The following is a 53,289-nucleotide window of genomic DNA, read 5'->3' as shown; positions in this document are numbered from 1 at the left end:
GGCGTTCAGGTCGACGTGCTGGCCCGCTCGGCCTTCCAGCGCTACCGCGAGGCCATGGGCGAGCCGTTCGCCATCGCCGAGGGGCTCTACCCGGGCGACTACCTGAAGCCCGTGGGCGCCGCGCTGGCCGAGACCCACGGTCGCGCGCTCCTCGACAAGCCGGAGGCGGAGTGGCTGCCCGCGGTGCGCGATACCGCGCTCGGCATGATGATGGAGATGATCCGGGCCGACCTGGCGGCGATCGGCATCCGCCACGACGTGTTCTTCTCCGAGCGCACGCTCCAGGAGAGCGGGGCCGTGAAGTCCCTGCTCGCGGAGCTGCGCGCCAAGGGCCTCGTCTACGAGGGACGCCTGCCACCGCCCAAGGGGCAGCTGCCGGAGGATTGGGAGGATCGCGAGCAGACGCTGTTCCGCACTCGGGAATTCGGGGACGACAGCGACCGCCCGCTGCTGAAGTCGGACGGCTCGTACACGTACTTCGCCTCCGACATCGCCTACCACAGGGCCAAGTACCTCGCCGGGGCGACCGAGCTGATCGACGTCCTGGGCGCCGATCACGGCGGCTACGTGAAGCGCATGCAGGCCGCCGTGAAGGCGGTCAGCGACGGCAAGGCCACGCTCGACGTCAAGCTCTGCCAGCTCGTGCGGCTGTTGCGCGCAGGCGAGCCGGTCAAGATGTCCAAGCGGGCCGGCGAGTTCGTGACCCTGCGCGACGTGATCGACGAGGTCGGCCGCGACGCGATCCGGTTCATGATGCTCTACCGGAAGAACGACGCGACCCTGGATTTCGACCTCGCCAAGGTCGTTGAGCAAACCAAGGACAACCCGGTCTTCTACGTCCAGTACGCCCATGCCCGCGTCCGCTCGGTGCAACGGCAGGCGCGCGAGGCCTTCCCGGACGCCGACCTCTCGGCCGCGGCGCTGGCCCGCGAGGCGGATTTCTCCGTACTGAGCGACCCGGGCGAGATCGAGATGATGCGCCTCATCGCGCAGTACCCGCGGGTCCTCGAATCCGCGGCGCTGGCGCACGAGCCGCACAGAATCGCCTTCCACCTCTATGAACTGGCCTCGGCGCTGCATAGTTTCTGGAACAAGGGCAAAGACTTGCCGCAATTACGGTTTGTTAATGCAACCGACCGAAAGTCGACGTGGGTTCGGCTGGCGCTCGTCGAAGCTCTGCGGAGCACGCTGGCGGCCGGCCTTGCGATTCTCGGTGTGACCGCGCCGGACGAGATGCGATAGGCCCGAGTGCATCGGGCCGGTCTTCGGCGTTGATGTGAGGATGCTGCCATGACGAACGCTTCGCGCGCTCAGGTCGATTTGGACGCCCTCGCGCGCGATCTGCGTCAGGAGAAGGGCCAGGCGCCGCAGGCGTCCGGCAAGGGCGACCCGCTGGCGGAACTCGCCCGCATCGTCGGCCAGGACGACCCGTTCCGGGCGCTGCTCGCGGCCCGCGACGAGATGCGCGCCGTCGCGCCGGCCGCCCCGCAGCAGGCCGCCTGGAATGCCCGGGTCGAGCCGAGCTTCGCCCCGGAACCCGCCAAGGCCACGCCGGCCGACGCGTTCGACCAGTATCTCGCCTCGGTGGAGCAGGACACGCACCGCGAGGGCGTCGGCTACGCTCCGGAGAGCGGCCCGACCTCGACCGGCGACGAGGAGACCTACGCGGACACCCGCGCGCTCCGGCGCGCCAATCCGCGGCGGCGGCTCGTCTCGGTGGGTGCCGGCGTCGCCGTGGTGGCGCTCGCCGTCACAGGGGCGCTCACCTACAAGGGCCTGAGCAATTCGGGCCACGGCGGCGTGCCGGTGGTCCAGGCCGATTCCACGCCCCTCAAGGTCGCCCCGAAGGTCGCCGACGGCGTCGAGATCCCGGATCAGAACCGGCAGATCTACGACCCGAAGGGCAAGAAGGACGGCCAGATCAAGATCGTGAACCGCGAGGAGCAGCCCCTCGACGTGGCCGAGGCCGCGCGGGCGGCCCAGGGCCCGTCGCAGCCGAGCGGCGCCCAGGGCGGCACGACGCCGGGCAGCGGCCCGTTCGAGGCCTTCGGGGAGCCGCGCCGCGTCCGCACCGTGGCGGTCAAACCCGAGGCGCCGCCCGCGCCGCCACCGCGCGAGCAGCAGGCCGCCGATGCCGGGCCGGCCCCGATCCCCACCATGGTCCTGCCGAGCGACGAGCCGCCCGCCCCGCCGGCCCCGAAGTCCAGGGCCGTCCGCCAGACCGCCGCAGCCATGCCGGCGACCACGGCCACGCCCGTCGACGCCCAGCCGGAAGCCGCGGTCGAGCAGCCGGCGCCCAAGCCGGTGGCTGTGAAGCCGCCGCCGAAGGCCGCCCAGCGCATTGCCGCCGTCGCCCCGGCCGGGGGGGCCGCGCCCGATACCACCGCCAGCACCACGACCGACGACGACGCCGTGAAGTCCGGCCCGGTCAGCGGCTTCTCGGTCCAGCTCGGAGTGCGCAGCTCCGCCGCGGAGGCGAAGGCCGCCTTCCGTCAGATGCAGGCCAAGTACTCGCAGCTCGCCGGCAAGCCCGAGCTGATCCGGCAGGCCGAGGTCAACGGCAAGACGATCTACCGCGTCCGCGTCGGACCGCTGGAGAAGGCCCAGGCCGCGAGCCTGTGCAGCGCCCTTCAGGGCGCGGGTGGCCAGTGCTTCGTGGCCAAGAATTGAGGGCCTGACGGCACACCGCGTACGGGTCGGCGCACCCGCACGCGGTGATCTGCACCGGCCGCGCGGGCGAGTCCGCACGGCAACACGGGCGGCGCGATCGCCCCGGCCACCGCTCCGGGGCCGCGGTTTGGTCTTGCCGGCTCCCCGATCCCGCCCGACTCTGTCGCCATCGATTCGCGCCGCCCGGCGGCCCCGCCGCCGTTCTCGCGCCGTCTTCGCGCCGCAACCGAGCTGTCCCCGAGTCGTTCCAGATGACCTCCCGCGCCCTGATTCTCGGCTGCACCGGCCCGTCGCTCACGGCGGAGGAGAGGGCCTTCTTCCGGGACGTGAAGCCCTGGGGCTTCATCCTGTTCAAGCGCAACATCGGGACGCCCGACGAGGTCCGCGCCCTCACCGGGGCACTCCGGGACTGCGTCGGGTCCGACCGGGCGCCGATCCTGATCGACCAGGAAGGCGGCCGGGTCCAGCGGATGGGTCCGCCCCACTGGCCGGCCTATCCGGCCGGCGGCCGCTACGGCCGCCTGAACGGCAGCGCCGCGACCGTCGCCCGGCTCGGCGCGCGCCTCATGGCGCACGACCTCGCCGAGGTCGGCATCAACGTCGACTGCGCCCCCGTCCTCGACGTGCCGGCGCCGGGCTCGCACGACATCATCGGCGACCGCGCCTACGCGACGAGTCCGGAGCGGGTCGCCGAGATCGGACGCGCCGTCGCCGAGGGCCTGATGGCCGGCGGCGTCCTGCCGGTCATGAAGCACATTCCCGGGCACGGGCGCGCCACCTGCGACAGCCACCACGGCCTCCCGGTGGTCGACGCGACCCGGGCGGATCTCGCCGGGCAGGATTTCCGCACCTTCCGCGCCCTCGCGGACCTGCCGATGGCGATGAGCGCGCACGTCGTCTTCACCGCCATCGACCCCGACCGGCCGGCGACCCAGTCGGACACCGTCATCCGCGACATCATCCGCGGCGCCATCGGCTTCGACGGCCTGCTGATGACCGACGACCTGTCCATGCACGCGCTGACCGGCGCGTTCCGCGACCGGACGGAGCGCGCCTTCGCGGCGGGGATCGACATCGGCCTCCACTGCAACGGCGCGCGCGACGAGATGCAGGCCGTGGCCGAGGCGGCGCCCGAACTGACCGGCGAGGCCGCGCGGCGCGCCGCCGCCGCGCTGGCGCGGCTCGATCCCGCCGGCGACGGGCTCGACGTCGCGGAAGCCCGCGACCGCTTCGCCGCGGCCCTCGCCGCCGCCTGACCTGAGACACCGCGCGGCGTTCCATCGCGGCCTTCCACCGGCCGTGGCATCGCCTCTGCTTGTGTTCGGGCGGCGCGATCCCTAGGTTCGCCCCGAAATCCTCAACCGGACGTGGCGTCACGCTCCCGCTTCTTCGGGGCGCCCGCAGGAGGTTGCCATGGGCAGCATGAGTATCTGGCACTGGGTCATCGTCGCGGTCATCGTGATGCTGCTCTTCGGACGCGGCAAGGTGTCCGACCTGATGGGCGACGTCGCGAAGGGCATCAAGGCCTTCAAGAAAGGCATGGCCGAGGACGAGACCCCGCCGGCGGCCCAGGCCGCGCCGCCTCCGGCCGAGCCGGTCCGCACCATCCCGCACACCGCCGAGACGAGCCCCGGCACCGCGATCCCGGCGAACCATATTCCCGGCGGCGAGCGCAAGCCGGTCTGACGGCGAGCTTGACTGTAGGACTGTCAGAGCGCGCGCGCTCGTGTAGAGCCTGACGGGGTCCGGCCGCCGTGCCGGATCTCGGGGCAGCAGGACCGTCGACGACATGCTGGACATGAGCTGGGGCGAGGTGATGCTGATCGGCGGCGTCGCCCTCATCGTCATCGGGCCGAAGGATCTGCCGAAGGCGCTGCGCACCGTCGGCCAGATCACCACGAAGCTGCGCCGCATGGCCGGCGAGTTTCAGATGCAGTTCAACGAGGCGATCCGCGAGGCCGAGCTCGACGACGTCCGGCGCGAGGTCGACGGCATCCGCAACACCGTCCGCACGGCCGGCTCGACCTTCAATCCGGTGCAGACGATCCGCGACGAGCTGAAGGGCGCCGTCGAGGGCCGGGCCAAGATGGGTCCGGAGAAGTTGGGTCCGGAGAAGTTGGGTCCGGAGAAGATGGGTCCGGAGATGCCCGGCCCCGAGACTCCCCCGGTCGAGACCCGGTCGCTGGCCGACGCCACGGCGCAGCTGAAGGCCGAGCAGGAAGCCGCGGCGGCGCCTCACGCCGCCGAGACGCGTCCGGTGACGCCCGCCGGCGCGTCGGACCATGGCCCGGCGACCGAGGTCGCGGAGGCGCCCCTGCCCGTGCCCGGCTCGGTGGACGATCCGTTCGGCCCTCCGCCCGACCCGCCCGCCGCACACCCCGCCACCGAAGAGTCCAAGAACGGCACGGCTGCCCGATGATCAGCGAGGCGGACGAGGCCGAGATCGAGGCGTCCCGGGCGCCCCTGCTCGAGCACCTGATCGAATTGCGGTCGCGACTGATCAAGTCGCTCATCGCCTTCGTGCTGATGTTCTTCGCGTGCTTCTTCTTCTCGCGCGACATCTACAACGTGCTGGTCTACCCCTACGTCTCGATCGTGGGTGCGCAGAACGCCGAGCTGATCGCCACGCACTTCCTCGAGCAGGTCTTCACCAACATCAAGCTCAGCGTCTTCGGCGCGGCCTTCCTGGCCTTCCCGGTGATCGCCACGCAGATCTACGCCTTCGTGGCGCCCGGCCTCTACCGCAACGAGCGCAAGGCGTTCCTGCCCTACCTCGTCGCCACCCCGATCTTCTTCCTGCTCGGCGCGCTCGTGGTGTTCTTCCTGGCGATGCCGCTGCTGATCAAGTTCTCGGTGTCGCTCCAGCAGGTGGGCGTCGCCGGGGAGCCTACGATCAAGCTGCTCCCGAAGGTCGACGAGTACCTGTCGCTGATCATGACGCTGATCTTCGCGTTCGGCATCGCCTTCCAGCTGCCGGTGATCCTGACGCTGCTCGGCCAGATCGGGATCATCGACGCGGCGTTCCTCCGCGAGAAGCGTCGCTACGCGATCGTGCTAGTCTTCGTCGCCGCCGCCATCCTGACCCCGCCGGACGTCATCTCGCAGCTCTCCCTCGCGATCCCAATGCTGCTCCTCTACGAGGCCTCGGTGTTCTCGGTGGCGCGGGTCGAGAAGCTGCGCGCCGCGCGGCGCGTCGAGGAGGGGCTGGAGCCCTGAGCCGGCGCGCCGGGCTCAGTCCGGCGCGCGCAGGCGGTAGCCGACCCCGGTTTCGGTGAGCAGGTAGCGCGGGCGCTCGGGATCGGGCTCGAGCTTCTGGCGCAGCTGCCGGATGTAGACGCGCAGGTACTGCGGGTCCGACGAGGCCGGCGCGTGGCGCATGAGCTGCGCGTGGGTGAGCACCTTGCCGGCGTGCTGCACCAGCACGCGCAGGAACTCGTATTCCCGCGGCGACAGCTTCACCTCGCGCTCGCCGACGCGGACGATGCGGCGGACGAGGTCGACCGAGAGGTCCTCGACCCGGAAGACCGGCCGCTCCCCCTGCATGGCGAGGCGGTGGCGCAGGGCCGCGCGGATGCGGGCCAGCAGCTCGTTCATGCCGAAGGGCTTGGTGACGTAGTCGTCGGCGCCGAGATCGAGGGCCTCGACCTTGCCGCGCTCGTCGTCGCGGCTCGACAGGATCACGACCGACAGGCCGGGCCAGCGCTCGCGGATCGCCGCCAGGAGGGCGTGGCCGGCCATGTCGGGCAGGCCGAGGTCGAGGATCGCGAGATCCACCCCGCCGGCCTCCAGGGCGGCGAGGGCCGCGGCCCCGTCGGCGGCCTCGACGACCGCGTAGTCCTGCGTCCCGAGACCGGTGCGGAGCAGCCGGCGGATCGGCGGCTCGTCGTCGATCACCAGGATGCGGGCTATGCTCACGCGTTCCGTCTCTCGTGGCGGTCTCGGGCGGCCTATTCGGGCCGCAGCAGCACGTGCCGCTTCTTGCCGAAGGAGAGCTTGATGACCCCGTCCGCGGTCACGTCGCCGCGGCCGAGGACGGCCTTCTCGTCCGTGACCGCCACGTCGTTGACCCGCAGGCCGCCGCCCTTGATCTGACGGCGCGCCTCGCTGGTGGACGGCACGAGCTTGGCTACCTCCGGCCCGAAGGCGGTGAGCACGCCGAGGCCCGTCTCCAGGGCGGAGGACGGCACGGTGACGCTCGGCAGGTCGGCGGCCAGCGTTCCCTCGACGAAGGTCTTGCGGGCGGTCTCGGCGGCGGCCTCCGCGGCATCGCGGCCGTGCATCAGCGCGGTCGCCTCGGTGGCCAGCACCGTCTTGGCCGCGTTGATCTCGGAGCCGGCGAGGGCGGAGAGGCGCGCGATCTCCTCCATGGGCAGCAGGGTGAACAGCTTGAGGAAGCGGGCGACGTCCGCGTCCTCGGTGTTCCGCCAGAACTGCCAGTAATCGTAGGGCTTCAGCATGTCCGGGTTGAGCCAGACGGCGCCGGCCGCGGTCTTGCCCATCTTGGCGCCGGACGACGTGGTCAGCAGCGGGCAGGTCAGGGCGTAGAGCTGCGGCGTGCCCATGCGGCGGCCGAGATCGATGCCGTTGACGATGTTGCCCCACTGGTCCGATCCGCCCATCTGCATGACGCAGCCGTAGCGGCGGTTCAGCTCCACGAAGTCGTAGGACTGGAGGATCATGTAGTTGAATTCGAGGAACGACAGCTCCTGGTCGCGCTCCAGGCGCAGGCGCACGCTGTCCATCGACAGCATGCGGTTCACCGAGAAATGGCGGCCGACGTCGCGAAGCATCTCGATGTAGTTGAGCTTGGTCAGCCACTCGGCGTTGTCGACCATCACGGCGTCGCCGGCCGCGTCGCCGAAGCGGAGGAACCGGTCGAAGGTCTTGCGGATCTCGGCCTTGTTGGCGTCGATCTGCTCGACGGTGAGGATCTTGCGGGTCTCGTCGCGGCCGGACGGGTCGCCGACCCGGGTCGTGCCGCCGCCCATCAGGGCGATCGGCTTGCCCCCGGTGGCCTGCAGCCAGTGGAGCATCATGATCGACAGGAGGTGCCCGACATGGAGCGAGGGCGCCGTGCAGTCGTAGCCGACATAGGTGGTCAGCCGGCCCTCGAGGGCCGCGGCGTCGATGCCGGCGAGGTCCGAGGTCTGGTGGATATAGCCGCGCTCGGTCAGGATCCGCAGGAAGTCGGATTTCGGCGCGAAGCTCTCGGCGGTCATGGATGCCATCTCGGGTCGCGCGCTGGCGCGACAGGCCGAGGCCCCGCATGCTAGCTCGCGCTGGGTTCAGGATACGGCGCGCTCTTAGCAGGGCGTTGGCCGAAAGGCACGGGGCAGCACGGCATGGCGATGATGCGCGCGATCGGACTGATGAGCGGCACCTCGCTGGACGGCGTCGACATCGCGCTGATCGAGACCGACGGCGAGCGCGTCCACGTGGTGAAGGGCCACAACAACTTCCTCGAGCCGCTGGGCCCCACCGGTTACCGCGGCTACGCCGACGACGAGAAGGCGCTGCTGCGCGCGGCCACCAAGGACGCCGAATCCGTCCTCCATCCCGCCGACCGGCCCGGGCGTCTGCCGGAGGCCGAGGCCTTCGTCACCCTCGCCCATGCCGAGGCCGTGGAGCGCTTCCTGGAGGAGCACGGCCTGAATCCCTCCGAGATCGACGTGATCGGCTTCCACGGGCAGACCGTGATCCACCGTCCGGATCAGCGGATCTCGATCCAGGTCGGCGACGGGCAGGCGCTGGCGACCCGGCTCGGCATCCCGGTCGTCTCGGACCTGCGCCGGGCCGATATCGAGGCGGGCGGGCAGGGGGCGCCGCTGGTGCCGGTGTTCCACAAGGCGCTCGCCGAGGCGTCGGGCTTCGACGGGCCCTTCGGCATCCTCAACATCGGCGGCGTCGCCAACGCGACGCTGATCGATTCCAAGGGCGGCGTCATCGCCTTCGACACCGGTCCCGGCAACGCCCTGATCGACGAGTGGATGCAGGAGCGCGAGGGCAAGAATCTGGACGATGGCGGCCGCACGGCGGCCCGCGGCCGCCCGGACGAGCAGCTGCTCGCCTGGCTCCTGACGCACCCGTTCTTCTTCCGCAAACCGCCGAAGTCGCTGGACCGGAACTGGTTCTCGCACAAGCTCGCCGGGCAACTCTCGACCGAGGACGGCGCCGCGACGCTCACGGCCTTCACGGCCCGGGCCGTGGCCCGCGCCCTCGACCACGCCCCCGAGATCCCGACCCGCTGGATCGTGGCCGGCGGCGGCGCCCGCAACGGCGAGCTGGTGCGGCTCCTGAATTACCACCTGCGCGCCGAGATCACGACCGCGGACGCGATCGGCTGGTCCTCGGCCTATCTGGAGGCGCAGGCCTTCGCGTACCTTGCGGTGCGCTCGCTCAAGGGCCTGCCGATCACCTTCCCGGCGACCACCGGCGTGCGCGCGGAGATGACCGGCGGGGTGCTGGCGCGGCCGTGAGCCTCGGCTACGCGCTCCGGCGGATCGTCGAGGAATACCCGCTCGCCCGGCTCGACCCGCCCGCCGGCCACCCGCTGGCCGCCGTCATCCGCAGGGGTGCGCCGGACGAGCTGCGCGCCGCCCTGGAGCCGATCGACGGGCCGTTCTTGGTGAAGGGCAGCCCGGGGCGCGGGAGCCACTGGGCCGCGATCCCCTGGATCGCCGTGTTCGATCCCGCCGTCACCACCAGCGCCACGCGGGGCTACTACCTCGTCTACCTGTTCCCGGCGCACCGCGAGGCGGTGCATCTGTCGCTGGCGCAGGGGACGGTGGCGGCGATCCGCGAGCACGGTGCCGGCGCGGGCGAACATCTCAGGGCGAGCGGGGCGAGGCTCCGGACGCGCCTCGCCGACTTCGCCGACCGGCTCCCGAATGAAACGATCAGCCTGGGCACAGCGGGCGAACTGCCGGAGGGCTACGAGGCGGCGCACATCATGGGGCTCACCTACGATCGCGATACGCTCGGCGATGAGCGGCGGCTGCGGGCTGACCTCGCGGTGGCGGTGACGGCCTACCGGGCGCTCAAGGCGCGAGGCGGGCTTGATACGCAAGCGCGTTCGGTTTTAGAAATGTAGCGTATAAGCTACAAGCGCTGCGATGCCGGCGATTCGCCAGACCGAAATTTTCGCAGCTTGGTTCGCTGCGTTGCGCGACGAGCAGGCGCGTGCCCGGATCAACGTCCGCATCAAGCGCCTTGCACTGGGAAACCCAGGGGACGTGAGACCCGTCAGTGCCGGGGTGAGCGAGCTGCGTATCGATTATGGGCCGGGCTACCGCGTTTACTTCGCGCAGCGCGGCGAGGCGTTTGTCCTGCTCCTGTGCGGTGGCGACAAGCGAACTCAGGATCCCGACATCCGCGAGGCACAGTCAATCAACCGGCAGGAGCAGGGCCGATGACCATCGAAACCCGTGACTGGGACGTCGTGGAGCATCTCGACACGCCGGAACGCATCGCGGCCTATATCGAAGCCGTGCTGGAGGATGGCGACCCGGCGCTTATTTCCGCAGCGATCGGCGACGTGGCGCGGGCACGCGGGATGGCGCAGATTGCGGCGGAGACGGGCCGCTCCCGCGAGAGTCTGTATCGGGCCCTGTCCGAGAAGGGCAATCCGCAGCTCGACACGCTGGTGAGCGTCCTCAAGTCGATCGGCCTCCGGCTCAGTGTCCAGCCGATCGTCGCGTCGAAGCCGGCTTAGCGCCGGAAGTCCGCACCATCGTTTGTGCCCCCGCCGCTCCCGCGCTAAGGCAGCCGCGCCATGTCGCACAACACCTTCGGCCACCTGTTCCGCGTCACGACCTTCGGCGAGAGCCACGGGATCGCGCTCGGCTGCGTCGTCGACGGCTGCCCGCCCGGCCTGCCCCTGGAGGCCGAGGAGATCCAGGCCGAGCTGGATCGCCGGAAGCCCGGCCAGTCGCGCTTCACGACGCAGCGCCGCGAACCCGATCAGGTGAAGATCCTGTCCGGCGTCTTCGCGGACGACCGCACCGGCGGCCGCCAGCTCACCACCGGCACCCCGATCGCGCTGATGATCGAGAATACGGATCAGCGCTCGAAGGACTACTCGGAGATCCGCGACAGCTACCGTCCCGGCCACGCCGACTACACCTACGACGTGAAGTACGGAATCCGCGACTATCGCGGCGGCGGCCGGTCCTCGGCGCGTGAGACCGCCGCGCGGGTCGCGGCCGGCGCGGTGGCGCGCAAAGTCATCCCGGGCGTGACCATCCGGGCGGCCCTCGTGCAGATGGGTCCGCACGCCGTCGACCGGTCCCGCTGGGACTGGGACGCGGTCGGCAACAACCCGTTCTTCTGCCCCGATGCCGAGACGGCGTCCTTCTACGAGACCTATCTCGACGGGCTCCGGAAGGACGGCTCGTCGGTCGGCGCCGTCATCGAGGTGGTGGCCGAGGGCGTGCCGCCCGGCCTCGGCGCACCGGTCTACGGCAAGCTGGACGCGGACCTCGCCGCCGCGATGATGTCGATCAACGCCGTGAAGGGCGTCGAGATCGGCGACGGGTTCGCGGCGGCGGCCCTGCGCGGCGAGGACAACGCGGACGAGATGCGGGCGGGCAACGGCGGCCGGCCGCGCTTCCTGGCGAACCACGCGGGCGGCATCCTGGGCGGCATCTCCAACGGCGAGCCGGTGGTGGTGCGGTTCGCCGTGAAGCCGACCTCCTCGATCCTGACCCCGCGCCGCTCCGTCACCCGCGACGGCGGCGAGGTCGATCTCGTCACCAAGGGCCGGCACGATCCCTGTGTCGGCATCCGCGCCGTGCCGGTTGCGGAGGCCATGATGGCCTGCGTGCTCGCCGATCACTATCTGCGCCATCGCGGGCAGGTCGGGCAGCAGCCCTGATCCTGGCCCTCGCCTCAACGACCCGAGAATGCCCGTGCCCCACTGCACCGTCACAGAGGCCATCGCGGCCTTCGCCCGCGGCGAGATCGTGGTCGTCACCGACGACGACGACCGCGAGAACGAGGGCGACCTCGTCGTCGCCGCCTCGCTCTGCACGCCGGAGAAGATGGCGTTCATCATCCGCAACACCTGCGGCATCGTCTGCGCGCCGATCACCCAGAGCGAGGCGCGACGCCTGCACCTCGCCCCGATGGTCGCGTCGAACGACGCGCCGCTGGGCACGGCCTTCACGGTCACGGTCGACGTCAAGCACGGGCTGACGACCGGCATCTCGGCGGAGCAGCGCTGCAACACGGTGCGGGCGCTGGCCAACGGCAACATGGGCGCGGGCGACTTCGTGCGGCCCGGCCACGTCTTCCCGCTGATCGCCCGCGACGGCGGCGTGCTCATGCGCTCGGGCCACACCGAGGCCGCCGTCGACCTGTGCCGCCTCGCCGAGCTGCCGCCCGTGGGCGTGATCTGCGAGCTCGCCAACGACGACGGCACGGTCATGAAGGGACCGCAGATCGAGACCTTCGCGGAGAAGCACGGCCTCAAGCAGGTCTCGGTGGCCGACCTGATCGCCTATCGGCAGGCCCGCGACCGGCTGGTGGAGCGGGTCGGGCACTTCCCGGTGCGCTCGAACCACGGCGACCTGAACGCTTACGTGTTCTCGACGCCCTTCGAGTCGATCCAGCAATTCGCGTTCGTGATGGGCGAGATCGGCGACGGCCGCGACGTGCTGGTGCGCCTGCACCGCTCCAACGTCGCGGCCGACGTGATCGGCGGCGGCAAGCAGATCGACGCCGTGCTCAAGCGCTTCGCGGCGGCCGGGCGCGGCGTGCTGGTCTATCTCCGAGACGGCACCGCGGGTGTCCCGGTCAAGAGCGTCACCGACGAGGGCACGGAGGCGCTCCGGGCGCGGCAGTGGCGCGAGGTCGGGCTCGGCGCCCAGATCCTGCGCGATCTCGGCGTGGTCTCGATCCGCAACCTCGCCACCTCGTCCCGCTCCTATGTCGGCCTCTCGGGCTTCGGGATCGAGCTCCTGGGCGACGAGCCCCTGGAGGGCTGAGGCCCGGAAGAGCGCCCCGGTCAGGCGCGGCGCAGGACGGTCCAGAATGCCGCGCCGGCCATGATCGCCGCGGCTCCGCGGTTCAGCCGCGCGCGAAAGGCCGGCCGCCGGAGAGTCTCGCGCGCCCGCGCCGCCAGCGCCGCGTAGGGCGTCATGACGGCGAACAGGGTCGCGGCCGTGATGACGACGAGGGTGACGCACTCCTTCGCCGTCACGCCGCGCAGATCGACGAGCGTTGGCAGGATGGCGAGGTAGAAGACGATCGTCTTCGGATTGCCCAAGGTGATGGTCAGCCCGGCGACGAAGCTGGTCCACGGCCGGTCCCGCGATTCGCCCTCGACCCGGGCTGCGGCTCCGGCCGCGCGCCAGAGCCGGAACGCCAGGTAGGCCAGGTAGAGCGCCGCGCCGTAGCGGACGACGACGAAGACCGCCCCGAGCGCCTCCGCGATCAGCGACAGGCCGAAGATCGCGGCGGCGAGATAGGTCAGGTCGCCGAGGATCAGGCCGAGCGAGAAGGCCATCGCGGCGCCGAAACCCGCGCCCAGGGCCCGGGCGACGAGGGCGACGACGCCGGGCCCGGGGATCGCGGCGGCGACCCCGAGGGCCAGCGCGTAGGTCAGGAAGCCCGCGAGCGTCATCGACCGGTGCCCGCGGCCGGGACGGGAATGCTCCGCGGTGACGGGCTTAGTCGGCTCCGTGGCGGCATGGCGGCGATCTCCTCCGAGACGCCGATTATCGCGTGCCGCCGGACGGCCGCAACGTCGCCGCCGTCAGCGGCCCATCAGCGCGTCGACATGGGCGGCCACCGACTTGCCGAGCCCCTCGAGGCTGTAGCCGCCCTCGAGGATCGAGACGACCCGGCCGTCCGCGCAGCGCTCGGCCAGGTCCATCAGGCGGCGGGTCGCCCAGCCGAAATCCTCGGCCTCCAGCCGCAGGTTGGCGAGCGGGTCCAGCCGGTGCGCGTCGAAGCCGGCGGAGATCACGATCACGTCCGGCCGGAAGGCCTCCAGGCGGGAGAGGATGCCGGTCTCGAACGCCTCGCGGAACACCTCGCCGTCATCGTTCGGCCGCAGCGGCACGTTGACGATCGTGTCCTTCTCGCCCCGCTCGGACGGTGATCCGGTCCCGGGATAGAGCGGCATCTGGTGGGTCGAGCAGTAGAGCACCGAGGCGTCGTTCCAGAAGATGTCCTGGCTGCCGTTGCCGTGGTGGACGTCCCAGTCCACGAGCGCCACCCGCTCGGCGCCGTGCTTCTTCCGGGCGTGCAGGGCCGCGATGGCGGCGTGGTTGAACAGGCAGAAGCCCATCGCGCGGGTCCGCTCGGCGTGGTGGCCGGGCGGGCGCATGGCCACGAAGGCGTTGCGGCACTCGCCGCCGACGACGGCGTCGACGGCGTGCATCCCGCCGCCCACGGCCCGCAGCGTCGCCTCGAGGCTGCCCGCCGACAGGATCGTGTCGGAGTCGATGCCGACCATGCCGTGCTCGGGCACCGCCGCCACCAGCGCGTCCACGTACTCGCGCGGGTGCGCGAGGGTGACGGCCTCGATCTCGCCCCGGGGCGCCGTGGCCCGCACGAGGCCCGCGAAGCGCTCGTCCTCCAGGGCCCGCTCCACCGCGCGCATCCGGGCCGGCCGCTCCGGATGCCCCTCGGGGACCTCGTGATCGAAGCTGGCGGGATGGCTCACGTAGAGGGTGGTCACGAGGGTCGCTCCCGGGATGCTCGCCTGTCGCGCACCGGCAACAGGAGCCGGCAATGTGCCACGGGCCCAACGCGCGGACTACGGTGGGGTGCCGTTGCCCCCTTATGGTTGCGTGATTCTTCCACGGGACGGACCCGGATCGGCGATCCGCGCGCTCCGTCCGCGGCCGCGACGACCTTCGAGGCGGGGATATGCGCATCATCTCGGGACTCGGCTGCGCCCTGCTGCTGGCGGGCTGCACCTTCAAGGGCGTGCCCGATCCGGCGCTCTCGGCCCGCGACGCCGAGTACATGGCCCTGGTGCCCGAGGCCGAGTTCGATCCGCACTTCGCCCGCTACGAGATCGCCGACCCGACCCGGGAAGCGCCCGGCACGATCGTCGTCGAGACCAAGGAGCGCCAGCTCTACCTCGTCCTGCCGAACGGCCGGGCGATGCGCTACGGCGTGTCGGTGGGCGACGAGGCGTATGGTTGGACCGGCACGGCCCGGATCGACCGCAAGGCGGAGTGGCCGGCCTGGAACCCGCCGGCCGAAATGATCCGGCGCTGGCCGCACGTCCACGCGATGCAGGGCGGCCCGATGAACCCGCTCGGCGCCCGCGCCCTGTACCTGTCGGATCGCGGCCGGGACACGCTCTACCGGATCCACGGCACGAACGAGCCCGAGAAGATCGGCCAGGCGGTCTCCTCGGGATGCATCCGGATGCGCAACATCGACGTGGTCGACCTCTACAACCGGGTCCCCGTGGGAGCCACGGTCATCGTCCGGTAACGCAACCGGTCAACGTCCCAATAAGCCTGCTTGCTCGGGGGGTGTTTACCTGAACTTCCGTTCAGATCTCGCCATTAACCTCTGGAAGGGGAGCCGTCCCGTAAGTTGAAGACACACAGGGACTAGAGCCGACCGCAGCAAAGGTCGGGGAGGCAGGCGATCATGACCACCATTTCCGTTCAACAGTTCTGCAACCATGCTGTCTCGGCCGGCACGATCAGCGACGAGGACCTGCTGGTCCTGAAGCGCGAGGTTCTCCCGGACGGCCTCATGAACCGCGAGGAGGCCGACCTGCTGATCGCCCTCGAGCGGGCGGTGATCGGGTCCGACGCCTTCGCCGACTTCCTGGTCGCCTCGGTCGTCGACTTCGCCGTGTGGGGCTCGCGCCCGACCGGCTACATCGACCGCGACGTCGCCGCGTGGCTCGCCGCCTCGCTCAGCGGCCGCGACGGCCCGAGCGCGGTGGGTGCCCGGATCGCCATGGAAGTCGTCCGCGAGGCCGAGAGCAGCGCCGAATCACTGGTGGCCTTCGCCCTCGAGGCCAACCGTCGCGCCCGCGACACGGTCCAGGCCCCGCGCATGACCTTCGCCCTGGCCGCCTGAGCCTCAGACCAAGGCGCAGCTTCCGTCCGCGGCGCAACTGATCTATCGGGACAGTCAAGCCGGTGCGCAATCCGGCGATCTCGAAAGCAGTGCGCCAGCGATGTTCGACAAGATCCTGATTGCCAACCGGGGCGAGATCGCCTGCCGGGTGATCAAGACGGCCCGGAGGATGGGCATCAAGACCGTAGCGGTCTACTCGGATGCCGATCGCGACGCCGTGCACGTCGCCATGGCCGACGAGGCCGTGCATATCGGGCCCGCTGCCGCTTCCGAATCGTACCTCGTGATCGAGAAGATCGTCGAGGCCTGCAAGAAGACCGGCGCCCAGGCCGTCCATCCCGGCTACGGCTTCCTCTCCGAGCGCGAGGCCTTCCCGAAGGCGCTCGAGGCCGCCGGCATCGTGTTCATCGGCCCCAACCCGGGGGCCATCGCCGCCATGGGCGACAAGATCGAGTCGAAGAAGGCGGCGGCGGCCGCCGAGGTCTCGACCGTTCCGGGCTTCCTCGGCGTGATCGAATCACCCGAGCACGCCAAGAAGATCGCCGACGAGATCGGCTACCCGGTGATGATCAAGGCCTCCGCGGGCGGCGGCGGCAAGGGCATGCGCATCGCCTTCTCGGGCGACGAGGTGGCCGAGGGCTTCGCCCGCGCCAAGTCGGAGGCGGCCTCATCCTTCGGCGACGACCGCGTCTTCATCGAGAAGTTCATCACCGACCCGCGCCACATCGAGATCCAGCTGATCGGCGACAAGCACGGCAACGTCGTCTACCTCGGCGAGCGCGAGTGCTCGATCCAGCGCCGTAACCAGAAAGTGATCGAGGAGGCGCCGTCGCCGCTCCTCGACAAGAAGACCCGCCGCAAGATGGGCGAGCAGGCCGTCGCGCTCGCCAAGGCGGTGAACTACGATTCGGCCGGCACGGTCGAGTTCGTCGCCGGGCAGGACAAGTCCTTCTACTTCCTGGAGATGAACACCCGTCTGCAGGTCGAGCATCCGGTCACCGAGATGATCACCGGCCTCGACCTCGTCGAGCTGATGATCCGGGTCGCGGCCGGCGAGAAGCTGCCGATCACCCAGGACGACGTGAAGCTGAACGGCTGGGCGGTCGAGAGCCGCGTCTACGCCGAGGACCCGACCCGCAACTTCCTGCCCTCGATCGGCCGGCTGACCACCTACCGTCCGCCGGAGGAGGGCCAGCAGGGCACGGCGATCATCCGCAACGATACCGGCGTCGAGGAGGGCGGCGAGATCGCCATCCACTACGACCCGATGATCGCCAAGCTGGTCTCCTGGGCGCCGACCCGGGCGGAGGCGATCGCCGCGCAGGGCGAGGCCCTCGACGCCTTCGCCATCGACGGCATCCGCCACAACATCCCGTTCCTCTCGGCGCTGATGGCCCATCCGCGCTGGCAGGAGGGTCGGCTGTCCACAGGCTTCATCGCCGAGGAATTTCCCGAGGGCTTCACGGCTCCGGAGCCCGCCGGCCCGGTGGCGATCCGCATGATGGCGGCGGCGGCGGCGATCGACCACAAGCTCAACCAGCGCAAGCGCGGCATCTCCGGGCAGATGCGCGCGCCCGGCCTCTTCGCCTTCGAGCGTGAGCGCGTGGTGATCCTGGCGGGTCACTCCTTCCCGGTGACGGTCGAGCCGGAGGGCGAGGACATCCTCGTCACCCGCGACGACGGCACGGCGCTCACGGTGGCGAGCGCCTGGCGCCCGGGCGAGCCGGTCTGGATCGGCACGATCGGCTCGGAGCGCGTGGCGATCCAGGTGCGCAGCCTGCTGAACGGCGTGTTCCTGCAGCACGCCGGCGCGGCCGCCGAGGCCCGTGTCTACACCCGCCGCGAGGCGGAACTCGCCGCCCTGATGCCGGTGAAGGAGCAGGCCGGCTCGGGCAAGCAGGTGCTCTGCCCGATGCCCGGCCTCGTGAAGCAGATCCTCGTCACCGAGGGCCAGGAGGTGAAGAACGGCGAGCCGATCGCGGTCGTCGAGGCGATGAAGATGGAGAACGTGCTCCGCGCCGAGCGCGACGCGACGGTGGGGAAGATCCACGCCAAGGAGGGCGACAGCCTCGCCGTCGACGCGGTGATCCTGGAATTCGCCTGATCGCGGGGCGCGCGTCGCGCTCGCGGCCGTGACTGCGGTTCACAACGAGCAGACCAAGCTGCTGGCTACGGCGCTGAACAACATCGCCGTCGCCTACGTCGTCATCGGCTTCGTCACGCCGATGACGGCCGCGAGCTTCGGCGTGCCGAGTGCACCGGCTCTGCGCGTCGAGAACGCGATCTTCACGCTCGTTTGGCTGGGGACCGGCTGCGCACTACATTACGGTGCGAGGCGTGCCCTCCGGAGCCTGAAGCCGTGAACTACGACTGGATCTTCGTAACGTTCGGCATTCCGGCGATCACGTTGGCGATCGCCTACGCGGCCGTGCGCGCGAACGAGCGTGCCGCGCGGCGCCTGGATCCCCCCGCGGGCGAGTAGGCTCCCACAGCTCCGGCATGCCCCTCTATTTCGCCTACGGCGCCAACATGGATGCCGCCGCGATGGCGCTGCGCTGCCCGGTTTCGCGGCTGGTCGGCGGCGGACACCTGCCGAACCACCGCTTCATCATCATGCGCGAGGGCTACGCGTCCGTCGTGCCCGATCCGAGGCGCACCGTCTGGGGTGTCCTGTGGGAACTCGCTCCCGACGACATCCCGGCGCTCGACCGCTACGAGGGCGTCGCCGGGGGCCTCTACACCAAGGCGGCGCTGCCGGTCCGCACGGGTGAGGGCGTCAAGCGCGCCCTGATCTATCGCGGATGCTCGACCGCGCCCGGCCGCCCGCGGCCCGGATACCTGGAGGCGGTCGTCGCGGCGGCCCGCGCGGCGCAGCTGCCGCCCGCCTATCTTCGGGAACTCGGCACCTGGTCTCGCGGCCTGCCCGCCTGAGCGCCGCGCAGTTGGTACGCGACATGCTTGCACACGAGCGAGCTGGAGGGCGAGCGGCAGCACCGCGCCCGTCCGGCCATCCGTGATTGCGCGGCGCGCCCGTCGGTCAACGACGATCGGCGTGCGCTCGCGAGGGAGAGTTGTGCATGTCGTATCTGGCGCCCGCCGATTTTGTGAAGAAGGCCGTCGATGCCGGTGAGGCGAAGGTCTTCATGGCTACCAAGGACACGTTCATCCGGGCCTACATGGCCGGCGCGATCCTGGCGCTCGCCGCCGCCTTCGCGGTGAGCGTCAACCAGGCGACCGGCCAGCCGCTGGTCGCGGCGCTGCTGTTCCCGGTCGGCTTCTCGATGCTGTACCTGCTCGGCTACGACCTGTTCACCGGCGTCTGCGTGCTCACGCCGCTCGCCCTCATCGACAAGCGCCCCGGCGTCACCGTGGCCGGCGTCGCCCGCAACTGGGTGCTGGTCTTCTTCGGCAACTTCGCGGGCGCGCTGACCACCGCGGTGATGATGTCGATCGTCTTCACCTTCGGCTTCGCCACCGAGCCGAACGCCGTCGGCAAGCTCATCGCCGGGATCGGCGAGGCGCGCACCCTCGGCTACGAGAAGTACGGCGCCTCGGGGATGCTGACGCTCTTCGTCCGCGCCATGCTGTGCAACTGGATGGTCTCGACCGGCGTCATCGGCGCCATGCTGTCGACCTCGGTGCCCGGCAAGGTCATCGCGATGTGGATGCCGATCACGGTGTTCTTCTTCATGACCTTCGAGCACTCGGTGGTGAACATGTTCCTGTTCCCGTCGGCGATCCTCATGGGCGGGCACCTGACGGTGATGGACTACCTGCTCTGGAACGAGATCCCGACGCTGATCGGGAACATCGTGGGCGGCATCGCCTTCACGGGCCTGATGCTCTACTCCACGCATGTCCGCACCGGCGCGACGCGGACCCCGGCCCTCGGTGCCGGCATGCGTCGCCCGATCGCGGCCGAGTGAGGCCATCCCGGCCCGCGCCGCCGGCGCGGGCCCATCCAGGCGAGACCGCGCCCGCATGAGCGAGACCCGGACGATCTCCGTCATCGTCACCGGTCGCGTCCAGGGCGTGTCCTACCGGGCCTGGACGCAGTCCGAGGCCCGCGCCCGCGGCCTCGCCGGCTCCGTGCGCAACCGCGACGACGGCACGGTCGAGGCGGTCTTCAGCGGCGCGCCGGAGGCCGTGGCGGAGATGGCGGCCCTGTGCCGGTCGGGTCCGCCGGGTGCGCGCGTGACCGACGTGGCCGCGCGGGACGGCGGCGACGTGCCGCGCGGCGGCGAATTCCGGATCCTGCGCGACTGAGATCGGCGCCGCGGGTTCAGCGCGCGCCCGCGGACTGGTATGGCGGACGGCCCCTTCGCGTATCCGCCATCCGGAGACCATGACCGACCTGTCCGCCGGCAGCGCCGCCTTCTCGCACCTCGATCTCGCGGCGCTGCTCTACTTCATCCTCGCCTGGATCGCCTACGGCCTGTCCGTCGGCCGGCTGCGCGGCAGGATGGTCTCCCTCAGCCAGATCATGAACGGCCACCGGGCCAACTGGGCGCGCCAGGTCATCGGCCGCGACAACCGGGTGGTCGACACGCAGATCAACGCGTCGCTGCAGAACGGCACGGCCTTCTTCGCCTCGACCTCGCTCATCGCGCTGGGTTCCGTCCTGACCCTGTCGCGCTCCGGGGACGACGTCCTGAACCTGTTCGCCACGCTGCCCTTCGGGACGGTGGCCAATCGCCTGACCTGGGAGCTGAAGGTCGCCGGCCTCGCGCTGATCTTCGTCTACGCCTTCTTCAAATTCGCCTGGGCCTACAGGCTGTTCAATTACACGGCGATCCTCCTGGGCGCCGTTCCGCACAAGGGGTCCGGCACGAGCGACGTCGAGATGCTGCGGGCGGTGCGGCGGCTCGCGGCCATGAACGTCAGCGCCGGGCGGCACTTCGCCCGCGGTCAGCGCGCGTTCTTCTTCGCGCTGGCCTATCTCGGCTGGTTCATCAGCCCCTACGTGCTGTTCGTCTCGACGACGGCCGTCGTGATCATCATGTGGCGCCGCCAGTTTGCCTCGGAGATCCGCAAGGCGCTCCTCGAAGCCGGGGAGGGGCCCCACGAGGGACCGCTCGAGGCGCCGCTCCTGTCGCCCGCCGAAGAGGCCCGCACATGACCGACCCACGACCCGACGACGCCGCGATCGAGACGGCGATGCTGCGCCTCGTGGCCGAGCGCGGCGCCGACAAGACCGTCTGCCCCTCGGAGGTCGCCCGCGCCCTCGGCGGCCCGCACCCGGACGGCTGGGGCCCGCTGATGCAGCCGGTGCGCCGGGTCGCGGTGCGGCTCGCCCATGCCGGGCGGATCGCGATCCTCCGGAAGGGGAGACCCGTCGACCCGGACGATTTCCGCGGGATCTACCGATTGTCGCTGCCGGTCTCCGGCGCGGCCGCGGAAGCCCCCCCGGCATCCGGGCTTGGCAGCCAGTCCGGCGTGTAGCCGGACTGGCGATAGGCGACGAGGCCGATCCACTCCTTCACGGCCAGGTCGAACTGGAGCAGCCCGTCCGACGCGAAGCCGTGGAAATGCGCGACGTCGGCCCAGCCGCGGGTCCGGTAATCCACCGGGAAGGCGTCCACCGTGAATCCGGCCTGGCGGAAGCAGCCGACCGCCCGAGGCATGTGCCAGGCCGAGGTCACGAGCAGCCAGCGCTCGCCGGGCTTCGGCTGCACCAGGGCCGCCGAGAAGGCGGCGTTCTCGTGGGTATTGCGCGAGCGGTTCTCCAGGATCAGGCGTGTCCGCGGCACGCCGATCACGTCCGCCTGCCGGCTCACGATGTCGGCTTCGGCCATGCCGCCCGCGATGAAGCCGCTGCCGCCGGAGAAGACCAGCCGCGCCGCCGGGTAGCGCCGGGCGAGGTCGGCGAGATAGATCGGCCGCTCGCCCGCATCGTTGACGACGATCTGGCGACGCGCCTCCGAGAGGCCCGTCTCGATGCCGCCGCCCAGCACGATGATCCCGGCCGGGGCCGGACCGTCATCCGGATAGGCGGGGAAGCGCTGCTCGAGGGGGATCAGGGCCACGTCCGACAGGGGCGCCAGCCCGGCCGCGCCGAGCAGGAGCGTGGCGAGCAGCGCCAGACCGAGGCCGGTCCTCCGCCACCGCGTCACCGCCGCGACGGCGATCCCGAGCAGGATCGCGAAGATGCAGAAGTTGGACGGGGTGATCAGGAAGAAGATCACCTTCGAGACGGGGAAGAACACGGTGCTCAGGTCGGCTTCGTCTCGGCCTCGAACCGGGCGAGCGCCGCGGCGTCCGGCGGAAGGAGGCTCGCGAGGTCGGCGCCGCGCTCGACCTCGCGCTGGATCCAGAGATCGAGGCGCTGCTGCTCGACGGCCTCCAGGGCGACCCGCTCGGCGAGCGCCGCCGGCACGGCGACGAGGCCGCTCGAGTCGCCGACCAGGATATCGCCGGGATGGATGGCGGCGCCGCCGCAGGCGACGCGCTCCTGCGTGCCGACCAGGGCCAGGGCCCCTGTGGCCGAGGCCGGCCGGCACCAGGCGGGGAGGCCGATCTCGTCGGGCAGGGCCGCGTCGGTGATCAGACCGACGGCGCCGCGCTGGGCGAGGCGTGCCGCCAGGATCGCTCCGAAGGGCAGGGCGAGGGCGGAGGCCGCGGCATCGATCACGATCACGGCGCTTTCGGGGACGGCGTCGATGGCCGCGGCGAGATCGCCCGCGGCGTCGTCGCGGGCCGGGATCATCCGCATCGTGTAGGCGGGCCCGACCACGGTTCCGCTCCCCCGCGCCGAGAGCCCGTGCGGCGTGCAGGCCTTCACCCCGGCCCGCGCCAGGGCGCGGGCGAGGCTCGCCGGTGTCACGGCGGAGAGCGCGTCGCGCAGGGTCGGGTCGATCGCCATCGGGGACTCCGTGAAAGGCCGGTCCCGGTCCGGGCGGCGCGGTCGGGGAAGGTGGATCGCGCGGGCGTGCCGGCAAGGCTCCGGGCGCCCGCGGCGGCCGTCAGGCGATGGGCTCGCCGAGCGCCCGGGCGGCGCCGGGCCGGGCCGCGATCCGGTCGTACCAGCGTCGCAGCGCCGGGCGCTCGATCCGCTCGGCCGGGAGGTTCAGCCAGCGGTGCGCCGCGCAGCCGAGGGCGATGTCGGCGATGCCGAAGCTGTCGCCGACCGCGTAGGTCCGGTCCGCGAGATGGCGGTCGAGGATCTCGGCCATGGCCTCGCTCTTCTTCAGCGATGCGGCGATCAGGCCGCGGTCCGGATCGGCCGCGCGGTAGAGCTGCCAGAAGGCGTCGCGCATGGCCGGCGTGAAGCTCGTGGCCTGCCAGTCGAGCCACTGCTCCACATGGGCGCGCGCCCGGGGGTCCGCCGGCAGAGCCAGCGCCGGGCTCGCCGCCGCCAGGTAGCGGAGGATCGCGTTGGATTCCCACAGGACGAAGCCGTCCTCCTCCAGGGTCGGGACGAGGCCGTTCGGGTTCATCGCGCGGTAGCCGGGGTCGTCGACGACCCCGTGGGCGCCGCCGGCCTCGACCCGCTCGTACGGCAGGCCCGTCTCGTCGAGTCCCCACACCGCCTTCTGCACGTTCACCGAGGTGAGGCGGCCCCATAGCCTGCGCATAATCGAAGAGTCTCCGTCACGCCTTCGGCGGGTAGGCGTGGTCCTGCCCGCCCGGATCGGTCACGCGCACCCCGTCGGGGGTGTCGCGCAGGTAGCCCGGTCCGATCGGCACCTTGCCGTGGCCGCCGGGAATGTCGAGCACGTAGGTCGGCTGGGCGAGGCCGGAGAGGCGGCCGCGCAGGGCGCGCATCAGCGCCTGCCCCTCGGGCACGTCCGTGCGCAGGTGGGCCGTCCCGGGGGCCAGGTCGCCGTGGTGGAGGTAGTACGGCTTGATCCGGTTCTCGACGAGGACCCGCATCAGCGCCTCGAGAGTCGCGGCCTCGTCGTTGACGCCGCGCAGGAGCACCGACTGGCTGACCAGGGGAATGCCGGCATCGACCAGCCGGGCGCAGGCGGCGCTGGCGGCGGCGGTGAATTCCCGCGGATGGTTGGCGTGGACGGCGACGAAGACCGCGCGCCCGAACCGCTTGAGCGCCTGGACGAGGGCGTCGGAGACGAGATCGGGCTTCACCACCGGCACGCGCGTGTGGACCCGCATGACCCGGACGTGGGGGATGGCGGCGAGGCGCTCCGCGATGGCGCCGAGACGGCGCGGCGAGAGCGCGAACGGGTCGCCGCCGGTGAGCACCACCTCCCAGATCCGCGCATCCTGCGCGATGTAGGCGAGGGCGGCGTCGAGCTCGGCGTCGGTGAGGGTCCCGAGCCCGTCGGGCCCGACCATCTCCCGGCGGAAGCAGAAGCGGCAGTAGACCGGGCAGACGTGGAGCGGCTTCAGCAGCACGCGGTCCGGGTAGCGGTGCACGATCCCCGTCACCGGGGCGTGGGCGGCGTCGCCGATCGGGTCGGCGCGCTCCTCCGGCGTCGCCACGGCTTCCGCGGCGCGGGGCACGAACTGGCGGCCGATCGGGTCGTCGGGGTCCTGCGGGTCGATCAGCTCGGCCATGTCGGGCGTCACCGACACCGCGTAGCGCGCGAGGACGGCGCCGAGGGCCTCGGCCTCCGCCCCCGAGATCAGGCCGGCGGAGAGGAGGTCGTCCGCGCTGCGCAGCACCCGGTTCATGGCCGCGTCTCCGCCACGGGAGTCCAGATCACGTCCTCGACCCGGGTGGCCCCGCAGGCCAGCATCGCCAGGCGATCGAAGCCCAGCGCGATCCCGGACGCCTCCGGCATGGCGGCGAGCGCCGCGAGGAACTCGTCGTCGATCGGGTAGCGCTCGCCGTAGACGCGCTGTTTCTCGGCCATCTCGGCCTCGAACCGTCGGCGCTGCTCCGCCGGGTCGGTCAGCTCGCCGAACGCGTTGGCCAGCTCGACGCCGCAGGCGTAGAGCTCGAACCGCTCGGCCACGCGCGGGTCGTGCGGCGCCGGCCGGGCGAGCGCGGCCTCGCTGATCGGGTACTCGCACAGGATGGTCGGGCGGCCGAGGCCGAGATGCGGCTCGATCCGCGCGACGAGGACGCGGGAGAACAGGTCGGCCCAGGTATCGTCCGGGGCGACCCGGAGCCCGGCCGCCGCGACGGCGGCGGCGAGGGCCGCGCGGTCCGTCTCGCCGCCCGGCGCGACGCTCGCCAGCAGGTCGATCCCGGCGAAGCGGTCGAAGGCCTCGGCCAGGGTCAGGCGCTCCGGTTCGGCGAAGGGGTCGGTCTCCCGGTCGCGGAAGGTGAAGCGGCGGGCGCCGGCGGTCTCGGCAGCGCCGGCGAGCAGGTCGGCGCAATCCGCCATCAGCGCCGTGTAGGGGGCGCCGGCCCGGTACCACTCGAGCATCGTGAACTCGGGATGGTGCAGCGGCCCGCGCTCGCGATTGCGGAACACCCGGGCGACGCTGAACAGTCGTGGCTCGCCCGCCGCCAGCAGCTTCTTGCAGGCGAATTCCGGCGAGGTGTGCAGGTAGAGGGGCGTGCGGGCGCCGCTCGCGCCGACGGCCTCGGTGGCGAAGGCGGACAGGTGCGCCTCGTTGCCGGGCGAGACCTGCAGGCAGGCGGCCTCGGCCTCGACGAAGTCGCGGTCCGCGAACCACGCGCGGAACGCCGCGAGGACGCGGTTGCGCAGGAGCAGTGCCGGGCGCCGGTCGGCGTGGCGGCCGGGCGACCACCAGGGGGAGGCGGATCCGCTCACGACCGGCCTCCGCGCCGGGGCGGGACCGGCCGGCTCCGACGGGGACGCGTCGCGTTCATAAGCACTCTCATCCTCGGCCCTGACTGGGTCGGGGCCGCGGGGACGCGCCGCGGCCGATGCCGGTTGCCATCGACGGTCCGCGCCCGCCCGCTGGCAACCGCGGCGCAGATGCGATAGTGGCGGGGTCCGAGATGCAGCGCCCGCGCTTGGCGCGTGCCGGCCCCCATGTCAATGCAGGACGCAATTCCGTGAAGGTGATCGCCTCAACGCTCCGCAAGGGCAACGTCGTCGAGAAGGACGGCAAGCTCTACGTGATCCTGTTCGCCGAGAACATCCACCCCGGCAAGGGCACCCCGGTGACCCAGCTCGACATGCGCCGGATCACGGACGGCGTGAAGGTGTCCGAGCGCTACCGGACGACCGAGCAGGTCGAGCGCGCCTTCGTGGAGGATCGCGAGCACACCTTCCTCTACAGCGACGGCGAGGGGTTCCACTTCATGAACCCCGAGAACTACGAGCAGATCGCGGTGCCGCAGGACGTGGTCGGCGACGCCGCCCCGTACCTGCAGGAGGGCATGGCGGTGATGCTCTCGGTCCATAACGGCGTCCCGCTGACCATCGAGCTGCCCCAGCGCGTCACGCTCGAGGTCGCCGAGACCGAGCCGGTCCTGAAGGGCCAGACCGCCTCGTCGTCCTACAAGCCCGCGACGCTGTCGAACGGCGTGCGCACCACCGTGCCGCCCCACATCGCCGCCGGCACCCGCGTTGTCGTCATGACGGCCGACGGGTCCTACGTCGAGCGCGCCAAGGACTGACCCGGTCGACGCCGGCGACCAACCCTGCGCGGTCGGTCGCCGCGTTCAGCGCGCGGATCGCGCGGCGGCCTCCAGGGTGGCGTAGCAGCCCTGCGAGATCGCCTGCGCGCGCAGGCGCTCCGTCCCGCTGAAGGGGCGGCCATCCTCCCGGAACAGGTCCTCGCGGAGCAGCGCCTCCGAGGTGCAGCGGGCCGCGATCCGGCAGAGCGGCGGCTCGCCGCCGGTGCGCGCGCAGATCGTCACGTAATCGGCGCGGAACGCCCGCAGCCCGGCGCGCGGATTGGCGCCGACGACCGTGACGACGCCGGTCAGGAGAGCCAGCAGCAGCGGCTGGTGGATGAGGTAGATCGCGAGGCTGTGCCGGCCCGCGAAGGTGGCAGCGCGGCCGAGCCGCGTGCGCGGCGCCCAGGCTCCCAGCCGCGACCGGGCGAGCCGCGGCAGGGTTAGACGACCCAGGACGATCCCGGCCAGCACCAGCCCGAACCAGGGGAAGAGCGGCACGTAGTCGTTCGTCCGCGGCACCACCGAGCCGAGGCCGAGGAAGAACAGGGCCGGCGCGTCGAGGACGGGCGCGTGCACCACGTGCGGCGCGGTGAGCACGGCCGCGGCCGCGACGGCGGTGACCGGCACCGGCAGGAACAGGAACGGCAGTCCGAGCAGGCTCGAGACGGCGATGCAGTGGAGCACGCCGAAGAACACGAAGGCGTCCGGGAACATGACCCAGGTGCCGAGGGTCACGAGGAGCGCCGCCCCGCCGATCCGCGCGAGCCGCAGCAGCGTCGGTCGAAGCCGGACCCCGCGCCCGTTCATCAGCACGAGGCCGATGCCGACCAGGACCAAGAAGGTGCCGGCGATCGCCTCGGCGGCGTGCCGCCCCGTCGGCGTCAGCGCGTAGTTCTCCGCGGTCAGCCTCAGATGACCGAGATCCCAGAGCGTGTGGTAGCTCGCCATCGCCATCAGGGCGGCCGCCCGCGCCGCGTCGATGATCGGCAGGCGGCGCCGCAACGAGGCGGGCGCGACCGGCGGCGCGGCGACGGGACGGTCGAGGGTGACGTCAACGGACATGATGGTGCACCCAAACCATGTCGGGGCCGCCCTTTCCATCGCGGTGTGCGACAGACGCTCCGAACGAGCCCGAAGCGGGTGCGTCGGCTCTCGGAAACGTGAACGCCGTCGCGGCGTGCGCGTGAGCGCCGGGAGGGAGAGCCGGCATCCGGAAAACCCCTCGGCCGCCCCGACGCTTAAACGCCGGTTTCGCCCGAGCCTGCGACCGATCGACTGTTGCGGCCCCGCCTCCTTGCGCCAAGATTGCAACTTGGCGTCACTGTTCTGCCGACCAAATGGGCTTCCCGGACATCAGGACTTCGTTAATCTTGCTGGGAGAGCGCGCGGCGTGATTCGGTGTAGGTTGCTCGGCCATGTCTGACGAACGCGGATCCGGGCCGGAGAACCCCGAGCGGGGGATGGTCGCCCGAACCGGCGAACTGGGTCAGCACGAGGATGAGGCGCTCGACCTCGTCGAGGTGGCCGGCCGCATCAAGTGGTTCGACGTCTCCAAAGGCTTCGGGTTCATCGTGCCCGACGACGGCGCGCCCGACATCCTGCTCCACGTCACGTGCCTGCGGCGCGACGGCTACCAGGCGGCCAGCGAGGGCGCCCGCATCGTCGTGGAGGCCGTCGAGCGGCCCCGCGGCTGGCAGGCCTTCCGGGTCATCTCCCTCGATCAGGCGACGGCGGTGCATCCCTCCGAGCTGCCGATGCCGCGCACACACGTCACCGTGACGCCGACCAGCGGGCTCGAGACCGCTGTCGTGAAGTGGTTCAACCGCCTGCGCGGGTTCGGATTCCTGACCCGCGGCGACGGGACGCCGGACATCTTCGTGCACATGGAGACGCTGCGGCGCTACGGGATCGCTGAGCTGAAGCCAGGCGAGTCCGTCCTGGTGCGCTACGGCGACGGCTCGAAGGGCGTGATGGCGGCCGAGGTGCGGCTGATCGACGGGGCGATGCCCGCGTCCCATTGAGGCCGCGTCTCCCCAGCCCAGCATACCCCGCCCTATCTCTTTGTCGCGGCTCGGAAAATCCGGAACCGGATTCCCCTTCGGCGCGTCCTGGTCTATCACCGGGCGACGGGCCTCACGGTCCGCGCGCCATCCCACGAGAGGCATGAGCCTGTGAGATCCCTCCTTCGCACCGCCCCGGCAGTCGCCATCGCCTGCCTCGCGCTGACCGCGATCGCCCCGGCGCCCGCCGCCGTGGCGCAGGCGGCCGCCCGGGCCGCCGCGACCCAATCGGAGCCGCTGACGATCGTCACGAAGGCCGGGCCGAAGCGCTTCGACGTCGAGGTGATGCGCGACGACGCCGCCCGCGCCCGCGGCCTCATGTTCCGCCGGCACATGGCGGCCGACCACGGCATGCTGTTCGACTTCGAGCAGAACCAGCCTGTCACGATGTGGATGAAGAACACCTACCTGCCGCTCGACATGGTGTTCATCCGGCCCGACGGGACCATCAGCCGGATCGCCGCCGACACCGAGCCGCTGTCGACGGCGATCATCTCGTCGGGCGGCCCGGTCGTGGCGGTGCTCGAGCTGAACGCCGGCACCACGACGAAGCTCGGGATCGCCCCGGGAGATCGGATCGAGCACGCCATGTTCAAGGCCCGCTGAGGCGGGTCCGCGCGATTTGCGAACGCACCGGGAACAAGCGCCTTGACCACCGCCGATTTCCGCTCCAGTGTTCCGGCAATGTTCCGGTGCGCCGGAAGGCTGGTTCAGGGCGGAGGACCCGATGGGCGACGCGGCTGATGTCGAACTGTTCGGCAACGACGACTGGTCGGTGCAGGCGGACGGAATCGAGCACCGCCAGACCGGCTACTTCATCGCCCGCTCCGCGCTTGCGACGCGCCGGGCCGAGGGCCTGTGGGACTGGCCGCTGCAGATGGCCGAGAAGCGCTGGTGCAGGCCGAGCCTGTTCCGCGAGGCGTTCCTCGCCGCTCTCGACCGGTTCGGCATCCCGCGGGACGCCGAGCTGATCCGCTCCTTCGCGCTGGGCTACGGCATCCGCGCGGTGATCTCGCCTGCCGCCGAGACCTTCGTGAGCCTCGGCGACATGCTGAAGCCCCGCGAGATCGCCGAGCCGGTGCGCGCCGCCAGCCCGCGGCCGGTCCGGGCCCTGGCGGCGGCCGGCGCCTGAGGGCCAGGCGACGGAGGCCGATTTGACCCGGGCGGCCGCCCGCGGATAGCCCTCAGCCTCGGAACGAGGGAGAGAGCACGATGGCGGATCACGACCGGGCCGGACTCGACGGGTTGATCACGCCGCCCCTGTCGCGACGGGGCTTCGTGATGACGAGCCTGATGAGCGGGCTGACGCTCGCGACCACCCGCGTCGAGGCCCAGGTGATCCACACCGACAGTGCGGGCATCGAGGCCGGCGAGGTGAAGATCCCGGCCGCGGACGGACCGATGCCGGCCTATCGCGCGGTTCCGGAGGGCGCGGGCCCGTTCCCGATCGTCCTGGTGATCGAGGAGATCTTCGGCGTCCACGACTACATCAAGGACATCTGCCGCCGGCTCGCGAAGGCCGGCTACTGCGCGGTAGCCCCCGAGCTCTACGCCCGCCAGGGCGACCTCTCGACCATGTCGGATCCGAAGCAGATCATCCGCGACGTCATCGCGAAGACGCCGGACGCGCAGTGGATCGGCGATCTCGACGCGACGGTGGCCTGGGCGGCCTCGGCGGCGAAGGGCGACCCGAACCGCCTCGGCGTCATGGGCTGGTGCCGCGGCGGGCGCGCGACGTGGCTCTACGCGGCGCATCGTCGCGACCTGAAGGCGGCCGTCGCCTGGTACGGGCCGGTCGGCGGCGAGCGGACCGACATCCAGCCGCGCACCGCCGGCGACGTGGCGGCCGAGATCCACGCGCCGCTCCTCGCCCTCTACGGCGGGGCCGATACCGGCATCCCCGTGGCGGCGGTCGAGGAGGCGCGCGACCGCGCCAGGGCGGCCGGCAAGAGCGTTGAGCTCGTGGTCTACCCGGACGCGCCGCACGGCTTCCACGCGGATTATCGTCCGAGCTACCGCCGCGAGGCGGCGGAGGACGGCTGGAAGCGCGCGCTGGCCTTCCTTAAATCGCACGGCGTCGGCTGAATAGTCGGCCCAGGACGCCCGATCGGGCGCGTTCCGGGGTGGCTGTGTTACCCAAGACACGGCCACAACTTCACAATCGTGCAAGGATCCAAGGAGGATCTGTGCCCGCGCGGGTCTGGCCCTTCGCGGCGCTCGGGCGTTGAACCGATCGAAGCGACCGCCGTTCAGCCCCTGTAGAGTGTCCTGGTCCATGAGCGATTCGGTACAGCCTGGCCAGAAGCCCGTGATCCTCGTCGTGGAGGACCAGCCCGACGAGCGCTTCCTCGCGGCCACGCTGCTGGAGGATACCGGTTTCACGGTGATCGAGGCCGAGACCGCCGATCGCGCCCTGGCGATCCTCAACGATCGCGCGGACGAGGTCAGTGTCGTCTTCTCGGATGTCCGCACGCCCGGCCCGATCGGCGGCTTCGAGCTCGCGCGGATCATCGGCGTGACCTGGCCGCGCGTGCGGGTCCTGCTGACCTCGGGCGACGCGGGCGACCAGCCGAGCGACCTGCGCGTCTCGGCGACCTTCATCCCGAAGCCGTGGCGCGCCGAGGACATCCTCGCCTGGGTGGAGCAGGCGGCCGGGCGACCCTCCGCCGGGTCGGGACCGTCCGTTATCGGACCCGGCGGCAAAATAATCCCCTCCGGCTTGGAAACCTGAGGCGGCCGCACAGTTGTACGCCACTCCGGGGCGCGCCGTGCCCGGATTTCCGCAGTACAACCGATCCCCGACGCCGCCATGAAGATTGTCGCCGCCAACCACGCCGATTCACTCCGCCGCCCCGGTGCGCGGGATTCGGCGGAATCCGCCGTTCTCGACACGGTCCGCGAGGGTCTGCTCAGTGTCTACGGCACGGCGGATCGCGACCTGCCGGCGGAATTGGCGGCGCTGGCGCGGCAGCTCGACCGTCCGGGTCCCGCGGGCTGCGACCCGACCTAGGCTCCGCCGCGGAACCTTGACGGGAGACTGCGCCAGCGAGTCGCCAAGACGAGAGAATCTGCTATTCAGCGCATTCTGACCTGCCGACGCAGTGCGTCTCTCAGTCGAGTCCCGGATGCGTCTCACAGTTCTTCGCGGATCGCTCACCGCCGCCGCGATCATGACCCTGGCCGGTCTCGCGTCCGTGCAGGCGGCGACCCCGCCGGCCCAGCCCGCCGACGGCGCGGGCGGTGTCGGTGACCGCAAGGCGACGGTGACCAAGCGGCTGCTCGGGCGCGGCACGGCCTCGACCTACGCATTCTACGCCGCGGGAGCGGCCCCCGAGACGGGCCGGCCGGTCGCGATCGTCCTGCACGGGTGGGGCGCGGTCAATCCGCAGAGCTACGGCGGCTGGATCGATCATCTCGCCCGACAGGGCTGGCTCGTCCTGTATCCGCGTTTCCAGGAGGTGAACCGGACCCGCCCGGCCGACGCCCCGGCCATCGCGGAATCCCTCGTCAAGGCGGCCCTCACCGAGATCGCCACGGACGGCGAGGCGAAGCCCGACCTCGGCCGCGTCGCGATGATCGGCCACCTCGCCGGGGCTCCGCTCGCCATGGATCTCGCCGCCGCGGCCAAGGCCCAGGGCCTGCCGGTGCCGAAACTGATCTTCGCGGTGATGCCCGGCGGCATCGCCAGCGGGCCGAAATCCCGCGGCATCGCCCTCACCGACCTGTCGGCGATCGATCCCGCCACGCTGATCGTGACCATGGTTGGCGACAAGGACACGCGGGCCGCCGATCTCGCGGCCAAGCGCCTCCTGCGCGAGGCGAGTGCCGTGCCGCTGGAGCGCAAGCTCTTCGTGCGGGCCCTGTCGGACGATCACGGCTTTCCGGCCCTGACGGCGACCCTCGCGTCCCCGGCGGGGGTGGACACGGCCTATGACGGCGGCGCCATCAAGCAGGGTCCGGAGCCGAAGGACGCGCCCAAGGACGCGACGAAGCCGCCGCCGTTCCGCTGGTCCGCCGACATGGCGCTGTCCGGCGAGCAGCAGACCCTGGTCTCGCAGATCAACCTCGCCCGGGTCGACGCGCTCGATTATCTAGGTTTCTGGAAGACCTTCGACCTCGCCGCCGCGGCGGCCTTCGCAGGGTCGGACGCGACAGCGCTGAAGAACAATCCGCGCCTCGCCGACATGGAGCGCTGGAGCGACGGCTGGCCGGTGAAGCGGCTCGCCGTCGAGACGCCGCGGCCCACACCGGCCGCTCAGGCCGGGACGCCGGCGCCCGCACCCGCCGGACGCAAGCGCTGAGATCGGACGCTTCGACAGCTTGGCCTTGGCGCGCGGCTTGCTAATCTCTTCCCGTTCGACACGGGAGGGAGATCATGCCCGAGTTCGTCGCCAGCCTGCTCTCCGCCGCGGCCTTCTGCCTGACGTTGCTCGCGCTGAACGCGCTGACACGGCTGCTGATCCAGGCGCATATCGCCCCCACGGATCTCGGCGAGACCGGCTTCCTGCAGGTCGGCGGCGCGCTCCTGATGGCCCGGGCGGCCTACCGGCGGGCGCCCCAGCGCCGGCCGGGCTGATGCTCAGCGCAGGAAGGCGCCGAACGAGCGCGGGCCGTTGCCCGTCGGAATGGTCGCCAACACCTTGAGCGTCTTCGAATCGAGGACGCTCAGCGTGTTGTCACCCCAGTTGGCGACGTAGAGGCGTCCGTCGGGATCCGCGGCGATCCCTTCCGGGTGGTCGCCGACATCGACGTCGGCGATCGGCTTGAGCGTGGCGAGGTCGAACGCCGTGATGCTGCCGGCATACTGGTCCGTCACGAAGCCGCGCCCGCCGGCGAGGGCGATGACGTAGGGCCGGCGGCCGGTCGGGATGCGGCCGATCTCGCGCCCCGTCTTCAGATCCAGCACCGAGACGTCGTCGCCGGTCACGTTGGCCGTGTAGGCGCGCCCCGCCGCGGCATCGAGCGTGATTCCGAACGGATGCTGCCCCACCGGGATGACCTTGGTCTCCCGCCGGGTCGCGGCGTCCACGACCGAGACCGTGTCGGCCTCGCGGTTGGCGACGTAGAGCGTCGCCCCGTCGGGGCTGACGGCGATCCCCGAGGGCGAGGCGCCGACCGCGATCTCGCCGTCCGGCACCAGGGTGCCGTCGCGCTCGGTCAGCACGAACAGGCGGTGCCCGTACCAGTCGGCCACGTAGACCATGCCGCCCCGCGGGTCGGAAGCGACGCCGAGCGGGGCGCCGGGCAGCGGCACCTCGGACAGGACCTTGCCGGCGTCGAGGTCGAGGATCGCGAGGCCGTGCCCCTCCGGGCGCGTGACGTAGGCCCGCCGGCGATCGGGCGACAGGGCGATCCCGGCCGGGGCCCCGTCGACGGGAATGCGGCGCACCACCTTCCTGGCCGCCAGATCGACGATCTCGACCGCGCCGCCGAGCTGGGCGGTGACGACGGCCTCCCGGGCCGGTTCGGCACGGGAGGCCGTCGCCACGAGGACGAGGCCGGCGGCGAGGGCCGCGCGGCCTCGGGCCGGGCTCACGAGCCCTTCTCGACCTTGGCCTTCAGGTTGGCGAGGCTGGCCTTGATCCAGTCGCCGACGCCCTTCTCGGAGGCCTCGTCGTTCAGATCCGGCGGCGGGTCGTTGTTCATGTAGCCGCGATAGAAGGCGGCCTTCCACTCGACCTTCGACTTGGCGTTGCCCTCGGGCTCGACCGTGATCGTCGCCGAGTAGTCGTTCGCCGGGAGATCCTTCACATCGACCTTGTCGATGTAGTAGGAGAACATCTTGTCCTCGGGCTTGTACTTGTTGCTGGTCTCGGAAATCTGATTTCCGTTCTTGAGCGTCAGCACGCGCTTGAACTTGCCGGCCGGGTCGCCGTTGAGCTCCGTCTTGGTGACGTTCTGCATCCAGTCGGCGTTCTTCAGGTCGCCGACCACGGCCCAGACCTTGTCGGCGGGGGCGTTGATCTCGATCGACTCGGTGATCTTGCGCCGGGTCGGGCCGTGGGCCTGCGCGGTCGCCGCCACCAGGGCCGCCGTGGCCGCCAGGGCCAGGGTGATTTTCTTCATCTTGTCCTTCTCCTCCCGCCCTCAGCGGTCGTCGCGATCGAGGACGCGCGCCTCGGGGCCGAGGGCCGCCGCGACCTTGTCCTCGATCCAACCCCAGGCCTCGCGCTCGCGCGGTCCTGCGGTCTTGCCAATGGCGATGGCGAGGTAGGCCATCTCCGTCAACACCTTCTCGGGCTCCAGCATGTGGAGCCGGGTCGAAAGAATGGCGGCCTCGAGGACCGCCGCCTGCGCGCGGTTGAAGCCGATGAACGGCGCGTGCGCGGCGCTGTGGACCATCCGGCCCCGGAAGCGCGGTCGGCTCTCGTGGGCTTCGACGGAGGCGACCGCGAATTCCGCGTGGCCGAAACTGTCGGCGAGGCGGCGGCCCTCGATCGCCGCGCAGGGCTGCGTCGGCCATTCGCGCCGGCCCGTCACCGCGCCGGCGATCACGCGGATGTCGCGCGGGCTCGAGGCCGCGAAGCAGGGATTGGCCTCGAGGTTGACGATCGTCGGGGACGGCCGGAACGGCGCGAGGACGTAGCCCTCATCCTCGGCGATCAGCCCGAAGGGGACGAGGTGCAGCTCGCCCGCCGGGGACAGGGTGGTGACGATGGTCTCGAGGATCAGCGGCATGGCCTCACGCCTTGTCGGCGGGGACGAGGCGCCCGCAAACCAGCTTCGACGGCGGATCCTGCGGGCGCTCGGGCGCGACCGCGGCGCGCGCCGCGGCCTCCGGGACGGTCTCGGGCGGACTCGCGCCGGCCTCGGGCCCGGCCAAGCGGGCGTCGCGGGTCCCGGGCGGGGGCGCGTCGGGTCCGGAATGGCGGGTATGGCCGGCCTTCTTGAAGGCGGTGGCATCCTCGACGTCGGCGTCGGCCGAGCAGCCCCAGTCGAGGGCCTCGTCCTGGACGTAGCGCTTGCCGAGCCGCCACGCCGTCTCGGCCTTGGCGAGTTCGGCGCCGAGATAGAAGGCGTGGGCGCCGTCGCTCGCCACGTCGAGGTCGGGGAAGAAGGCCATCGCGTCGGTGCCGACCCTGTGGATGTCGCGGTTGTAGAGGTGGATCCCGTCCTCGGCGATCACGATCCGGTAATTCGGGTCGCGCACCTCGGCGGCGGCCTGGGCGATCTCGTCGGCGGTCTGCACGAACGGGCGCTTGTCGTGGAGGGCGAGCAACGCCCGGCCGTAGCCCTTCGGCAGCGCCGAATCGGCCTTGGCCGCGTACATGACCCGCCGGGCGGCGTCGTGCTCCTCGACGGTGCGGCGGGTGTGGTTGGAGACCTGCACGATCAGCACGTTGCGGATCGACAGCTCCGAGCACATGCCGACGAGCAGCGCGGTGACGCCCAGGGAATCGGCCTCGGTCAGCTCGGTGAGGTTGCCGGTGCCCATCATCATGTCGATCTCGGGCCAGCGGGCGCGGGTGTCGCGGTAGCGCGCGATCGAGTCGACGAAGCCGTGGTGGATCGGCTCGAGGATCGGGTCGGCCAGGAACGGCCGGCCCGCCTTGAGCATGCGCTCGATCGCCCGATCGAGGGAGGGCAGGTCGTCCGGGCGCATCGGCACGAGGATGGGCACCGCGTCGGTCTCGAAGGCGAGATCGAGGGTCTCCTCGTTCAGGCTCAGCAGGAAGTCTGCGCCGGCGCCGGCGCCCCGGACCAGTTCCTCGCGGGAGAAGGAATCGACGCTGACCCTCAGGCCGGCGCCCTTCAGCGCCCGCACGGAATCCTCGAGGTGCGGGAACGGAGTATCGGGCAGGCCGCCGAGATCGATGACGTCCGCGCCGCGCCCGGCGAGATCGAGCCCCTTGGCGAGGATCTGGTCGACGCTCATCTTCGACGCGTCCACGATCTCCGAGAAGATCCGGAGGTCGTGCCGGGACAGGTCGACCTTGCGGGCGGTCAGGCCGAGCCAGGCCGGAAGGTCGACCACCTCGTCGGGTCCGCGCTCCACCGGGACGCCGAAATGCGCCGCGAGGTGCTCGGGATTGGCCCGGCACCGGCCCGGCAGGACGATCCGCGTGGCGCCCTCGGGCAGCACGACCCGCCGGCGGATGATCTCCTCGGTCATCAGCGCCGCGACCTTCACGCCGGCATCCGCGATGCTCCAGTGCAGGGTCTGCGGGAGCCCCGCCGCGACCTTCTCGAGCCGGGCCCGGGCGAGGCGGCCGGTGACGAAGACGATGTGCTCGGCGGTGCTCACGCGGCGGCCCTCGTCTCGACCGCGACGCGGCGGTGGGGTCCCCAGACCTCGATCGTCCCCTCGAAGCCGGCCGCGAAGCCCGGGAAGGCGGCGTCCACGATCCGGTCCCGTGCCAGCGCGGCGGGGTCGGGGTGCGGCGGCGCGTCGACGGATTTCACCAGGACGCAGCGCTCCGCCCCGACCCGCGCGGCGAGCCATAGGGCGAGGCTGTCCGAGGTCACGTCCCAGGTCTCCGGGATGTCCGGGTGGCCGGCTCGGAGCGCGCGCGGGTTCCAGACCCGGATCCGTGCGGGCGCGGCCTCAGCCCAGGGCTCCAGGCTCTGCACGAGCCGCGGCTCGATCCCGCGGAAGATGCCGGCCGCGTCGCTCATGGCGTCGAGCGCCCGGCGATGGGCCTCCGCGTCGCCGAAGCGCTCCCGCGTCTGCGCGGCCCGGACGGCGTCCGCGAAGGCGCCGCCGCCCGGCACCACGATGCAGCGCCCGTGCGCGCCGTCGCCGATCGCCTCCAGCAGGGCGCGGCGGCGGTGCGGATCCGCCTCGAGGCTGCCGCCGATCTTGATGACGCTCGTCACGCCGCATCCTGCCGGCTCGGCCGCAGGGCGCGCAGGGCCTCGGCCACGCGCAGGGGATCGATGCCGTTGCGGCGGTCGAAGTCCCGGCACAGGCCGCCGCGGAAGCCGAGGTAATCCGGCCGGTGCGCGCAGAGGCCGAGGATGTCGATGACCCGCAGCGACCCGGCGAGGCCGCTCATCAGGCCGTTCGCCCGGCAGGCGGCGGTGAAGGCCGAGAGGTCCGAGGGCGCGGCGAGGTCGGGCAGGCGGGCGCCGGTCTTGCCGGCAGTGTCGATCATGGCGCCGGCGAAGCCGGCCACCGCCAGGGCGGGCACGTGCGGGGCCGCCGGCCCATCCTCGGCGAACAGCACGGCGATCAGCCGGCCCGGCGCGGCCGCGACGCGATCGGCCAGCGTCGCGGCGTCCCGGATCTCGTCAGGGCGGAGACCGACCTTCACCCAGTCGACCCCGGTCCGGGCCAGGGCGGCGACGGATCCGGCCGCCGGATCGGCCACCGCGCTCGTCGCGGCACCGCCGGACACGCGGGCTACGATCTCCCGCACGACGTCCTCGTCAAGGGCGCCGAGCGCCCCGCGCTCCGGGTCCTTGGCGTCGATCAGGTCGGCGCCCGCGAGCCGGGCCGCCTCGGCCTCGGCCGGATCGCGAACGCTGACGAGGAGCCGGGGCAGGGGGTCTTGCTGGATGGTGGACGCGGGCACGAAACACTCGAACTTGAACGGGCCGTCTCAGGACTTCCCGGGCAGCGGCTCGGCGAGCAGGCGGTTCTTCACCACCCAACGCATCGCGTGCGCCCAGGTATCGTCGGTGTCGGCCCGGATCGTCACCTGCCCGCCGCGCACCACCTTGCCGGTATCGGCTTCGGCGATTGCGACGCTCAGGTTGAAGATCTGGCCGGACCCCTTCTCCACATAACCGGTCACGACGAGGTCCGCACCCAGGCTCTTGGCGATGTCGGCCGCGCAGCCGTTGCATTTGTAGAGTGGCCCCTCCTTGGCCACGACGTCGGCCTTGGGCGCGGTATCGACGATCTCCAGACCGGCCTTGTCGCGCAGGGCGTTGCGCAACTCGTCGGTGACGAGGGCGAGCTTCCGGGCGTCCACCGGCCGCGTCCGGGATCCGTAGGCGGCACCGGGATCGAACAGCTCGACCGGGAAGACGGCGGCCTTCTCGGCGGCGCCGGCCGCACCGGGCAGGGCGGTCCACAGGACGACGCCGCAGGCGAGCGCGGCGCGGAGAGACGTTTGGCGCATCGGCGGGGACTTCCTCTAGAGGCGTGCGACCGCCCGAGGCGGCGGCATCGTTCCCGCCATAGGTCGGGCGAAGGGACAATTTGGCAATGTACTTCCGCGCCCGCCTATCCCACGACGGTAACGTGAACGTCGGGACGAGACGCCGCGGTTGAGCGGCCTGAGCGGAAGCTGATAGAGGCCGCGCGCATGCACCATCCTGCACCCGACACGGCCCTCCGGCACAAGACGCGCCCGTTCTGGCTGCGCGCGGCCGCCGTCGCGCTCGCCATCGCCCCGACGGCGGCGCGGGCCGAGGACCCGGCGCCGGCCGCGGCGGCGCAGCCCGCCCAGGCCGCCGCTCCGCAGGCGCTCGAAACCCATATCGGCCTGATCTACCGGCCGCAGCCCGCCCCGTCCTCGTACGACGCCGAGGCGACGCCGGAGGACGAGGGCCTGGCCGGCGCCAAGATGGGCATCGCCGACAACAACACCACCGGCCGCTTCACCAAGCAGACCTACGTCCTCGACGAGGTCGCCCTGACCGACGACAAGCCGGACGCCGTGGCGGCGGCCAAGGAGTTGATCGGCAAGGGCGTGCGCTACCTGGTCCTGGCGCTCCCCGCCGACGCGGTTCTGGCCGTGGCCGACGCCGTCAAGGACACGGGCGCGGTCGTGCTCAACGCGGGGGCGCCCGACGACCGTCTGCGCGGCGCCGAGTGCCGCGCCAACGTGTTCCACATCCTGCCGTCGCGGGCGATGCTCACCGACGCCCTGGCGCAGTACCTGACCGTGATGCGCTGGCGGAAGCTCTTCCTGATCGTCGGCCCGACCGACGCCGACAAGGCCTACGCCGACGCGATGCGCAACTCGGCGCGGAAATTCGCGCTGAAGATCACCGCCGAAAAGCCCTGGACCTTCGGCCCCCTCGCCAAGGCGCGCGGCGACACGCCGACCCGCGCCGAGGCGATGGTCTTCACCCGGGGCCTCGACTACGACATGGCCATCGTGGCCGACGAGGAGGGCGACTGGGGCGATTACGTGCCCTACCGCACCGTCGATCCGCGTCCCGTCGGCGGCACGCAAGCGCTGACGCCGACGACCTGGTCCCCCGTGCTGGAGACCTGGGGCGCCGCGCAGGCCCAGAACCGGTTCCGGCGGCTCGCCTCCCGGTTGATGCGCCCGCTGGACTATCAGGTCTGGGCCGCGGTGCGCACGGTGGGCGAGGCCGTGACGGCCAAGAAGACCAACGACCCGGCCGTGATCGCACCGTACCTCGTCGAGCCCGCCTTCACGCTGCCGGCCTACAAGGGCGTGCCCCTGAGCTTCCGGCCCTGGGACCACCAGCTCCGGCAGGCGATCATCGTGGTACAGCCGAAGGCGCTGGTCTCCGTCGCGCCCGAGCAGGGTTTCCTGCACCAGCGCACGCCCCTCGACACGCTGGGCGTCGACCTCCCCGAGACCACCTGCAAGTTCAAGTGATCCCGAGGCCTGCGGCGATGGCGAGCGGCCAAGGCCCTCGCAACGCGCGGAAATCGCACTACAAACGTCCCCCGAGAACGTCCGCCCAGGGCGCCGGGCCGTCGCAAGGGAAGGAAACCGTATGAGCCGCCGCGTCGAGGCATGTCTGAGTGGGGTCGCCCTCGGTGCGTGGTTCGCCCTGTGCGGGCCGGCCGCCGCCTTCACCGCCTACGTGACGAACGAGAAGGGCAACTCGGTCAGCGTCATCGACACCAACACGATGGCGGTGACGGCGACGTGGAAAGTCGGGCGGCGCCCGCGCGGGGTGACCGTCTCCAAGGACGGCAAGGAGCTGTTCGTCTGCGCGAGCGACGACGACCGGATCGACGTGCTCGACACCGGTTCCGGAAAGGTGGTGCGCTCGCTGCGCTCCGGGCCGGATCCGGAGCAGTTCATCCTCGACGCCTCCGGGAACCCGCTCTACGTGGCCAACGAGGACGACAGCCAGGTCACGATCATCGACATCGAGAAGAACAAGGTGCTCGCCGAGGTGCCGGTGGGCGTCGAGCCGGAGGGGATGGGCCTGTCGCCGGACGGGAAGATCCTCGTCAACACCTCCGAGACGACCAACATGGCCCACTTCATCGATACGAAGACCTTCCAGGTCATCGACAACGTGCTGGTCGACGCCCGGCCGCGCTTCGCCGAGTTCACCGCCGACGGCAAGTTCCTTTGGGTCTCGGCGGAGGTCGGCGGCACGGTGAGCGTGATCGATGTCGCCCAGCGCCGCGTGATCAGGAAGATCACCTTCAAGATCCCGGGCGTGAACGACGAGGCGATCCAGCCGGTGGGCATCCGGATCACCAAGGACGGGTCCAAGGCCTTCGTGGCCCTCGGGCCGGCGAACCGCGTCGCCGTGATCGACGCCAAGACCTACGCGGTCGAGAAGTACCTGCCGGTCGGCCAGCGGGTCTGGCAGCTGGCCTTCACGCCTGACCAGAAGCAGCTCTTCACCACGAACGGCACCTCCAACGACGTCTCGGTGATCGACGTGGCCGCCGAGAAGGTGGTGAAGAGCATCCCGGTCGGGCTCCTGCCTTGGGGCGTGGCGATCTCGCCGAACTGATCCGCGCGACCTCCGGGCGCCGAGCGAGGACGGCCGCGCGCGACGCGGCCCTAGGGTGGAACACGACATGACACGCATGTTTCGAACGGCGGCCCTCGGCCTGGCAGGGCTGCTCGCCGCGGCACCGGCCAGTGCCCTCGACCTGACCAAGAAGCGGGAGAACCTGCCCGACCTCGTCCTGGGCGACGATCAGGGCAACGACTTCGTGGTCGAGAACAAGGACATCACGCTGGAATCCGGCAAGGCCTACCGGCTGCGGATCGTCGCCAAGGGGCGCCAGGAATACAAATTCTACGCGCCGGAGTTCTTTCGCTACATCTGGTTCAACCAGATCGTGATCGAGCACAAGGAGATCCACGGCGGCGGCCCGCCCGATCACCTGGAGTTCGACGATCCCGGCGAGATCGCCATCGAGTTCGTCGCGATCAAGCCCGGCAGCTACACGTGGTCGGTGCACGGCCTGGAGTCCAAGGGCATGACCGGCACGCTGACTGTAAAGTGATGCGCATCCTCCTGCTCTCCGTCGGCCTCCTCGCCGCAGGTCCGGCCCTCGCGGCCGACGACGCCTCGTCCTGCGCCGAGGGCATCACGATGATCCGCGACGCGCTCGCCCTGAACCCGCCCGAGACGGCGGTGCCGAAGCTCAAGAAGGCCCTGCGGGTGGCCGAGCGTGAGCAGAAGGAGGGCGAGTTCGACGAGTGCCTCGACGCCGTCTCCGACGCCCGGAAGGTCCTGGGCCGATGAGCGCGACCGAGCCGGCGGCCCTCCTTATCGAGCATGTCGGCCACAAGTTCGGCGCCCGCGCCGCGCTGGACGACGTCTCGATCACGGTGGAGCGTGGCCACTTCGCCGCGCTGCTGGGGCCGAACGGCGCCGGCAAGACGACGCTGTTCTCGGTCATCACCCGGCTCTACAACAACCAGACCGGGCGGGTCTCGATCTTCGGCCACGCCCTGGATCGCGAGCCGTCCCGGGCGCTGGCGCGGCTCGGCGTCGTGTTCCAGGCCCGGACCCTCGACACCGATCTCACCGTCGAGCAGAATCTCCTCTACCACGCGAGCCTGCACGGCATCGCCCGCGGCGCCGCAAAGGTCCGTGTCGGCGAGCTGCTCGACCGCGTCGGACTCGCGGACCGGCGCCACGACAAGGTGCGCACACTCTCGGGCGGCCAGTCGCGCCGGATCGAGATCGCCCGCTCGCTGATCCACCGCCCGGACCTGCTGCTCCTCGACGAGCCCACCGTCGGCCTCGACCTCGAGTCGCGGGCCGACATCGTAGCGATCGTCCGCGCCCTGGTGCGAGAGGAGGGCTTGTCGGTGCTCTGGGCGACCCACATCTTCGAGGAGATCGCGGACGACGACGACGCCGTGGTGTTGCACCGGGGCCGGATCGTCGCCCGGGGCCGGGCCGGCGGGATCGGCAGGCCCGGCGAGGCGCTCGCCGACGCGTTCCGCCGCCTGGTCGCCGAGCCGGGGAGGGCGGCGGCATGACGAACCCGACACCGCTCGCCACTCGGATCGGCACTGCCCCGCCGCGCGGTCAGGCCGCGCGGATCGGCCGCCTCGACGCGGTCGGCTACCTGATCTGCCTCGGCGGCATCGTCCGCCGCGAGCTGCTGCGCTTCTTCAATCAGAAGGAGAGGTTCTTCTCGGCGCTGGTCCGGCCGCTGGTCTGGCTGTTCATCTTCGCGGCCGGCTTCCGCAACACGCTCGGCGTATCCATCGAGCCGCCCTACCAGACCTACGTGCTCTACGAGGTCTACGTGGTGCCGGGCCTCGCCGTGATGATCCAGCTGTTCAACGGGATGCAATCGTCGCTGTCCATGGTCTACGACCGCGAGGTGGGCTCGATGAAGGTGCTGCTCACCTCGCCCTATCCGCGGTGGCTGCTCCTGCTCGCCAAGCTGATCGCCGGCGTCGCCGTCTCGATCGTGCAGGCCTACGCGTTCCTGGCCGTGGCGTATTTCTGGGAGAGCGACATCCCGTGGCTGGGCTACCTCGCGGCGCTGCCGGCCTTCCTGGCCACGGGGCTGATGCTGGGGGCGATCGGGCTGTTCCTGTCCTCGCTGGTCCGCCAGCTCGAGAACTTCGCCAGCGTGATGAACTTCGTGATCTTCCCGATGTTCTTCGCCTCGTCGGCCCTCTACCCCCTGTGGCGGATCCGCGAATCCTCCGAGACCCTCTACTGGATCTGCGAGCTGAACCCGTTCAGCCACGCGGTGCAGCTCGTCCGCTACGCCCTCTACCTCCAGTTCGAGCCGGTCGCCTGCGCCGTGGTGGTGGGCGTGGGGCTCGCCTTCTTCGGCATGGCGGTGGTCGCCTACGACCCCGGCCGCGGCATCATGGCCCGGCGCGGCGGCCCGGCCGGCGACAACACCTGATGGAGTCCGCCCGATGAACGACTTCCTGACCCGCATCGTCGGCCCGGCGCTGGGGCTCGCGATCCTCGCCGGTCCCGCCCTGGCGCAGCCGAAGCAGGATCCGGATTGGCCCTGCGTCCAGCGCAAGGTCGCCACGCTCAGTCCCGGCCAGTTCTGGACCGGCCCCGACGTGGAGGCCGCAGGCGACTGGGGCAGCGACAACGACGCCGCCGTCCTGGCGCAGAAGATCGCGTCGCGCCGCACCGACCTCTCGCAGGTCGGCCCCCTCCTCGACACGTTCGCGGAGAAGTTCGGCTCGGACAAGGACGCGAAGGACAAAGCCTTAACCCGCGTCTATGCCGGCGTGTTCGAGGTGCTGAACGGCGAGCGCAACAAGGTGGTCGGCGGCATCGCCCGCTACGCGCAGGGCCAGCGCCGGATGGCCGAGCGGATCCGCGACGAGGCCGACAAGATCAGCCAGGTGAAGGACGCGCCGAGCGCCTCCGACGCCACGGAGCTCCCGAAGGACCAGTCCGACCTGGAGACGAAGTTCGCCTGGGATCGCCGGATCTTTCAGGAGCGGAGCCAGTCGCTGACCTATGTCTGCGAGGTTCCGCAGCTGCTCGAGCAGCGGCTCGGCGAGATCGCGCGCCTGATTCAGGCGCGGCTCTGACGCCGCGCCGGCGATCATTGCCAAAACATCCCGGGCAGATTGCCGAAATATCCTTAAGTGCCTGAAATCTTTACCGAAACTGTTGCTGTTTAACCACGTGACGGCGGCTTCGGTCGGCGCGGCCCGGAAATGAGGCCGAAACGCGTCTCACGTGTTCTTGAACCAATTGTGCACGATCCCGGCACCCGCCAAGAAAGACCCAAGCTCGGCAGTCACGAGCACGTGTTTGGGTTTGAGGGGGTTGGGGATGTCACTTCGGGCGCTTCGGAGCAGCCTGGTCGCGTCGGCATCGGTTCTCGCCGGGACGGTTGTCCCGGCGGCGGTGCAGGCTCAGCAATCGGTGACGCTCGGCGAGATCAGCGTCGTCTCGACGTCGCCGGTCGGGTCCGGCGGCGGAAATTCGAGTCAGGCGCAGATCTTCAACGGTCCCGGACCAGTGCCGCCGGCCGGCTCCCTGGGACCGAGCACCGGCGTGCGCCTGCGCGGCTCCGAGCAGCCGCTCTACAAGATCCCCAGCACCGTCGAATCGGTCACGGCGAGCGATATCACGATCGATCGCGCCAGCGACAACCTGACCACGACGCTGGCCCGGCGCACGCCCGGCATCAACGTCTCGGACTCGCAGGGCAACAACAACCGCGTCGACATCACCTATCGCGGCTTCACGGCTTCGCCCGTGCAGGGCGTGCCGCAGGGGCTCGCCGTCTACCAGAACGGCGTGCGCATCAACGAGGCCTTCGGCGACATCGTCAATTTCGACCTGATCCCGCCGCAGGCGATCCAGCGCATCGACGTGGTCACCGGCAACCCGGTCTTCGGCCTCAACGCGCTCGGCGGCGCGGTCAACATCCAGATGAAGAACGGCTTCACCTGGCAGGGCACCGAGATCTCGGCCTGGGGCGGCTCGGACGCGCGCACCGCCGGCTACCTCGAGTACGGCAAGGTCTCCGGCCCGTGGAGCGTCTACTTCACCGGCGACGGCCTGAACGACCGCGGCTGGCGCTACGAGAGCCCGAGCACGATCGGCCGCCTCTACGGCGACATCGGCTACCGCTCGCAGGATTCGGAGTTCCACCTGATCGGGCTCGCCGCCCGCAGCTTCTTCGGCGCGGCCGCCGCCACGCCGGTGGACTTCACCCACCGCGACCCGCGGGCGATCTTCACCTTCCCGCAGACCACCACCACCGAGGTCGGCACGCTCCAGCTGACCGGCCGGGTCGACATCTCGCCGACCTGGGACCTCGCCGGCAACGCCTATTTCCGCCGCTTCAGCCAGACCTACGTCGACGGCAACGACGGCAACTTCGAGAACTGCAGCACGCGCTCCAGCTTCCGTGGCAACCTCTGCTTCGAGGATGACGGGTTCAGCCCGGCGGCCGGACAGTCGCAGCTCGCCTTCCGGAACCAGTTCCTGATCCTGGGCCAGCAGAACCAGCGCATCCCGTTCCGGGCGGGTATCCCGTACGGCACGCTGGACACGACCCGGACGGAAGCCACCGGCTTCGGCGGCTCGCTCCAGGCCGCCAACCGCGACCGGATCTTCGGCCTGTCCAACACCTTCGTGGTCGGCGGCAGCATCGACGCGGCCAATTACGGGTTCAAGTCGTCCAGCACGCTCGGCGTCATCAACCCGGATCTGTCGATCACCACCAACCCGAGCAACCCGTTCTACGGCAACGTCCCAGGGCTCGGCACACCCCAGTTGCGGACCGCCGGCGCGCTCGGCATCGCGCCGAGCTCGGTCAACGGCTCGAACCTCTACATGGGCCTCTACACCCTCGACACGCTCGACGTGACCGACCGGCTGTCGCTGACCGCCGGCGCCCGGCTCAACTTCGCGCGCATCCAGAGCGAGGACCTGACCGGCTTCTCGCCGGACGTGACCGGCACGCACTACTTCAACAAGATCAACCCGGTCGCCGGCCTGACCTACCGGTTCTTCGACGCGCTGAACCTCTACGGCAGCTACTCGGAGTCGAACCGCGCCCCGACCCCGCTGGAGCTGGCCTGCGCCAACCCGGACCGGCCGTGCCTGCTGCCGAACTCGCTGGTGGCGGACCCGCCGCTCAAGCAGGTCACCGGGCGGACCTACGAGGTCGGCTTCCGCGGCCAGCTGCCGAACACCTATGACGGCGGCATCATCACCTACAAGATCGGCGCCTTCCGCACCGATCTCGCCAACGACATCCTGTCGCTGGCCACCCCCGGCAACACCGCCCGCGCCTATTTCGTCAACGTGCCGGCGACGCAGCGGCAGGGCATCGAGGTCGGCGGCGAGTACACGGCCGATTACCTGCGTGTCTACGCCAACTACGCTCTGGTCGACGCGACCTTCCAGTTCAACGGCACCCTGTCGTCGCCCAACAATCCGCTCGCGGATGACGGCGCGATCCAGGTCCGCAAGGGCAACGTCGTGCCGCTGGTGCCAACCCACCAGATCAAGGCCGGGTTCGACTACTTCGTCACGCCCAACTGGCAGTTCGGCCTCTACCTTCAGGCCTTCTCCTCGTCCTACTTCCGCGGCGACGAGTCGAACCTGAACCGCAAGCTGCCGCCCTACTACGTTCTGAACTTCCAGACGAAGTATCAGGTGACGAAGAACCTCGAGGTCTTCGGCCTCATCACCAACCTGACCAACAACCGCTACACCACGTTCGGCACCTACGCCGAGCCGGGCGCGGTGGCCGGCAACCTGCGGATCAGCGATCCGCGGACCACCACCCTGGCGCAGCCCTTCTCGGTCTACGCCGGCATCCGCTACGCCTTCGGCGCCGACCCGGTACCGATGTCGCCGGAGCCGATCATCCGGAAGTACTGATCCGTCAGCAATGTCGAGAGGCGGGCGCCTCCCGCGGCCAGAGGGCCGCGCGGGGCGCCCGTCGCGTTTCGGAGCCGCCGCATGCGGCCTCCTGTCTCGGGAACGGGCCCGTTCGCCCGGCGTCTCCCCGGTAGCCGCACCGGCGCATCACCGCCCGCTCACGCATGAGGGGTCGGCGCCGGCAGCATCCCGATACCGTGGAGCCTCGTCTCGATGATCATCCGTTTCGCCTCCGCAGCCCTGGCCCTGGCGGCCGCCACGCCGGCCCTGGCGACCCCGTGCTCCGACGAGGTCGACACGCTGCAGCGGCGGCTCGACAGTGCCGGCGCCGCCTCGGTGACCGGCACGACCCCGCCCGGCGGCACCACGTCCTCCAACTCGCCCAAGGCGCTCGACACGCCGCCGGCGCTCACCAAGTCGGACGCCGCCGTGAAGCCCACCGCCTCGGGCGTTGAGGAGGCCAAGAAGCTGGTCGCCCAGGCGCGCCAGCAGGACAAGGCCGGCGACGCCCAGGCCTGCCGCGACACGATCCTGAAGGCCAAGGAGAAGGCCGGCGCGCTGCCGTAGCGCGCTTCCGGCCGGCACCGCTCCGGTGCCGGCCCTTCCGCTCAGTAGGCGTTCTCGGTCTTGAACAGCGCGAACGGCGTGGTCAGCAGAATCTGCAGGTCGAGCAGCACCGACCAGTTCTCTATGTAGTAGAGGTCGTGCTCGACGCGCCGCTGCAGCTTCTCGGAGGTGTCGGTCTCGCCGCGCCAGCCGTTGACCTGCGCCCAGCCGGTGATGCCGGGCTTCACCTTGTGGCGCGCGAAGTAACCGTCGACCACCTGATCGTACAGGGTGTTGGCGGCTTTGGCCTGCAGCGCGTGCGGGCGCGGGCCGACCAGCGACAGGTCACCCTTGAGCACGTTGAACAGCTGCGGCAGTTCGTCGAGCGAGGTCTTCCGGATGAAGCGCCCGACCGGCGTGACCCGGGGATCGCCCCGTGTCACCATCCTGGCCGCGCCGGCGTCGCACTGATCCACGTACATCGAGCGGAACTTGTAGACCTCGATCAGCTCGTTGTTGAACCCGTGACGCTTCTGCCGGAACAGCACCGGCCCGCGTGAGGTCAGCCGCACCGCGAGGGCGATGACCAGCATGAGCGGCGACAGCGCCAGCAGCATCATCAGGCCGACGCAGCGGTCGAACAGCGCCTTCACCACGACGTCCCAGTCGGCGATCGGACGGTCGAACACGTCCAGCACCGGGACGGAGCCCAGATACGAGTAGCTGCGCGGGCGCAGGCGCAGCTTGGCGGCGTGCGCCGAGAGGCGGATGTCGATCGGCAGCACCCAGAGCTTGGCGAGCATCTGGAGGATCCGGGCCTCCGCGGTGATCGGGATCGTGAAGACGATCAGGTCGAGCCGGGCGTGCCGCGCGTAGGCGACGAGGTCGTCGACGTTGCCGAGCTTCGGGTGCCCCGCCACCACGTCCGAGGAGCGATCGGCGTTGCGGTCGTCGAACACCCCGACGATGCGGATACCGCTCTCGCTCTGCGTCTCCAGGGCGGCGATCAGATCCTCCGCGGGCTGCCCGCCGCCCACGATCGCGGTGCGCCGGTCGAACCGTCCCGCCCGGGTCTGGGCATCGATGATGCGGAACAGGACGAAGCGGCCGACCAGCAGCATCGCGAGGCCGGTGCCGAAGAAGGTCGCGAGCCAGAGGCGCGAGTAGTGGTCGGCGACCTTGGCCAGCACGAGGCCGGCGGCGACCATCAGGAACGTCATCGACCACGCCGCGATCAGCCGGACGGCGGTCTTGAAGAAGCTCCGGAAAGCTGCGACCCGGTAGCCGCCGGACGCCTGGATCAGCGTAACGGTGATCACCGCGATCATGCCGATCGCGCCCGCGTAGGTCAGCCCGAACGGGACGCGGCCGCGGAGCATCAGCACGTGCAGCAATGCGCCCAAGCCGAAGATGAGCGCGCATTCCAGCCCGCGCACCAGACCGGCCACCACGACGGGCGAGATCGCCGTCGGGCCGGGGGCGGCGGTCTCGGCGAGGGGCACGCTGCCCGCGGCCGGGGTCGAGGACGCCTCCATCGGGACGGCGGCCTCGAGAAGATCGCGAATGTCGAACGCGCTCATCGATCGTCTCCCCCCGAGCCTTGCGGTCGCTGCCTCGGCGAAACCCTGGCACGGGGCGTTGTGGGAACATTTAAGAGCGCGGGCGCCGCCGCCTTTTCCACCGCGGCGCACAGGCCCCCGTTCCTCTTGCTGCTGGTCTCGTCGTCAGGCGGTCCGGGCCCCGGCGATCGCCCGCGGCGCGGGATCGCGGCGCTCCGCGCGGGCCTCGAAGGCTGCGGCGTAGCCTGAGATCACCTCGCTGCCCATGCGTTCGAGGGAGAAGCGCTGCCGGATCGAGGCGCTGAGGCCCTGCGTCCGCTCGGCCAGGGCCTCCGGCGCGGCGTCGAGGACCCGTCGAATCCCCTCCACGAGCGCCGCCGGGTCGCGCGACGGCACGAGGTCGCGGGCGGCCGCGCCGAAGATCTCTGGGATTCCGCCGACCCGGGTGGCGACCAGGGGCTGCGCCGCCGCGGCGGCTTCCAGCACGACGTAGGGCAGCGACTCCGCGAGCGACGGGACGACGAGGATGCGCCCGCGGGCGAGCACGGAGCGGATCGCCTGCGGCGGCTCGAACGCCACTGCGTCGGCGAGGCCGAGCCGCGCCACGGTGTCGCGAAGGATCTCGGCATCCGGTCCCGACCCGACGAGGAGCAGGCGCAGCGCCCGGCCCTCGGCCCGCAGCCGGACCAGGGCCTCGAGCAGGTAAGGCAGGCCCTTGGCCTCCCGCAGCTCGCCGACGTAGAGCAGGTCGAAGGGCTCGGCGACGCGGTCCAGCGGCGCGAACTCGGCCTCGGCAATGCCGTTGTGCACGATCCGCGTCACGCGCTCGGGACCGCCGACGAAGCTCCGATGGCGGCCGGCGACGTACTCGCTCTCGAACAGGAACGCGTCGGTGCGGCGGGCGAGCACCGCCTCGGCACCCATGTAGAGGCGGTGCAGAGGGCTGCCCGGCCGGTAATTGTAGCTGCCGCCGTGCGGCGTGTAGGCGCGGATCACCGGACCCGCCGCGGCGAGCCGGGCATAGGCGCCGCCCTTGGCGCCGTGTCCGTGCAGAACCTCCGCGCCGACCTCCGCGGCCCTCTGCGCCACGGCCCGGAGGCAGGACCAGTCCGACGGATGCGGATTCCGGCGCATCGGGATCCGGACGAGGCCAAGATCGAGGCACGGCATCAGCTCCGCGAGGGACCCGGCGGCGCGCTCGCCGCCGGTGCTGGCGTCGCACACGAGACCGACATGGTGTCCCGCGGCCGCCTGGAGGCGGGCGAGATCCATCACATGCCGGAACAGGCCGCCGACGGGCGCCCGGAACACGTGCAGGATCCGGTAACGCTGGGCGATGCCAGAGTCGTTCGTCTTCGGGACCACGGTCCAGCTCCCGGGAATATCAGTCCCCAGGTTGTGGTGCACCCGTGGTCGCGGGAAACTTAAAGCAGGTCGCCGGTTCTCGACCTTTCCATCGGGACGGTAACCGGAGTTTTACGCGCGCGGTCGCAATCGACTCCAACCCTACGTCATTGGCGAGCCGTTCAGGCTGGCCCAGATCGTCCCGTAGTGGCAGGCCGTGGCGGCGAGGACGAAGCCGTGCCAGATCGCGTTCTGGAAGGGCAGGGTCCGCCAGATGTGGAACACGACGCCGATCGAGTAGAGCGCCCCGCCCATTCCGAGGAGCCACAGGGCGGTGGGCTGAAGGGCCGCGATCACCGATTCGTAGGCGAACAGCCCGCTCCAGCCGAGCAACAGGTAGAGCCCGATCGACAGACGGTCGAACCGGCCCGGCAGAAACAGCTTCACGGCGATCCCGATGAGGGCCACGACCCAGATCATCGCCAGGAGCGCGTAGGCCCGCGGACCCGACCCGACGAGGGCGACCAGCGGCGTGTAGGTCCCAGCGATCATCAGGTAGATCAGGGCGTGATCGGCGCGGCGTAGGAGCCACTTGCGCGGGCTGACAGGGTAGAGATTGTAGACGGCCGAGACGCCGAGCATCAGGACGAGGGCCGTGGCGTAAACGACGACGGCCGCCCGCTCTCCGAGACCGAGATGCGCCGTGACAGCGGTCGCCACCAGGGCCACGGCACCGGCGAGGCCGAGCACCACGCCGAGACCGTGGATCACGCCATCCGCCATGATCTCCCGCGGCGTGTAGTGCCAGGTCAGGGAGAGCGGTCGACCATCCTCCGCGAGAGACATCTTGAAGCCTCCTGCAACGCGTGCAGCTTAAAGCTTGAGAAGTCTTAGTCGTTCCATGTGCAGATTGCTGATGGGGAGTTATCCCAAGGTTCCACTGAAAGCGGTAAAAGTCTCGTGCGGCGCAGCAAGGCCGCTGCACCGCACGGGAGCCTAGACGCGGCCGGCGGCTAGCCCCTCGAAGCCCAGCGGCGGCTCGGCGGCTGCGGGCTCGACCAAGCCGGATCCCCGGCTGAGGCGGGCATGAACCGTGGCCATCGTGAGCACCGCCATGGCGAGCACCTGATGCGCGAGCGCCGCCCAGAGCGGGACGGCGAGGAGCAGAGTCGCGATCCCGAGCGCCATCTGGGCGATGAAGAGGATGACGACCCCCGTGGCCCGCCCGGCCGCGCTCTTCGGGCCGGTGAGCCGGGCATCGACGGCGTGCAGCACCGCCACGACGAAGACGAGGTAGGCCGTAACCCGGTGGTCGAACTGAACCAAGGCGTGGTTGTCGATGAAATTCTCGATCCAGGGCCGGATCGCGAACAGGCTGTCCAGCGGCGGGACGAGGCGGCCGTCCATAGTCGGCCACGTGTTGTAGACGAGGCCGGCATGCGAGCCGGCGACGAGGCCACCGAGGAAGATCTGCACCAGGACCAGGATCGGCAGCAGCAGGGCCGTGGCCCGCAGGCGCACCGGCGCCGGCGCCAGAACGCCGGGGCGCTGGCCCGCGGCCAGCCAGACCAGCCCGGCCAGGATCAGGCTCGCGGTGGTGAGGTGTAGGGCGAGCTTGAGCGGCGCCACGGCCGTCATGCCCGGCTGGAGGCCCGAGGCGACCATGATCCAGCCGATGGCGCCCTGGAGACCGCCGAGCGCGCCGAGACCGAGCAGGCCGAGGCCGAGCCGCCGGCCGATCCGGCCCTGCCACCAGAACACGATCAGCGGCAGGAAGAACACGAGGCCGATCACCCGGCCGAGCAGGCGGTGTCCCCATTCCCAGCCGTAGAGCACCTTGAAGGCGGACAATCCCATCCCCTGGTTGAGGATGTTGTATTGCGGCGTGTCCCTGTACTTGGCGAACTCGGCCGCCCAGTCGGCTTCCGTCAACGGCGGGATCGCACCCGTGACGGGGCGCCACTCGGTGATCGACAGGCCGGACCCGGTCAGCCGCGTGGCGCCGCCGACCGCCACCATGGCGACCACGAGGGCCGCGACCACGTAGAGCCAGGCCCGCACCGCCCCCGACCGCCGGTCGCCCGCGCCACTCATGTCCATGCACGTCCCTTCCGCGGAGGCCGGGATGCCCCCGCGGTGCCCGGGTTAGGGGATGTCCGATCGCCCATCAACGGCGCCGGCGCCGCAGCCCGCGTAAGCGGGCGCGTTGCCAACCGGTTCCCGGAACGGTAGCCGTCGCCCATCCGAGCCCGCAGTGCCCTCCGCGGGGCCGGGGGCACAGTCCGAAGGCACGGTCCAGGAACACAGCAATGCGCCGCCGAACCCGGACCCTGATCGGCACTCTAGCGATTCTGGTCTTCGTCTGCCTCTACGGGCCGCTGGCGATGACCCTGGCCGACAGCCGCATCTCGGAGACGCCGGCGGCGGTGCAGGCGGTGATCTACTCGATCCTCGGCATCGCGTGGATCTTCCCGCTGATGCCGCTGATCCGTTGGATGGAGCGGCCCGATCGCTGAGGCCAACCCTCGATTTCGCCGCACTCGGGGATCACAAGCCTGCCGTCGCCGCTCGAGACCCCCTCCGTGCACCGCCCGACTCTCTGCCTCAAGCCGCTGGCCGCTCTCGTCGTGCTGCTCGCGCCCCTGCCGGCCCTGGCGCAGGGAACACCGCGCTCCATCGGTGAATGCGAGCGTCTCAAGAACGACCTCGCCTACAACCAGTGTCTCGCGATGTTCGGCCCGGCGGCCAAGAACGTCGCCGGAGGCTACGCCTCGGCCGATACGGCGGTCGCCATGGCGGCGACGCCTGCGGCGGCCATGGCCGAGCCGATCCCGCAGGTGGAGGAGACGGTCGAGGCCAGCACCAGTCGGCGTCGGCGCTACCGGTCCGTGCGCGGCCGGCAATACGCCTCGTTCTCCACTGGCTACCGCCACCGGCGTCGGCGCTAGAGCGTTTTCGGTTTATTCTGGGTCGTATCCTGCAGCGGCGAAGAAATTGGCGCACTCGTCTGGCGTTACGGTGTCGATGAGCCGTCCGATGGCCGACCATAGCCCTTCGACGGTGCGCTCGG

Annotated in this window: 63 protein-coding genes and 1 pseudogene (1 of these 64 only partly in view); 42 read left to right on the top strand and 22 right to left on the bottom strand. The window is 70.9% G+C overall.

Annotation, left to right across the window (positions count from 1 at the left end):
* The 6 genes from argS to tatC all read left to right on the top strand — a co-directional run.
* Positions 1 to 1,242, top strand: the 3' portion of a protein-coding gene (gene argS / locus ACLBYE_RS07950; protein WP_447693739.1) for an arginine--tRNA ligase. The gene continues 510 nt to the left of window position 1, outside the view; 1,242 of the gene's 1,752 nt are visible here — the last part of the coding sequence; the start codon falls outside the window, past its left edge; it ends in the stop codon at positions 1,240 to 1,242.
* Positions 1,243 to 1,290: 48 nt separating this feature from the next.
* On the top strand, positions 1,291 to 2,670 hold the full coding sequence (locus ACLBYE_RS07945) for an SPOR domain-containing protein (RefSeq protein WP_447693738.1): 1,380 nt from the start codon (positions 1,291 to 1,293) through the stop codon (positions 2,668 to 2,670).
* A gap of 251 nt (positions 2,671 to 2,921) precedes the next feature.
* Positions 2,922 to 3,926, top strand: a complete 1,005-nt coding sequence (nagZ, locus tag ACLBYE_RS07940; protein ID WP_447693737.1) for a beta-N-acetylhexosaminidase — start codon at positions 2,922 to 2,924, stop codon at positions 3,924 to 3,926.
* A gap of 157 nt (positions 3,927 to 4,083) precedes the next feature.
* Positions 4,084 to 4,356 carry a twin-arginine translocase TatA/TatE family subunit gene (locus tag ACLBYE_RS07935; RefSeq protein WP_447693736.1) on the top strand — a complete coding sequence of 91 codons (273 nt, stop codon included), beginning with the start codon at positions 4,084 to 4,086 and terminating at the stop codon, positions 4,354 to 4,356.
* Between the two features lie 103 nt (positions 4,357 to 4,459).
* Complete coding sequence (gene tatB, locus ACLBYE_RS07930; protein ID WP_447693735.1) at positions 4,460 to 5,089, top strand: Sec-independent protein translocase protein TatB; 630 nt, start codon at positions 4,460 to 4,462, stop codon at positions 5,087 to 5,089.
* Positions 5,086 to 5,886, top strand: coding sequence for a twin-arginine translocase subunit TatC (gene tatC / locus ACLBYE_RS07925; protein WP_020092044.1), 801 nt, complete (start codon positions 5,086 to 5,088; stop codon positions 5,884 to 5,886). Before tatB ends, tatC begins: the two co-directional genes overlap by 4 nt.
* A gap of 15 nt (positions 5,887 to 5,901) precedes the next feature.
* Here the strand turns inward: tatC and ACLBYE_RS07920 are convergent, their stop codons facing one another.
* Together ACLBYE_RS07920 and tyrS are read right to left on the bottom strand one after the other, a co-directional pair.
* Positions 5,902 to 6,585, bottom strand: coding sequence for a response regulator (locus ACLBYE_RS07920; protein ID WP_447693734.1), 684 nt, complete (start codon positions 6,583 to 6,585; stop codon positions 5,902 to 5,904).
* Positions 6,586 to 6,617: 32 nt separating this feature from the next.
* On the bottom strand, positions 6,618 to 7,889 hold the full coding sequence (tyrS, locus tag ACLBYE_RS07915; RefSeq protein ID WP_447693743.1) for a tyrosine--tRNA ligase: 1,272 nt from the start codon (positions 7,887 to 7,889) through the stop codon (positions 6,618 to 6,620).
* Between the two features lie 123 nt (positions 7,890 to 8,012).
* Here tyrS and ACLBYE_RS07910 point away from each other — a divergent pair, with 123 nt between their 5' ends.
* The 6 genes from ACLBYE_RS07910 to ribB are packed head-to-tail and all read left to right on the top strand — an operon-like array spanning position 8,013 to position 12,653.
* Positions 8,013 to 9,146, top strand: a complete 1,134-nt coding sequence (locus ACLBYE_RS07910) for an anhydro-N-acetylmuramic acid kinase (RefSeq protein ID WP_447693733.1) — start codon at positions 8,013 to 8,015, stop codon at positions 9,144 to 9,146.
* The gene (locus tag ACLBYE_RS07905; RefSeq protein ID WP_447693732.1) at positions 9,143 to 9,760 is read left to right on the top strand and encodes a DUF3578 domain-containing protein; all 618 of its coding nucleotides are present in this window, start codon (positions 9,143 to 9,145) and stop codon (positions 9,758 to 9,760) included. Before ACLBYE_RS07910 ends, ACLBYE_RS07905 begins: the two co-directional genes overlap by 4 nt.
* Before the next feature lie 22 nt (positions 9,761 to 9,782).
* Entirely contained in the window at positions 9,783 to 10,082 is a 300-nt protein-coding gene (locus ACLBYE_RS07900) for a type II toxin-antitoxin system RelE/ParE family toxin (RefSeq protein ID WP_447693731.1), read from the top strand.
* Entirely contained in the window at positions 10,079 to 10,381 is a 303-nt protein-coding gene (locus tag ACLBYE_RS07895; protein ID WP_447693730.1) for an addiction module antidote protein, read from the top strand. The genes ACLBYE_RS07900 and ACLBYE_RS07895 overlap by 4 nt, the downstream gene beginning before the upstream one ends.
* Before the next feature lie 60 nt (positions 10,382 to 10,441).
* Positions 10,442 to 11,542, top strand: coding sequence for a chorismate synthase (aroC, locus tag ACLBYE_RS07890; protein WP_447693729.1), 1,101 nt, complete (start codon positions 10,442 to 10,444; stop codon positions 11,540 to 11,542).
* A 34-nt stretch (positions 11,543 to 11,576) separates the two neighbouring features.
* A complete protein-coding gene (gene ribB / locus ACLBYE_RS07885) occupies positions 11,577 to 12,653 on the top strand; it encodes a 3,4-dihydroxy-2-butanone-4-phosphate synthase (RefSeq protein ID WP_042675272.1) in 1,077 nt (358 codons plus the stop codon).
* A 20-nt stretch (positions 12,654 to 12,673) separates the two neighbouring features.
* Here the strand turns inward: ribB and ACLBYE_RS07880 are convergent, their stop codons facing one another.
* On the bottom strand, positions 12,674 to 13,291 hold the full coding sequence (locus ACLBYE_RS07880; RefSeq protein ID WP_447693728.1) for a LysE family translocator: 618 nt from the start codon (positions 13,289 to 13,291) through the stop codon (positions 12,674 to 12,676).
* A gap of 132 nt (positions 13,292 to 13,423) precedes the next feature.
* Positions 13,424 to 14,353, bottom strand: a complete 930-nt coding sequence (locus ACLBYE_RS07875) for a histone deacetylase family protein (protein ID WP_447693727.1) — start codon at positions 14,351 to 14,353, stop codon at positions 13,424 to 13,426.
* 191 nt (positions 14,354 to 14,544) lie between these two features.
* On the opposite strand from ACLBYE_RS07875, the gene ACLBYE_RS07870 reads away from it, so the two are divergent.
* The 10 genes from ACLBYE_RS07870 (at position 14,545) to ACLBYE_RS07825 (ending at position 21,168) form a co-directional block, all read left to right on the top strand.
* Entirely contained in the window at positions 14,545 to 15,123 is a 579-nt protein-coding gene (locus ACLBYE_RS07870; RefSeq protein ID WP_020092053.1) for a L,D-transpeptidase, read from the top strand.
* A gap of 162 nt (positions 15,124 to 15,285) precedes the next feature.
* The gene (locus tag ACLBYE_RS07865; protein ID WP_020092054.1) at positions 15,286 to 15,726 is read left to right on the top strand and encodes a hypothetical protein; all 441 of its coding nucleotides are present in this window, start codon (positions 15,286 to 15,288) and stop codon (positions 15,724 to 15,726) included.
* Positions 15,727 to 15,826: 100 nt separating this feature from the next.
* Positions 15,827 to 17,830, top strand: a complete 2,004-nt coding sequence (locus ACLBYE_RS07860) for an acetyl-CoA carboxylase biotin carboxylase subunit (RefSeq protein ID WP_447693726.1) — start codon at positions 15,827 to 15,829, stop codon at positions 17,828 to 17,830.
* Positions 17,831 to 17,858: 28 nt separating this feature from the next.
* Entirely contained in the window at positions 17,859 to 18,089 is a 231-nt protein-coding gene (locus tag ACLBYE_RS07855) for a hypothetical protein (RefSeq protein ID WP_273564485.1), read from the top strand.
* Complete coding sequence (locus ACLBYE_RS07850; protein WP_273564484.1) at positions 18,086 to 18,208, top strand: hypothetical protein; 123 nt, start codon at positions 18,086 to 18,088, stop codon at positions 18,206 to 18,208. The genes ACLBYE_RS07855 and ACLBYE_RS07850 overlap by 4 nt, the downstream gene beginning before the upstream one ends.
* A gap of 17 nt (positions 18,209 to 18,225) precedes the next feature.
* Positions 18,226 to 18,657: a gamma-glutamylcyclotransferase family protein gene (locus ACLBYE_RS07845; RefSeq protein WP_447693725.1), complete on the top strand. Its 432-nt coding sequence runs from the start codon at positions 18,226 to 18,228 to the stop codon at positions 18,655 to 18,657.
* A 146-nt stretch (positions 18,658 to 18,803) separates the two neighbouring features.
* Positions 18,804 to 19,652: a formate/nitrite transporter family protein gene (locus tag ACLBYE_RS07840; RefSeq protein ID WP_020092058.1), complete on the top strand. Its 849-nt coding sequence runs from the start codon at positions 18,804 to 18,806 to the stop codon at positions 19,650 to 19,652.
* Positions 19,653 to 19,707: 55 nt separating this feature from the next.
* A complete protein-coding gene (locus ACLBYE_RS07835) occupies positions 19,708 to 19,992 on the top strand; it encodes an acylphosphatase (protein ID WP_091676823.1) in 285 nt (94 codons plus the stop codon).
* A 79-nt stretch (positions 19,993 to 20,071) separates the two neighbouring features.
* Positions 20,072 to 20,845, top strand: a complete 774-nt coding sequence (locus ACLBYE_RS07830) for a DUF599 domain-containing protein (protein ID WP_447693724.1) — start codon at positions 20,072 to 20,074, stop codon at positions 20,843 to 20,845.
* The gene (locus ACLBYE_RS07825; protein WP_447693723.1) at positions 20,842 to 21,168 is read left to right on the top strand and encodes a DUF3253 domain-containing protein; all 327 of its coding nucleotides are present in this window, start codon (positions 20,842 to 20,844) and stop codon (positions 21,166 to 21,168) included. Before ACLBYE_RS07830 ends, ACLBYE_RS07825 begins: the two co-directional genes overlap by 4 nt.
* Here the strand turns inward: ACLBYE_RS07825 and ACLBYE_RS07820 are convergent.
* The 5 genes from ACLBYE_RS07820 to epmA all read right to left on the bottom strand — a co-directional run bounded on the left by ACLBYE_RS07820 (position 21,087) and on the right by epmA (position 25,412).
* Positions 21,087 to 21,932, bottom strand: a complete 846-nt coding sequence (locus tag ACLBYE_RS07820; RefSeq protein ID WP_447693722.1) for a YdcF family protein — start codon at positions 21,930 to 21,932, stop codon at positions 21,087 to 21,089. The two genes, ACLBYE_RS07825 and ACLBYE_RS07820, sit on opposite strands and share 82 nt — an antisense overlap.
* Before the next feature lie 5 nt (positions 21,933 to 21,937).
* A complete protein-coding gene (locus ACLBYE_RS07815) occupies positions 21,938 to 22,588 on the bottom strand; it encodes an RraA family protein (RefSeq protein WP_447693721.1) in 651 nt (216 codons plus the stop codon).
* 100 nt (positions 22,589 to 22,688) lie between these two features.
* Complete coding sequence (locus tag ACLBYE_RS07810; protein ID WP_447693720.1) at positions 22,689 to 23,300, bottom strand: glutathione S-transferase family protein; 612 nt, start codon at positions 23,298 to 23,300, stop codon at positions 22,689 to 22,691.
* Between the two features lie 16 nt (positions 23,301 to 23,316).
* Complete coding sequence (locus ACLBYE_RS07805) at positions 23,317 to 24,360, bottom strand: lysine-2,3-aminomutase-like protein (RefSeq protein WP_447693719.1); 1,044 nt, start codon at positions 24,358 to 24,360, stop codon at positions 23,317 to 23,319.
* Complete coding sequence (gene epmA, locus ACLBYE_RS07800) at positions 24,357 to 25,412, bottom strand: EF-P lysine aminoacylase EpmA (RefSeq protein WP_447693718.1); 1,056 nt, start codon at positions 25,410 to 25,412, stop codon at positions 24,357 to 24,359. The genes ACLBYE_RS07805 and epmA overlap by 4 nt, the downstream gene beginning before the upstream one ends.
* 191 nt (positions 25,413 to 25,603) lie before the next feature.
* On the opposite strand from epmA, the gene efp reads away from it, so the two are divergent.
* Entirely contained in the window at positions 25,604 to 26,227 is a 624-nt protein-coding gene (gene efp, locus ACLBYE_RS07795; protein WP_199778764.1) for an elongation factor P, read from the top strand.
* Between the two features lie 45 nt (positions 26,228 to 26,272).
* On the opposite strand, the gene ACLBYE_RS07790 is transcribed toward efp, so the two are convergent.
* Positions 26,273 to 27,292 carry a heparan-alpha-glucosaminide N-acetyltransferase gene (locus ACLBYE_RS07790; protein ID WP_447693717.1) on the bottom strand — a complete coding sequence of 340 codons (1,020 nt, stop codon included), beginning with the start codon at positions 27,290 to 27,292 and terminating at the stop codon, positions 26,273 to 26,275.
* 398 nt (positions 27,293 to 27,690) lie between these two features.
* On the opposite strand from ACLBYE_RS07790, the gene ACLBYE_RS07785 reads away from it, so the two are divergent.
* The 8 genes from ACLBYE_RS07785 to ACLBYE_RS07750 all read left to right on the top strand — a co-directional run bounded on the left by ACLBYE_RS07785 (position 27,691) and on the right by ACLBYE_RS07750 (position 32,866).
* A complete protein-coding gene (locus tag ACLBYE_RS07785; protein WP_447693716.1) occupies positions 27,691 to 28,251 on the top strand; it encodes a cold-shock protein in 561 nt (186 codons plus the stop codon).
* A 150-nt stretch (positions 28,252 to 28,401) separates the two neighbouring features.
* Positions 28,402 to 28,896 carry a DUF192 domain-containing protein gene (locus ACLBYE_RS07780; protein WP_447693715.1) on the top strand — a complete coding sequence of 165 codons (495 nt, stop codon included), beginning with the start codon at positions 28,402 to 28,404 and terminating at the stop codon, positions 28,894 to 28,896.
* Between the two features lie 121 nt (positions 28,897 to 29,017).
* Positions 29,018 to 29,422, top strand: a complete 405-nt coding sequence (locus tag ACLBYE_RS07775) for a hypothetical protein (RefSeq protein WP_447693714.1) — start codon at positions 29,018 to 29,020, stop codon at positions 29,420 to 29,422.
* 80 nt (positions 29,423 to 29,502) lie between these two features.
* Positions 29,503 to 30,375, top strand: coding sequence for a dienelactone hydrolase family protein (locus ACLBYE_RS07770; RefSeq protein WP_020092072.1), 873 nt, complete (start codon positions 29,503 to 29,505; stop codon positions 30,373 to 30,375).
* A gap of 190 nt (positions 30,376 to 30,565) precedes the next feature.
* A complete protein-coding gene (locus ACLBYE_RS07765; protein ID WP_042675510.1) occupies positions 30,566 to 31,021 on the top strand; it encodes a response regulator in 456 nt (151 codons plus the stop codon).
* 78 nt (positions 31,022 to 31,099) lie between these two features.
* Positions 31,100 to 31,300, top strand: a complete 201-nt coding sequence (locus tag ACLBYE_RS07760; RefSeq protein WP_447693713.1) for a hypothetical protein — start codon at positions 31,100 to 31,102, stop codon at positions 31,298 to 31,300.
* A 115-nt stretch (positions 31,301 to 31,415) separates the two neighbouring features.
* The gene (locus ACLBYE_RS07755) at positions 31,416 to 32,591 is read left to right on the top strand and encodes an alpha/beta hydrolase (RefSeq protein ID WP_447693712.1); all 1,176 of its coding nucleotides are present in this window, start codon (positions 31,416 to 31,418) and stop codon (positions 32,589 to 32,591) included.
* A gap of 74 nt (positions 32,592 to 32,665) precedes the next feature.
* The gene (locus ACLBYE_RS07750; RefSeq protein ID WP_447693711.1) at positions 32,666 to 32,866 is read left to right on the top strand and encodes a hypothetical protein; all 201 of its coding nucleotides are present in this window, start codon (positions 32,666 to 32,668) and stop codon (positions 32,864 to 32,866) included.
* Positions 32,867 to 32,869: 3 nt separating this feature from the next.
* Here the strand turns inward: ACLBYE_RS07750 and ACLBYE_RS07745 are convergent, their stop codons facing one another.
* From ACLBYE_RS07745 to ACLBYE_RS07715, 7 genes are read right to left on the bottom strand one after another with little or no spacing between them, the layout of a single operon-like run.
* Positions 32,870 to 33,826: a beta-propeller fold lactonase family protein gene (locus ACLBYE_RS07745; RefSeq protein WP_447693710.1), complete on the bottom strand. Its 957-nt coding sequence runs from the start codon at positions 33,824 to 33,826 to the stop codon at positions 32,870 to 32,872.
* Positions 33,823 to 34,356 (bottom strand): SRPBCC family protein, encoded by a 534-nt coding sequence (locus tag ACLBYE_RS07740; protein ID WP_056528820.1) that lies wholly within the window; start codon positions 34,354 to 34,356, stop codon positions 33,823 to 33,825. Before ACLBYE_RS07740 ends, ACLBYE_RS07745 begins: the two co-directional genes overlap by 4 nt.
* 21 nt (positions 34,357 to 34,377) lie before the next feature.
* A complete protein-coding gene (locus tag ACLBYE_RS07735) occupies positions 34,378 to 34,968 on the bottom strand; it encodes a DUF447 domain-containing protein (RefSeq protein ID WP_447693709.1) in 591 nt (196 codons plus the stop codon).
* Between the two features lie 4 nt (positions 34,969 to 34,972).
* On the bottom strand, positions 34,973 to 36,535 hold the full coding sequence (locus tag ACLBYE_RS07730) for a DUF6513 domain-containing protein (RefSeq protein ID WP_447693708.1): 1,563 nt from the start codon (positions 36,533 to 36,535) through the stop codon (positions 34,973 to 34,975).
* A complete protein-coding gene (locus tag ACLBYE_RS07725; RefSeq protein ID WP_447693707.1) occupies positions 36,532 to 37,107 on the bottom strand; it encodes an amino acid kinase family protein in 576 nt (191 codons plus the stop codon). The genes ACLBYE_RS07730 and ACLBYE_RS07725 overlap by 4 nt, the downstream gene beginning before the upstream one ends.
* On the bottom strand, positions 37,104 to 37,805 hold the full coding sequence (locus ACLBYE_RS07720; RefSeq protein WP_447693706.1) for a (5-formylfuran-3-yl)methyl phosphate synthase: 702 nt from the start codon (positions 37,803 to 37,805) through the stop codon (positions 37,104 to 37,106). Before ACLBYE_RS07720 ends, ACLBYE_RS07725 begins: the two co-directional genes overlap by 4 nt.
* A 27-nt stretch (positions 37,806 to 37,832) precedes the next feature.
* Positions 37,833 to 38,357, bottom strand: a complete 525-nt coding sequence (locus ACLBYE_RS07715) for a DUF3280 domain-containing protein (RefSeq protein WP_447693705.1) — start codon at positions 38,355 to 38,357, stop codon at positions 37,833 to 37,835.
* 186 nt (positions 38,358 to 38,543) lie between these two features.
* Between ACLBYE_RS07715 and ACLBYE_RS07710 the strand changes: the two genes are divergently transcribed.
* From ACLBYE_RS07710 to ACLBYE_RS07670, 9 genes are all read left to right on the top strand, one after another.
* Complete coding sequence (locus tag ACLBYE_RS07710; RefSeq protein WP_447693704.1) at positions 38,544 to 39,815, top strand: ABC transporter substrate-binding protein; 1,272 nt, start codon at positions 38,544 to 38,546, stop codon at positions 39,813 to 39,815.
* A gap of 121 nt (positions 39,816 to 39,936) precedes the next feature.
* Positions 39,937 to 40,920, top strand: a complete 984-nt coding sequence (locus tag ACLBYE_RS07705) for a YVTN family beta-propeller repeat protein (protein WP_447693703.1) — start codon at positions 39,937 to 39,939, stop codon at positions 40,918 to 40,920.
* 67 nt (positions 40,921 to 40,987) lie between these two features.
* The gene (locus tag ACLBYE_RS07700) at positions 40,988 to 41,422 is read left to right on the top strand and encodes a hypothetical protein (RefSeq protein ID WP_447681398.1); all 435 of its coding nucleotides are present in this window, start codon (positions 40,988 to 40,990) and stop codon (positions 41,420 to 41,422) included.
* Entirely contained in the window at positions 41,422 to 41,664 is a 243-nt protein-coding gene (locus tag ACLBYE_RS07695; protein ID WP_447693702.1) for a hypothetical protein, read from the top strand. Before ACLBYE_RS07700 ends, ACLBYE_RS07695 begins: the two co-directional genes overlap by 1 nt.
* Positions 41,661 to 42,410 carry an ABC transporter ATP-binding protein gene (locus ACLBYE_RS07690; RefSeq protein ID WP_091926704.1) on the top strand — a complete coding sequence of 250 codons (750 nt, stop codon included), beginning with the start codon at positions 41,661 to 41,663 and terminating at the stop codon, positions 42,408 to 42,410. The genes ACLBYE_RS07695 and ACLBYE_RS07690 overlap by 4 nt, the downstream gene beginning before the upstream one ends.
* Positions 42,407 to 43,300: an ABC transporter permease gene (locus ACLBYE_RS07685; RefSeq protein WP_331299091.1), complete on the top strand. Its 894-nt coding sequence runs from the start codon at positions 42,407 to 42,409 to the stop codon at positions 43,298 to 43,300. The genes ACLBYE_RS07690 and ACLBYE_RS07685 overlap by 4 nt, the downstream gene beginning before the upstream one ends.
* 13 nt (positions 43,301 to 43,313) lie before the next feature.
* Positions 43,314 to 43,952, top strand: a complete 639-nt coding sequence (locus tag ACLBYE_RS07680; protein WP_447693701.1) for a hypothetical protein — start codon at positions 43,314 to 43,316, stop codon at positions 43,950 to 43,952.
* Positions 43,953 to 44,199: 247 nt separating this feature from the next.
* The gene (locus tag ACLBYE_RS07675; protein ID WP_447693700.1) at positions 44,200 to 46,770 is read left to right on the top strand and encodes a TonB-dependent receptor; all 2,571 of its coding nucleotides are present in this window, start codon (positions 44,200 to 44,202) and stop codon (positions 46,768 to 46,770) included.
* A gap of 213 nt (positions 46,771 to 46,983) precedes the next feature.
* Positions 46,984 to 47,337: a hypothetical protein gene (locus ACLBYE_RS07670; RefSeq protein ID WP_447693699.1), complete on the top strand. Its 354-nt coding sequence runs from the start codon at positions 46,984 to 46,986 to the stop codon at positions 47,335 to 47,337.
* A gap of 41 nt (positions 47,338 to 47,378) precedes the next feature.
* On the opposite strand, the gene ACLBYE_RS07665 is transcribed toward ACLBYE_RS07670, so the two are convergent.
* From ACLBYE_RS07665 to ACLBYE_RS07650, 4 genes are all read right to left on the bottom strand, one after another.
* Positions 47,379 to 48,896, bottom strand: coding sequence for an undecaprenyl-phosphate glucose phosphotransferase (locus tag ACLBYE_RS07665; protein WP_447693698.1), 1,518 nt, complete (start codon positions 48,894 to 48,896; stop codon positions 47,379 to 47,381).
* Between the two features lie 144 nt (positions 48,897 to 49,040).
* Positions 49,041 to 50,240: a glycosyltransferase family 4 protein gene (locus ACLBYE_RS07660; RefSeq protein ID WP_447693697.1), complete on the bottom strand. Its 1,200-nt coding sequence runs from the start codon at positions 50,238 to 50,240 to the stop codon at positions 49,041 to 49,043.
* A 141-nt stretch (positions 50,241 to 50,381) separates the two neighbouring features.
* Positions 50,382 to 51,065: a PAQR family membrane homeostasis protein TrhA gene (trhA, locus tag ACLBYE_RS07655; RefSeq protein ID WP_020092095.1), complete on the bottom strand. Its 684-nt coding sequence runs from the start codon at positions 51,063 to 51,065 to the stop codon at positions 50,382 to 50,384.
* 150 nt (positions 51,066 to 51,215) lie between these two features.
* Positions 51,216 to 52,319, bottom strand: a complete 1,104-nt coding sequence (locus tag ACLBYE_RS07650) for a COX15/CtaA family protein (RefSeq protein ID WP_447693696.1) — start codon at positions 52,317 to 52,319, stop codon at positions 51,216 to 51,218.
* Positions 52,320 to 52,528: 209 nt separating this feature from the next.
* Between ACLBYE_RS07650 and ACLBYE_RS07645 the strand changes: the two genes are divergently transcribed.
* The gene (locus tag ACLBYE_RS07645) at positions 52,529 to 52,735 is read left to right on the top strand and encodes a DUF2842 domain-containing protein (RefSeq protein WP_012319661.1); all 207 of its coding nucleotides are present in this window, start codon (positions 52,529 to 52,531) and stop codon (positions 52,733 to 52,735) included.
* A 66-nt stretch (positions 52,736 to 52,801) separates the two neighbouring features.
* On the top strand, positions 52,802 to 53,167 hold the full coding sequence (locus tag ACLBYE_RS07640; protein ID WP_020092097.1) for a hypothetical protein: 366 nt from the start codon (positions 52,802 to 52,804) through the stop codon (positions 53,165 to 53,167).
* Positions 53,168 to 53,179: 12 nt separating this feature from the next.
* Here ACLBYE_RS07640 and ACLBYE_RS07635 read toward each other — a convergent pair.
* A pseudogene (locus tag ACLBYE_RS07635) lies at positions 53,180 to 53,289 on the bottom strand (IS630 family transposase); the annotation flags it as partial.

The sequence above is a fragment of the Methylobacterium sp. A52T genome, from assembly GCF_053346095.1.
This window is presented reverse-complemented; position numbering and strand designations above follow the sequence as displayed.

Excerpts from the sequence above, each read along its gene's own strand:
- ACLBYE_RS07945 (WP_447693738.1), top strand. The coding sequence starts at position 1,291 with ATGACGAACGCTTCGCGCGCTCAGGTCGATTTGGACGCCCTCGCGCGC.
- nagZ (WP_447693737.1), top strand. The coding sequence starts at position 2,922 with ATGACCTCCCGCGCCCTGATTCTCGGCTGCACCGGCCCGTCGCTCACG.
- ACLBYE_RS07935 (WP_447693736.1), top strand. The coding sequence starts at position 4,084 with ATGGGCAGCATGAGTATCTGGCACTGGGTCATCGTCGCGGTCATCGTG.
- tatB (WP_447693735.1), top strand. The coding sequence starts at position 4,460 with ATGCTGGACATGAGCTGGGGCGAGGTGATGCTGATCGGCGGCGTCGCC.
- tatC (WP_020092044.1), top strand. The coding sequence starts at position 5,086 with ATGATCAGCGAGGCGGACGAGGCCGAGATCGAGGCGTCCCGGGCGCCC.
- tyrS (WP_447693743.1), bottom strand. The coding sequence starts at position 7,889 with ATGACCGCCGAGAGCTTCGCGCCGAAATCCGACTTCCTGCGGATCCTG.
- ACLBYE_RS07910 (WP_447693733.1), top strand. The coding sequence starts at position 8,013 with ATGGCGATGATGCGCGCGATCGGACTGATGAGCGGCACCTCGCTGGAC.
- ACLBYE_RS07900 (WP_447693731.1), top strand. The coding sequence starts at position 9,783 with ATGCCGGCGATTCGCCAGACCGAAATTTTCGCAGCTTGGTTCGCTGCG.
- ACLBYE_RS07895 (WP_447693730.1), top strand. The coding sequence starts at position 10,079 with ATGACCATCGAAACCCGTGACTGGGACGTCGTGGAGCATCTCGACACG.
- aroC (WP_447693729.1), top strand. The coding sequence starts at position 10,442 with ATGTCGCACAACACCTTCGGCCACCTGTTCCGCGTCACGACCTTCGGC.
- ACLBYE_RS07880 (WP_447693728.1), bottom strand. The coding sequence starts at position 13,291 with ATGACGCTCGCGGGCTTCCTGACCTACGCGCTGGCCCTCGGGGTCGCC.
- ACLBYE_RS07870 (WP_020092053.1), top strand. The coding sequence starts at position 14,545 with ATGCGCATCATCTCGGGACTCGGCTGCGCCCTGCTGCTGGCGGGCTGC.
- ACLBYE_RS07865 (WP_020092054.1), top strand. The coding sequence starts at position 15,286 with ATGACCACCATTTCCGTTCAACAGTTCTGCAACCATGCTGTCTCGGCC.
- ACLBYE_RS07860 (WP_447693726.1), top strand. The coding sequence starts at position 15,827 with ATGTTCGACAAGATCCTGATTGCCAACCGGGGCGAGATCGCCTGCCGG.
- ACLBYE_RS07845 (WP_447693725.1), top strand. The coding sequence starts at position 18,226 with ATGCCCCTCTATTTCGCCTACGGCGCCAACATGGATGCCGCCGCGATG.
- ACLBYE_RS07840 (WP_020092058.1), top strand. The coding sequence starts at position 18,804 with ATGTCGTATCTGGCGCCCGCCGATTTTGTGAAGAAGGCCGTCGATGCC.
- ACLBYE_RS07835 (WP_091676823.1), top strand. The coding sequence starts at position 19,708 with ATGAGCGAGACCCGGACGATCTCCGTCATCGTCACCGGTCGCGTCCAG.
- ACLBYE_RS07830 (WP_447693724.1), top strand. The coding sequence starts at position 20,072 with ATGACCGACCTGTCCGCCGGCAGCGCCGCCTTCTCGCACCTCGATCTC.
- ACLBYE_RS07825 (WP_447693723.1), top strand. The coding sequence starts at position 20,842 with ATGACCGACCCACGACCCGACGACGCCGCGATCGAGACGGCGATGCTG.
- ACLBYE_RS07815 (WP_447693721.1), bottom strand. The coding sequence starts at position 22,588 with ATGGCGATCGACCCGACCCTGCGCGACGCGCTCTCCGCCGTGACACCG.
- ACLBYE_RS07810 (WP_447693720.1), bottom strand. The coding sequence starts at position 23,300 with ATGCGCAGGCTATGGGGCCGCCTCACCTCGGTGAACGTGCAGAAGGCG.
- ACLBYE_RS07805 (WP_447693719.1), bottom strand. The coding sequence starts at position 24,360 with ATGAACCGGGTGCTGCGCAGCGCGGACGACCTCCTCTCCGCCGGCCTG.
- efp (WP_199778764.1), top strand. The coding sequence starts at position 25,604 with ATGCAGCGCCCGCGCTTGGCGCGTGCCGGCCCCCATGTCAATGCAGGA.
- ACLBYE_RS07790 (WP_447693717.1), bottom strand. The coding sequence starts at position 27,292 with ATGTCCGTTGACGTCACCCTCGACCGTCCCGTCGCCGCGCCGCCGGTC.
- ACLBYE_RS07785 (WP_447693716.1), top strand. The coding sequence starts at position 27,691 with ATGGTCGCCCGAACCGGCGAACTGGGTCAGCACGAGGATGAGGCGCTC.
- ACLBYE_RS07775 (WP_447693714.1), top strand. The coding sequence starts at position 29,018 with ATGGGCGACGCGGCTGATGTCGAACTGTTCGGCAACGACGACTGGTCG.
- ACLBYE_RS07770 (WP_020092072.1), top strand. The coding sequence starts at position 29,503 with ATGGCGGATCACGACCGGGCCGGACTCGACGGGTTGATCACGCCGCCC.
- ACLBYE_RS07765 (WP_042675510.1), top strand. The coding sequence starts at position 30,566 with ATGAGCGATTCGGTACAGCCTGGCCAGAAGCCCGTGATCCTCGTCGTG.
- ACLBYE_RS07760 (WP_447693713.1), top strand. The coding sequence starts at position 31,100 with ATGAAGATTGTCGCCGCCAACCACGCCGATTCACTCCGCCGCCCCGGT.
- ACLBYE_RS07755 (WP_447693712.1), top strand. The coding sequence starts at position 31,416 with ATGCGTCTCACAGTTCTTCGCGGATCGCTCACCGCCGCCGCGATCATG.
- ACLBYE_RS07750 (WP_447693711.1), top strand. The coding sequence starts at position 32,666 with ATGCCCGAGTTCGTCGCCAGCCTGCTCTCCGCCGCGGCCTTCTGCCTG.
- ACLBYE_RS07740 (WP_056528820.1), bottom strand. The coding sequence starts at position 34,356 with ATGAAGAAAATCACCCTGGCCCTGGCGGCCACGGCGGCCCTGGTGGCG.
- ACLBYE_RS07735 (WP_447693709.1), bottom strand. The coding sequence starts at position 34,968 with ATGCCGCTGATCCTCGAGACCATCGTCACCACCCTGTCCCCGGCGGGC.
- ACLBYE_RS07715 (WP_447693705.1), bottom strand. The coding sequence starts at position 38,357 with ATGCGCCAAACGTCTCTCCGCGCCGCGCTCGCCTGCGGCGTCGTCCTG.
- ACLBYE_RS07710 (WP_447693704.1), top strand. The coding sequence starts at position 38,544 with ATGCACCATCCTGCACCCGACACGGCCCTCCGGCACAAGACGCGCCCG.
- ACLBYE_RS07705 (WP_447693703.1), top strand. The coding sequence starts at position 39,937 with ATGAGCCGCCGCGTCGAGGCATGTCTGAGTGGGGTCGCCCTCGGTGCG.
- ACLBYE_RS07700 (WP_447681398.1), top strand. The coding sequence starts at position 40,988 with ATGACACGCATGTTTCGAACGGCGGCCCTCGGCCTGGCAGGGCTGCTC.
- ACLBYE_RS07695 (WP_447693702.1), top strand. The coding sequence starts at position 41,422 with ATGCGCATCCTCCTGCTCTCCGTCGGCCTCCTCGCCGCAGGTCCGGCC.
- ACLBYE_RS07690 (WP_091926704.1), top strand. The coding sequence starts at position 41,661 with ATGAGCGCGACCGAGCCGGCGGCCCTCCTTATCGAGCATGTCGGCCAC.
- ACLBYE_RS07685 (WP_331299091.1), top strand. The coding sequence starts at position 42,407 with ATGACGAACCCGACACCGCTCGCCACTCGGATCGGCACTGCCCCGCCG.
- ACLBYE_RS07680 (WP_447693701.1), top strand. The coding sequence starts at position 43,314 with ATGAACGACTTCCTGACCCGCATCGTCGGCCCGGCGCTGGGGCTCGCG.
- ACLBYE_RS07675 (WP_447693700.1), top strand. The coding sequence starts at position 44,200 with ATGTCACTTCGGGCGCTTCGGAGCAGCCTGGTCGCGTCGGCATCGGTT.
- ACLBYE_RS07670 (WP_447693699.1), top strand. The coding sequence starts at position 46,984 with ATGATCATCCGTTTCGCCTCCGCAGCCCTGGCCCTGGCGGCCGCCACG.
- ACLBYE_RS07665 (WP_447693698.1), bottom strand. The coding sequence starts at position 48,896 with ATGAGCGCGTTCGACATTCGCGATCTTCTCGAGGCCGCCGTCCCGATG.
- trhA (WP_020092095.1), bottom strand. The coding sequence starts at position 51,065 with ATGTCTCTCGCGGAGGATGGTCGACCGCTCTCCCTGACCTGGCACTAC.
- ACLBYE_RS07650 (WP_447693696.1), bottom strand. The coding sequence starts at position 52,319 with ATGGACATGAGTGGCGCGGGCGACCGGCGGTCGGGGGCGGTGCGGGCC.
- ACLBYE_RS07645 (WP_012319661.1), top strand. The coding sequence starts at position 52,529 with ATGCGCCGCCGAACCCGGACCCTGATCGGCACTCTAGCGATTCTGGTC.